The sequence below is a fragment of the Pseudomonas sp. BIGb0164 genome, assembly GCF_024810135.1.
Classification (GTDB): Bacteria; Pseudomonadota; Gammaproteobacteria; order Pseudomonadales; family Pseudomonadaceae; genus Aquipseudomonas.
Genome location: NZ_JANUEA010000003.1, coordinates 454287 through 511101 on the forward strand (window position 1 = coordinate 454287; position 56815 = coordinate 511101).

Sequence of the window (56815 nt, forward strand, 5' to 3'; positions counted from 1 at the left end):
CGCAAGGAGCACGTGCGCCTGGGCTACAAGCCCGGTTTCTCGATTTTCGACGAGACCGACGTGAAGTCGCTGATGACCGACATCATGCAGAAGGAGTACGCAGGCGACGACGGCGTGGATGAGATCAAGAACATGATCGGCGCCTGGAAGAACGACCTGATCCTGCCCGCCCAGGCCCTGGAAAACGCGCGCAACCCCAAGGAACAGACGGCCGCCATCGTCTACACCCACTACCAGCGCACGCTCAAGGCGTTCAACGCGGTGGACTTCGACGACCTGATCCTGCTGCCCGTAAAACTGTTCGAGGAACACGCCGACATCCTCGAAAAGTGGCAGAACAAGGTGCGCTACCTGCTGGTGGACGAATACCAGGACACCAACGCCAGCCAATACCTGCTGGTGAAAATGCTGATCGGCAAGCGCAACCAGTTCACCGTGGTGGGTGATGACGACCAGTCGATCTACGCCTGGCGCGGCGCCCGCCCGGAAAACCTGATGCTGCTCAAGGACGACTACCCGTCCCTGAAAGTGGTGATGCTGGAGCAGAACTACCGCTCCACCAGCCGCATCCTGCGTTGTGCCAACGTGCTGATCTCGAACAACCCCCACGAGTTTGAAAAACAACTGTGGAGTGAGATGGGCCACGGCGACGAGATCCGCGTGATCCGCTGCCGCAACGAAGACGCCGAAGCCGAGCGCGTGGCCGTGGAAATCCTCAGCCTGCACTTGCGTACCGACCGGCCTTACAGCGATTTCGCGATCCTCTATCGCGGCAACTACCAGGCCAAGCTGATCGAGCTGAAATTGCAGCACCACCAGGTGCCGTATCGCCTGTCGGGCGGCAACAGCTTTTTCGGACGCCAGGAAGTAAAGGACCTGATGGCCTACTTCCGGTTGATCGTGAACCCGGACGACGACAACGCCTTCCTGCGCGTGATCAACGTGCCGCGCCGCGAGATCGGCTCCACCACCCTGGAAAAACTCGGCAACTACGCCACCGAGCGCAAGATCTCGATGTACGCCGCCACCGACGAGATCGGCCTGGGCGAACACCTGGACACACGCTTCACCGATCGCCTGTCGCGCTTCAAGCGTTTCATGGACAAGGTGCGCGAGCAGTGCGCCGGCGAAGACCCGATCAGTGCCCTGCGCAGCATGGTCATGGACATCGACTACGAGAACTGGCTGCGCACCAACAGTTCCAGCGACAAGGCCGCCGATTACCGCATGGGCAACGTCTGGTTCCTGATCGAAGCGCTGAAGAACACCCTGGAGAAAGACGAAGACGGCGAAATGACCGTCGAAGACGCCATCGGCAAGCTGGTGCTGCGCGACATGCTCGAGCGCCAGCAGGAAGAAGAAGATGGCGCCGAGGGCGTGCAGATGATGACCTTGCATGCGTCCAAGGGCCTGGAATTTCCCTACGTGTTCATCATGGGCATGGAAGAGGAAATCCTCCCGCACCGCTCCAGCATCGAAGCCGACACCATCGAGGAAGAACGCCGCCTGGCCTACGTGGGCATTACCCGCGCACGTCAGACCCTGGCCTTTACCTTTGCCGCCAAGCGCAAGCAATACGGCGAAATCATCGATTGTGCCCCCAGCCGGTTCCTGGATGAGCTGCCGCCGGACGACCTGGCCTGGGAAGGCAACGACGACACCCCGACCGAGGTGAAGGCCGTTCGCGGCAACACCGCGCTGGCGGATATACGCGCGATGTTAAAGCGCTAGAATCGACTACTTTTTAATCTACTTTCGGCGCCCGTTGCGTCAACAGAGGAAGCTTTCCGTGGAAGCACTGCACAAGAAAATTCGCGAAGAAGGCATCGTGCTTTCCGATCAGGTACTCAAGGTCGACGCCTTTCTGAACCACCAGATCGACCCGGCACTGATGAAACTGATCGGCGACGAATTCGCCGCGCTGTTCAAGGACTCGGGCATCACCAAGATCGTCACCATCGAAGCCTCAGGGATAGCACCGGCCATCATGACCGGCTTGAACCTGGGCGTTCCGGTGATCTTCGCGCGCAAGCAACAGTCCCTGACCCTGACGGAAAACCTGCTGTCGGCGACGGTGTACTCCTTCACCAAGAAGGTCGAGAGCACCGTGGCGATCTCCCCTCGTCACCTGACCAGCAGCGACCGCGTGCTGGTGATCGACGACTTTTTGGCCAACGGCAAGGCGTCCCAGGCGCTGATTTCGATCATCAAGCAGGCGGGCGCTACCGTGGCCGGCTTGGGGATCGTGATCGAGAAGTCGTTCCAGGGTGGTCGGGCGGAGCTGGATGCACAAGGTTACCGGGTTGAGTCGCTGGCACGGGTGAAGTCGTTGGAAGGCGGCGTGGTCACCTTCATCGAATAATTTGCCACATGGCAAATTCCCAGTGAACACGGATCAAAATGTGGGAGCGGGCTTGCTCGCGAATGCAGAGTATCAGTCGCTGAATCTATTGACTGGTCCACCGCATTCGCGAGCAAGCCCGCTCCCACATTTGATTTGCATTGTTTGTTAGTGTGCGGTGGCTTGTAGGCCGGCGAGTAGCAGGCGCTGGTAGAGGTCTTCTTTCAAGCCTTCGGGCTTATCCAACCGCATCCGCTTCAAATGCTCGGGAAACGCCTCTGGCTCCGGCGCGTCCAACGCAGCCTTGCCCAACTCCAGAATCTCCGTCAGCTTGAATTTGCTCTTGAGCCAGTTCAACGCCCGCAACAGATCCCGCTCCTCCTCCGTGAAATCGCTGCCCAGCGGATACTCCGGAAACAATCGCCGATGCCGCGCCTGAATGCCTTTGAGTCGCTCCGGGGTGTTGTCGGTAAAACGCGGCGCCAACTGGAAACCTTCGGGCAGTTTGCCGGCCTTTTGCGCCTGCTCGATCAAATCATCCTGGAAGCGTGAGTCGGTGATCTTGAGCAACGCCTCGATCACTTTGGCATCCGTCTGACCACGCAGGTCGGCAATACCGTATTCAGTGATGACAATGTCCCGCAGGTGTCGCGGAATGGTGCAGTGGCCGTAGTCCCAGACGATATTGGAACTCACCTCCCCCGCCGATTCGCGCCAGCTGCGCAAAATCAGGATCGAGCGTGCACCTTCCAATGCATGGCCCTGGGCGACAAAGTTGTATTGCCCGCCCACGCCACTGAGCACACGGCCGTCTTCCAGCTGGTCGGCAACGCCCGCGCCCAGCAGCGTAACCATGATCGCGCTGTTGATAAACCGCGCATCCAGGCGCTGCAGGCGCTTGAGTTCTTCCTGACCGTACAGCTCGTTGATGTAGCTGATGCGGGTCATGTTGAATTCGAGGCGCTTGGTGTGGGTCATCTCCTGCAAGCGCTGGTAAAAACTGCGCGGCCCGAGGAAGAAGCCGCCATGGATCGACACGCCGTCGGGCTGCGCGGCGTCGTCCAGCGTGCCAGCGTTGGCCTGCTCCTGGGTGGCCACATCCGGGTACACCTTGCGCCGCACGATCCCGGCATCCGCCAGCACCAGCAAGCCGTTGACGAACATCTCGCTGCAGCCATACAGGCCCCGCACAAACGGCGCGACGCCGCCTTCATGGCTGATCAGCGGCGCCCATTGGTACACATCAAGGTCGGTCAGCAGCAGGCGGTAAGCCTCGTTATCGGCCTGGCGGGCCAGCAAGGCGGCGGTCAGCGCGTCGCCCATGGAGCCGATGCCGATCTGCAACGTGCCGCCATCACGCACCAACGTGCTGGCATGCAGGCCGATGAAATGGTCCTGGAACCCCACCGGCATGTTTGGTGTGGAGAACAGCGTGGTGCTGTCTTTTTCATCGATCAGGTAATCGAACGCATCCATGCCCAGCTCGGAATCCCCCGGCATGTAGGGCAAGTCGCTGTGGACCTGGCCCACCACCAGGATGGTTTCCCCGGCGGCGCGGCGCTTGGCGATCATCGGCAGCAGGTCGAGGGTGATATCCGGGTTGCAGCTCAGGCTCAGGCGGTCGGGGTGTTCGGCACTGCTGGCGACCAGTTGCGCCACCAGGTTCAGGCCGGCGGCGTTGATGTCGCGGGCGGCGTGGCTGTAGTTGCTGCTGACGTAGTCCTGCTGCGCCGAACGGCTGTGGAGCAAACTGCCGGGCTGCATGAAGAACTGCTGCACGTGGATATTGGCCGGCAGGCTGTCCTTGTGCAGATCGGCGAGAAAATCCAGCTCGGGGTAGTCGCCGAACACCCGCTCGATAAAGGGCCCGAGAAAGCGCTTTTGCAAACCATCGCCGAATGGCGGGCGGCCCAGGCTCAAGGCGGTGTAGAGCGTCAGTTGCCGCTCGGGCAACTTGGCAATACGCCGGTACAGCGCGTTGACGAACAGGTTGGGCTTGCCCAGGCCCAACGGCATGCCCATGTGTATATGCGCGGGCAAACGCGCCAGCACGTCGTCAACGGCTTGCTCAATTGAACACAACTGCACCATCCGACCCTCCCGAACATTCCATGATTAGGGGTTGGACCGAGCTTGCCGGGTCTTTGCTGCAATGAACAGCGCCGAAACACAAATGGGGGGCACAAAAAAGCCGCTTACAAGCGGCTTTTTTGGCGAAGATCGGCGGATCAGAGGCCGGACATCTTCTTGATCGCGCCTTTGAGGTCATCATCCGAGCAATCGGCGCAGGTGCCTTTGGGTGGCATGGCGTTCAGGCCGGTGATGGCCTTGGCCAACAGACCGTCGAGGCCACCCTGGTGGTCGGCGCGGTCTTTCCAGGCGGCGGTGTCACCGATTTTCGGGGCACCCAGCAAACCAGTCCCATGGCACGCGTTGCAGTGCTTGGCGATCACGTCGTCCGGGGTCTTGGCAGCACCGCCGCCGGCGGCCACGGCCACTTCCATGCCCTTGCATTCCTGGCCCTGGACACAGACCTGGCCCACGGGCTCCAGGCGCTTGGCAATTTCATCATTGGTCGCAGCTTGAGCGCTGACAGCCCATAGGGCCAGTACGGTTGCTGGTGCAGCCAGCATTTTCATAATTAGGTTCACGCGTTCACCCTCAATGGTGGCTATTCACGCCTGCGGCCACGGTTTCGCAGGCGGCGAAAGTATAACGGTTAGCCCGCCTGGCCGAAACAACCCTATTAAATAAAGGGAGATTCGGCGTCACGGTTACAGCGACGGGTGTGTCTGCAACGCTGGCAGCACGCCTCTTCTGTCAAAAGTTCGCCGGTGTGGCTGCGCTGATTAGTCGCGCCGGCACATCGAACGGGTTGCGAAAACGATGGGGCTTGGTGCTTTCAAAGTAGTAGCTATCGCCGGCTTCGAGCACAAAAGTTTCAAGACCGACCACCAACTCCAGGCGACCTTCCACCAGAATCCCGGTTTCTTCGCCCTCATGGGTGAGCATTTCTTCGCCGGTGTCGGCGCCTGGCGGGTAGATCTCGTTCAGGAACGCAATTGCCCGGCTGGGGTGCGCCCGGCCTACCAGTTTCATGGTGACGGCACCGTCGGAAATGTCGATCAGCTCATTGGCTTTATAGACGATCTGCGTCGGTATTTCCTGGAGGATCTCCTCGGAAAAGAACTCGACCATGGACATGGGGATACCACCCAGCACCTTGCGCAAGGAGCTGATCGAGGGGCTGACGCTGTTTTTTTCGATCATCGAAATGGTGCTGTTGGTGACACCCGCACGCTTGGCGAGCTCACGCTGGGAAAGACCCTTGAGTTTACGGATGGATTGCAGTCGTTCGCCGACGTCCAATGCAGGAGCCTCCTAGGATTCAGGCGTTGTTGTAATTGAGCGTTATCATGGCGACAGCGTTCAGTATTTACAACACTTGGGCCTAAATCCCGGGCACCTGCGTTCGTACCCGGCGGTCAAGCGCCGGAATAGAGCCTTGGCACGCGGCGCAGGTTGCAGAAGATCTGGTAGGGGATGGTCTCGGCGGCCACCGCAACATCACTGGCGAGGATGTTTTTGCCCCACAACTCCACCGTAGAACCAAGGCCGGCCTGGGGCACGTCCGTCAGGTCGATGCACAGCATGTCCATCGAAACGCGGCCGAGCAATTGGCTGCGTTGCCCGGCGACCAGCACTGGCGTGCCGGTCGGCGCATGACGCGGGTAGCCATCGGCATAGCCCATGGCAACCACGCCTATGCGCATCGGCTTGGGTGTGATGAATTTGGCGCCGTAGCCCACCGGCTCGCCGGCCGGCAGTTCACGCACAGAAATCACTTTGGACTCCAGGGTCATCACCGGCTGCAAACGTGCGGCCACCGCCTGGTCTTCGCCAAACGGCGTGGCGCCGTAGAGCATGATGCCCGGGCGTACCCAGTCGCTGGACACATTCGGCCAGCCCATCACCGACGGCGAGTTGCGCAGGCTGACGTCGGCCGACAAGCCTTGGCGCGCCGCTTCAAACACCGCCACTTGTTCATTGCTGCGCACGCAGTCGAGTTCATCGGCACGGGCGAAATGGCTCATCAATACAATCTTGGCGACTTTGCCACTGCCCAGCAGGCGCTGGTACGCCTCATGGTAATCCTTGGGATGCAGGCCAACCCGGTGCATGCCGGAGTCGAGCTTGAGCCAGACGGTCAGCGGCTTGCTCAGCCTGGCCTGCTCGATCGCCTCCAACTGCCACAACGAATGCACCACGCACCACAAATCATGCTCGTTGATCAGCGGCAGCTCGTCGGCCTCAAAAAAGCCTTCCAGCAATAACACTGGCGCCTGAATGCCGGCTGCGCGCAGCTCCAATGCCTCTTCGATGCACGCCACCGCAAACCCGTCGGCCTCGGCTTCCAACGCCTGTGCCACACGCACGGCGCCATGGCCGTAGGCATCGGCCTTGACCACGGCCAGGGCCTTGGCCCCCGTGACTTCGCGGGCTAATTGGTAGTTGTGGCGCAGGGCTTGGAGATCGATCAGGGCACGGGCAGGACGCATGGCGGCAGGCTTCTAGGCGGCAGAGTAAAGAAAAACCGGCACCGACCGACAACGTCGGCACCGGGAGAGGGATCCAGGTTTAAGGCAGCGCCGCCACGACGGACAGCTCTACCAGGATTTCCGGTTCGCACAACTTGGCTTCAACCGTGGCACGGGCCGGAGCGACGCCTTTGGGCAGCCACTTGTCCCACACCGCGTTCATGCCGGCGAAGTCGGCGTCGATGTCTTTGAGGTAGATCGTCACCGACAGCAACTTGCTCTTGTCGGTGCCGGCCAGGTCCAGCAAACGCTCGATATTGGCCAGGGTTTCACGGGTCTGCTGTTCAATTCCGGCACTCATGTCGTCGCCGACTTGCCCTGCCAGGTACACGGTGCCGCTGTGGACAACGATCTGGCTCATGCGCTCATTGGTGAGCTGGCGCTGGATTGACATGTTTTGCGGACTCCTGGTGGTTGCCATAACGGGAAATATCAAGACCTGCGGCACTGATTTGCGGCGTTTTCTTCGCCATCAGGTCGGCCAGCAGGCGGCCGGAGCCACAGGCCATGGTCCAACCGAGGGTGCCGTGGCCGGTATTCAGGAACAGGTTCTTGAACGGTGTGGCACCCACAATCGGCGTGCCGTCGGGCGTGGTCGGGCGCAGGCCGGTCCAGAAGCTGGCCTCGGTCAAATCGCCGCCCTGAGGATAAAGGTCGTTGACGATCATCTCCAGGGTTTCACGTCGACGCGGGTTCAGCGACAGGTCAAAACCGGCTATTTCAGCCATGCCGCCGACACGGATGCGGTTGTCGAAACGGGTGATCGCGACCTTGTAGGTCTCGTCGAGAATGGTCGAAGTCGGCGCCATCGCGGGGTTGGTGATCGGCACGGTCAGCGAGTAACCCTTGAGCGGGTACACCGGCGCCTTGATCCCCAGTGGCTTGAGCAGCTTCGGCGAGTAGCTGCCAAGGGCCAGCACGTAGCGGTCGGCGGTTTCCAGCTTGCCGTCGATCCAAACGCCGTTGATGCGGTCACCGGCGTAGTCGAGGCGCTGGATGTCTTGCTCGAAACGGAACTCCACGCCCAACTGCTTGCACATGTCGGCCAGGCGGGTGGTGAACATCTGGCAGTCGCCAGTCTGGTCGTTCGGCAGGCGCAGGGCGCCGGCGAGGATGTCGGTGACACTGGCCAGGGCCGGTTCGACGCGAGCGATGCCGGCGCGGTCGAGCAGCTCAAATGGCACGCCGGACTCTTTCAGCACGGCGATGTCTTTGGCGGCACCGTCCAACTGGGCTTGGGTGCGGAACAACTGGGTAGTCCCCAGGCTGCGGCCTTCATAGGCAATGCCGGTCTCGGCGCGCAGTTCGTCGAGGCAGTCACGGCTGTACTCGGACAGGCGCACCATGCGCTCTTTGTTCACTGCATAACGGCTGGCGGTGCAGTTGCGCAGCATCTGCGCCATCCACAGGTATTGATCGATATCGGCGGTGGCCTTGATGGCCAGCGGCGCGTGGCGTTGCAGCAGCCACTTGATGGCCTTGAGCGGTACACCCGGCGCGGCCCATGGCGACGCGTAGCCCGGGGATACCTGGCCGGCGTTGGCGAAACTGGTTTCCATGGCAGCGGCAGGCTGACGGTCGACGACCACGACTTCAAAGCCGGCCCGAGCCAAATAGTAGGCACTGGTCACACCAATGACACCGCTACCCAAGACCAGAACGCGCATTTTTATATCCTCATCGCGGGCATGGCCGCTGACGTGTGTTGTTCGAGCAATGATGTGCGCAGTGTAAAAAACTATTGCCAGTGCATTTCACTATATAAGTGCCTATATTTGGCGACAATTCTTGGCAAAAACCCTTTTCACAGAGGCGTATCCCCTATGCGTACCAACACCCAGACCAAGCGGGAGCTGGACAAGATCGACCGCAACATCCTGCGCATCCTGCAGACCGATGGGCGAATCTCGTTCACGGAACTGGGAGAAAAGGTCGGGCTGTCCACCACGCCGTGTACCGAACGGGTCCGTCGGCTGGAACGCGAAGGGATCATCATGGGCTACAACGCACGGCTCAACCCGCAGCATTTGAAGGGCAGTTTGCTGGTATTTGTCGAGATCAGCCTCGATTACAAGTCTGGCGACACCTTTGAAGAATTCCGCCGCGCCGTGCTGAAGCTGCCCCATGTGCTGGAGTGCCACCTGGTGTCAGGCGACTTCGACTACCTGGTGAAAGCACGGATTTCCGAGATGGCGTCCTACCGCAAATTGCTGGGTGACATCCTGCTCAAGTTGCCCCATGTGCGGGAGTCCAAGAGCTACATCGTGATGGAAGAGGTGAAGGAGAGCCTGAACCTGCCGATTCCTGATTAACCAACTGACACAACTGGGTCAAATGTGGGAGCTGGCGTGCCTGCGATAGCGGTGGTGACTGACCCACCGCCATCGCAGGCAAGCCAGCTCACACATTAACCGAGTTAAACCAGCACTTGCCGAGTGCTGGCCATGTACTCGTGGATCTGTTTCTCCACCCGCGGGTGAATCAGCTCCACGGGCCGCCGCCCATTGGGGCAAGGCAACGTCTTGGTGGTGCCGAACAACCTGCAGATCAGCGGGCGCTCGTCATACACCGTGCAGCCGTTTGGCCCCAGGTGCACGCAGTTCAGCGCGTCCATGGCCGCATCCTGCTCGGCAGCGGTCTTGCGTGGCAGGCGCGACATTTCCTCGGGCGAGGTGGTCACCGGCCCACAGCAGTCGTGGCAACCCGGGACGCACTCGAACGATGGGATCTGACGGCGCAGCGCGCTGATTTTCTGACTGTTGCAACTCATCGAAACACGTACCGAACGGCGAATAGGCGTGGATTCTGCCGCAAAAGCCTGCGGTGAGACAGCTTCGCCCGACCGCTGTATCCTGCGTCAAATTTTCCAAACAGGGATGCTCCCCATGACCGCCAGCGCCCGGCACACCGCTTCCTACTACGCCGCCAGCAGCGTGCCGCAACCCGATTACCCGGCGCTGGCCGGTGAAGTGACGGCGGATGTGTGCGTGATCGGCGGCGGTTTTTCGGGGCTCAACACCGCGCTGGAATTGGCTGAGCGTGGCTTGCGCGTGGTGCTGTTGGAAGCGCGCAAGATCGGCTGGGGCGCCAGTGGGCGCAACGGCGGCCAGTTGATCCGAGGCGTCGGCCATGGCCTGGACCAGTTCGCCAACGTGATCGGCACCGACGGCGTGCGCCAGATGAAGCTGATGGGCCTGGAAGCGGTGGAGATCGTGCGCGAGCGTATCGAGCGTTATCAGATTCCTTGCGACCTGACCTGGGGCTATTGCGACCTCGCCAACAAACCCCGCGACCTGCTGGGCCTTGCCGAGGACGCAGACGAGCTGCGCAGCCTGGGCTATCGCCATGAAGTACGCCTACTGCAAGCCGACGAGATGAGCAGCGTAATCGGCTCCGACCGCTATGCGGGCGGCATGATCGACATGGGTTCCGGCCACCTGCACCCGTTGAACCTGGCCCTCGGCGAAGCAGCTGCCGCGCAGCAATTGGGCGTGAAACTGTACGAACAATCCGAAGTGACCCGCATCGACTACGGCCCCGAGGTTAACGTGCACATCGCCTCGGGCAACGTGCGCGCCAAGACCCTGGTGCTGGCCTGCAACGCCTACCTGAATGACCTCAACCCACAGCTGGGTGGCAAGGTGCTGCCAGCCGGCAGCTACATCATCGCCACTGAGCCGCTGAGCGAAGCGCAGGCCCATAATCTGTTGCCACAAAACATGGCAGTGTGCGACCAGCGGGTGACGGTGGACTACTTCCGGTTGTCCGCCGACCGACGCTTGCTGTTCGGTGGTGCCTGTCACTATTCCGGCCGCGATCCCCAGGACATCGGCGCCTACATGCGTCCGAAAATGCTCAAGGTATTCCCGCAACTGGCCGACGTGAAAATCGACTACCAATGGGGCGGCATGATCGGCATCGGTGCCAACCGTCTGCCGCAGATTGGTCGGTTGGCCGACCAGCCCAATGTGTATTACGCCCAGGCTTACGCGGGCCATGGCCTCAACGCCACCCACCTGGCGGGCAAGCTGCTGGCCGAAGCCATCAGCGGCCAGCAACAGGGCCGTTTCGATCTGTTCGCCCAGGTGCCGCACATCACCTTCCCGGGCGGCAAGCACCTGCGCTCACCGCTGCTGGCGCTGGGCATGCTCTGGCACCGCCTCAAGGAACTGGTCTGATCAATCGCGCCAGAACGGCTTCAGGCCTTCCTGGCGCGCCTGTTCCACGGTCAGCCCGACATCGCGCAACTGCTCGCGAGTCAGGTGCAGCAATGCCTTGCGGGTGTGGCGGCGGTGCCAGAACAAGTCCCAGCGACTGATATTGCGCGGCGCCCTCGCCCGCTCTTCTCCGGCCTCCAGTTCCTGGCTGTATAACGCCAACCGCACATCGCTCATGCCGCTCATTTTGCTGCCCCTCATTTGCTTGTTGCCATGAGTGACTAGAATGGGCGGCGGGTCAAAAGCGATACAGATTCAACCCATGTTTATTAAATCCATACAGATACTGCCTATCGACGCCTGAATCCTGTATTTTCCCCCTATCTGTACTGGTCTCTTGGGAGCGACCGCCATGACCCTTTACGTCAACCTCGCCGAACTGTTGGGTACCCGCATCGAGCAGGGCTTCTACCGCCCGGGCGACCGCTTGCCCTCAGTACGGGCCTTGAGCGTGGAGCATGGAGTCAGTCTGAGCACCGTGCAGCAGGCCTACCGCCTGCTGGAGGACAACGGCCTGGCGATGCCCAAGCCCAAGTCCGGGTACTTTGTACCCGTCGGTCGCGAGCTGCCGGCACTGCCGGAAGTGGGTCGCCCGGCACAACGCCCGGTGGAAATTTCCCAGTGGGACCAGGTACTTGAACTGATTCGTGCCGTGCCACGCAAAGACGTCATACAGATGGGCCGTGGCATGCCAGATGTATTGTCGCCCACCATGAAACCCCTATTGCGCAGCCTCGCACGGGTGAGCCGGCGCCAGGATCTGCCGGGCCTGTATTACGACAACATCCTCGGCTGTATGGAACTGCGCGAACAGATCGCGCGGCTGTCACTGGATTCGGGCTGCCAACTGACCGCCGAAGATATTGTGATCACCACCGGTTGCCACGAAGCGCTGTCCGCCAGCATCCACGCCATCTGCGAGCCCGGCGATATCGTTGCGGTGGATTCGCCGAGTTTTCACGGTGCCATGCAGACCCTCAAGGGCCTGGGCATGAAAGCCCTGGAGATCCCCACCGACCCCATCACCGGCATCAGCCTCGAAGCCCTTGAACTGGCCCTGGAGCAGTGGCCGATCAAGGTCATCCAACTGACGCCCAACTGCAACAACCCCCTGGGCTACATCATGCCGGAGGCCCGCAAAAAAGCATTGCTGACCCTGGCGCAGCGCTTTGACGTGGCGATTATCGAAGACGATGTGTATGGCGAGCTGGCCTACAGCTACCCTCGCCCGCGCACCATCAAGTCGTTCGACGAAGACGGCCGCGTGCTGCTGTGCAGCTCGTTCTCGAAAACCCTGGCGCCCGGGCTGCGCATTGGCTGGGTGGCGCCGGGGCGCTACCTGGAACGGGTGCTGCACATGAAATACATCAGCACCGGCTCCACCGCGACCCAGCCGCAGATCGCCATCGCCGAATTTCTCAAAGGCGGGCACTTCGAGCCGCATTTGCGGCGGATGCGCACCCAGTACCAGCGCAATCGCGACTTGATGATCGACTGGGTCAGCCGCTACTTCCCAGCCGGCACCCGGGCCAGTCGCCCCCAAGGCAGCTTTATGCTCTGGGTCGAGCTGCCCGAAGGCTTCGACACGCTCAAGCTCAACCGTGGCCTGGTGGAACAGGGCGTACAGGTGGCGGTGGGCAGTATCTTTTCTGCCTCCGGCAAATACCGGAACTGCCTGCGCATGAACTACGCTGCCAAGCCAACCCCGCAGATTGAAGACGCGGTGCGCAAGGTCGGTGCCGCCGCAATCAAGTTGCTGGCCGAGGCGGCCGACTGACCTTTCGCGGGAAATGGCCGTCATATGCCCACAACCGCCCTGAACTGGAAGCAGCGCCCTTGATGATTCGACGGCTTTTACCGTTTTTAATGCTGGGCGCCCTGGCCCTGGGTGGGTGTGCGACGGTGGATGTACAGCGCGTCCCCAGCGACGCGCTGCCCGCCGCGCAATCCTCATTCGGCCGCTCGATCCAGGCCCAGGCGGCGCCCCATCAAGGGCGCTCGGGCTTTCGCCTGCTGCCCAACAGCAGCGAAGCCTTCATGGCCCGCGCCGAACTGATCCGCAACGCCCAAGTCAGCCTCGACCTGCAGTACTACATCGTGCACGACGGCATCAGCACCCGCATGCTGGTGGACGAGCTGCTCAAGGCCGCCGACCGGGGCGTGCGCATCCGCATCCTGCTGGACGACACCACGAGCGACGGCCTTGACCAGATCATCGCCACCCTCGCCGCCCACCCCAAGATTGAGATTCGCCTGTTCAACCCCCTGCACCTGGGGCGTAGCACGGGCGTAACGCGAGCCATGGGCCGACTGTTCAACCTGTCGCTGCAACACCGTCGCATGCACAACAAGCTGTGGCTGGCCGACAACAGCGTGGCCATTGTGGGCGGGCGCAACCTGGGGGATGAGTATTTCGACGCCGAGCCCAACCTGAACTTCACCGACATCGACATGCTCAGCGTGGGCCCGGTGGCCGAGCAACTGGGCCACAGCTTCGACCAGTACTGGAACAGCGCGCTGAGCAAACCCATCGATGAGTTTGTTTCCAACGCCCCGTCCAAAGGCGACCTGGCCGCAGCCCGCGTGCGCCTGGAAGCCTCGCTAGCCGAATCGCGCCAGCAGAACCATGCGCTGTACAACCGCTTGCGCACCTACCAGACCCAACCGCGCATGGATATTTGGCGCCGCGAACTGATCTGGGCCTGGAACCAGGCGTTGTGGGATGCGCCGAGCAAGGTACTGGCCACGGCCGAGCCGGACCCGCGGCTGCTGCTGACCACCCAATTGGCGCCGGAGTTGGAAGGCGTCAATCACGAGCTGATGATGATCTCGGCGTACTTCGTGCCGGGGCCGCCCGGCCTGGTCTACCTGACCGGCCGCGCGGATGCGGGCGTCTCCGTAAGCCTGCTGACCAACGCTTTGGAAGCTACGGACGTGCCTGCCGTGCACGGTGGCTACGCACCCTACCGCAAAGCCTTGCTGGAGCACGGCGTGAAACTCTATGAGTTGCGTCGCCAACCGGGCGATGCCGGAGGCGGCAGCGGCCCGCACCTGTTTCGTCGCGGTACGTTCCGAGGCTCGGACTCGAGCCTGCACAGCAAGGCGATGATCTTTGATCGCGAGAAGTCGTTTATCGGTTCATTCAATTTCGACCCGCGTTCGGTACTGTGGAACACCGAAGTCGGCGTGCTGGTGGACAGTCCCGAGCTGGCCGAGCACGTGCGCGGCCTGGCGCTGCAAGGCATGGCGCCGGCGTTGAGCTATGAGGCGAAATTGCAGGATGGCCAGGTGGTATGGGTGACTGAAGACAACGGCCAGTTGCACACCCTGACCCGCGAGCCGGGCAGTTGGTGGCGTCGCTTCAATGCATGGTTCGCCACCTCAGTCGGCCTTGAACGTATGCTGTAAGAACAATGGAGATTGAATGTGGGAGCTGGCTTGCCTGCGATGCAGGCACCTCGTTTTTTCAGTTACACCGAGGAGATGCCATCGCAGGCAAGCCAGCTCCTACAAATTGATCGCATTTCAAGGTCAGGCCGGTTGCGCGGCGCCGAATGCACCTTGGCGCAACAGCAACACCACCAGGCCCAACGCCCCGGCAGCCATCAACAGTGGCAACGCATGCCCGCTGATCCACTGGCTGCCCGCGCCGGCCACCAACGGCCCGATCAGGCAACCGATCCCCCACAACTGCGCAATGTGGGCATTGGCGCGCACCAGCGCGTCATCGCGATAACGCTCGCCGATCAAGATCAACGACAGGGTGAACAACCCGCCCGCACTGGCACCGAACAACACCCACACCGGCCAGATCAGCAGCGTGTGCAACACTACGGGAATCGCCAGGCTCGACGCCAGCAACAGCACCGCACAACTCAGAAAAAGCGTGCGCCGAGGCAGGTAGTCGGCCAGCGCGCCGATAGGCAACTGCAACAGCGCGTCGCCGACCACCACCGTGCTGACCATGGCCAAGGCGATCTCGGCCGTGAACCCCTGTTGCAGGCAATACACCGGCAGTAGCGTCAGAATCATTGCTTCGAACGCGGCGAACAAGGCCACCGCCCAGGCAATTGCCGGTAGGCTCAGGCAGAAGCGCCACAGGTCGCCCAGGGTCACGCTGAAGGATTCGGCAGTCGGAGCACCGCTGCGGCCCAGCAACAGCAAGGGCGCCACCACCAGTAACCCCACGCCCACCCAGAAACCATAATCGTGGTCGGTACCCAGCGCTCCCAGCAGCAGGGGCCCCGACAGTTGGCTCAAGGCATAACTGCAGCCATACAGCGCCACCAGCCGGCCCCGCCACTGCTCCACCACCAACTGGTTGATCCAGCTTTCACCGAGGATAAACACGATGGTCAGGATCACCCCGATCATCAGCCGCAGCACCAGCCACACCGGGTAGCTTGGCAGGATGGCCAGCAGGCCGATGGACACCGCGCCCGCCCACAAGCACAGGCGCATCAGGTTGGCGGTGCCCAGCCACGATGCCATCCGGCTGGAGACCTTGGCCCCCAGCAGGACGCCAAAGGCTGGCATCGCCGCCATCACCCCAATGGCAAAGCTGCCATAACCCCAGCTTTCAAGGCGCAGGGACACCAGCGGCATGCTCACACCCAGGGCCAGGCCGACGCTGAGGACTGAGGCCAAGACGGCGAAATAAGTCGCCCAACGCATTTCCACGCTCCTGTGGATAATTCTTAAGATCACACAAAACAGCGTGGGAGCGGGCTTGCTCGCGAATGCGGTCCGTCAGCCAGTCAATCTGGTACTGATACACCGCCTTCGCGAGCAAGCCCGCTCCCACATTTTTAACCGCGATAAGCCCTGAAAATCAGAGCTTGATCCAGGTCGCCTTCAGCTCGGTGTACTTGTCGAACGCGTGCAGCGACTTGTCGCGGCCGTTGCCCGACTGCTTGAAGCCACCAAACGGGGCGGTCATGTCGCCGCCGTCGTACTGGTTGACCCACACGCTACCGGCACGCAGTGCCTTGGCGGTCAGGTGCGCCTTGGAGATGTCGGCGGTCCACACCGCTGCGGCCAGGCCGTAGACGGTGTCGTTGGCGATCTTCACCGCTTCCTCGGCGCTGTCGAAGGTGATCACCGACAGGACTGGGCCAAAGATCTCTTCCTGGGCGATCTTCATGGCGTTGGTCACACCGTCGAAAATCGTCGGCTCGACGTAGGTGCCACCGGTTTCTTCCAGGGTACGCTTGCCACCCGCGACCAGCTTGGCGCCATCGGCGTGGCCAGCCTCGATATACGACAACACGGTATTCATCTGCTGGGTGTCCACCAGGGCGCCGACGTTGGTCGCTGGGTCCAGTGGGTTGCCTGGCTTCCAACCCTTGAGGGCCTCGATCACCAGCGGCAGGAATTTGTCCTTGATGGAGCGCTCGACGAGCAGACGCGAACCGGCGGTGCAGACTTCGCCCTGGTTGAAGGCGATGGCGCCGGCCGCCGATTCGGCAGCGGCCTTGAGGTCCGGGGCATCGGCAAACACGATGTTCGGGCTCTTGCCACCGGCTTCCAGCCAGACGCGCTTCATGTTCGACTCGCCGGAGCGGATCAACAGCTGCTTGGCGATTTTAGTGGAACCGGTGAACACCAGGGTGTCGACATCCATGTGCACCGCCAACGCGTTGCCCACGGTGTGGCCGTAGCCTGGCAATACGTTCAGCACGCCTTTTGGAATGCCGGCTTCAACCGCCAGGGCCGCGATGCGGATGGCGGTCAGCGGGGATTTTTCGGACGGCTTGAGGATCACCGAGTTACCGGTGGACAGCGCCGGGCCAAGCTTCCAGCAGGCCATCATCAACGGGAAGTTCCACGGCACGATGGCGCCCACGACACCGACCGGCTCGCGGGTCACCAGACCCAGCTGGTTGTGCGGGGTGGCGGCGACTTCGTCGTAGATCTTGTCGATGGCTTCACCGCTCCAGCTCAGGGCATTGGCGGCGCCAGGGACGTCGATTTCCAGGGAGTCGGTGATCGGCTTGCCCATGTCCAGGGTTTCAAGCAGCGCCAGCTCTTCGGCATTGGCGTTGAGCAAATCGGCGAAACGCAGCATGGCGGCCTTGCGCTTGGCCGGCGCCAGGCGCGACCACACACCGGAATCGAAGGTGGCGCGGGCGTTTTCCACGGCGCGCTGGGCGTCGGCGGCGTCACAGCTGGCAACAGTGGCCAGCAGGCGGCCATCGACCGGGCTGATGCATTCGAACGTGTCACCGGAAGCAGCGGCGGTGTATTCGCCGTTGATGTAGGCGCGGCCTTCGATCTTCAGATCCTTGGCGCGTTGTTCCCAGTCGGCACGGGTCAGGGTGGTCATGCGAGTGTCCTCCTCTTATTGAATACAAGGGCCAGGCGATGTCCCCCGGCAGCCTCACAGAATTCTTGCCCGGCCAGCCAGCTGTTCGGCTCAAGGCAGCTGCCACCCTAAACCAGCGGCTGGGGATGTTTCAATATATTTGACATAACGCCGGCAAACGCCCTTGCGATGTTCATTTTAATAAACATAGACTTTGGGCTCTCCAACCGCAGGCCAGACGGGACACGCACATGAGCATCCAGGACATCGTCGACTTCAGCCAAGCCAACACCGCCCCCGATCGCTACCGCCCCGCTGCGGAAAAAATCCTCAAGGGCGACCCGGAGCAAACGATCTACAACCACTACAACAGCCCGTGCGGCCAGATGAGCGCCGGGGTGTGGGAAGGCGAGGTCGGGCAATGGAAGGTCAACTACACCGAACACGAGTACTGCGAGATTGTGCAGGGTGTTTCGGTATTGCGAGATGCCGAGGGCAATGCCAAGACCCTGCGCGCCGGCGACCGCTTCGTGATTCCCGCTGGTTTCAGCGGTACCTGGGAAGTGCTGGAGCCGTGCCGCAAGATCTACGTGGTGTTCGAGCAGAAGGCCTGATCAGAAAATCGCAGGCAAAAAAAAGCCCGACTCGTGAGAGACGGGCTTTTTTTCACAAGGAGGAAAATCAATTACTTGATTTTGCCTTCTTTGTAGATCACGTGCTTGCGAACGCGCGGGTCGAACATTTTCTTTTCGAGCTTGTCCGGGGTAGTACGCTTGTTCTTGTCGGTAGTGTAGAAGTGACCAGTACCGGCGCTAGAGATCATTCGAATCAATTCACGCATGATAGAGCTCCTTAGATCTTGCCAGCGGCACGGATTTCGGCCAGCACGACAGTGATGCCACGCTTGTCGATGATACGCATGCCTTTAGCAGATACACGCAGGCGAACAAAACGTTTCTCTTCTTCAACCCAGAAGCGGTGATGCTGCAGGTTCGGCAGGAAACGACGACGGGTTTTGTTATTTGCGTGGGAAATGTTATTCCCAGTCACCGGACCCTTACCGGTAACTTGACAGACTCTCGACATGCCTCAGCCCTCTAAAACCACATGCCCAACCCGGCATGGGTTGGCCGCTTAATCTCTCAGTCATTTGGCGCCAGGCGCCGCGTTTCTTTAGGGTCTTACCGGCTACACCTACAAGCGAAGGAACCGGGCCCCTAGAAAAGAGCGCTGCTTTATACCAGAAAGACCCCAGTGCAACAACAGCCCGTGTGTTTTTACCGGCGTAAATCTTGGCAGCAGACGCCTGAACCGTTGCCAGGAGGGGCCGCTGTAATAGCCGACCGCTCGTCGCACAGAATGATTGACAGCGCACGCCCGCACCGAAAAGTGAAGGGCGAAACGCGCTGAGGCGTCATCAAAACAGCATTTTGGCGAAAAGCACAGGCAAAAATGGGCTAGTCATTTGCCAATCAGACCACTACGGTAGTCTTTTTCCAGACTGCACTCGCAGATGGGCCTTCGATCTGCAAAGGAAACCGAATATGCGCTTCGCTGCCCTACCGCTATTGCTTGCCCCTCTCTTTATGGCGCCACTGGCCCAGGCGGCCACCAACCTGAGTGTGTGTACCGAGGCCAGCCCCGAAGGGTTTGACGTGGTGCAATACAACTCGCTGACCACCACCAACGCCTCGGCCGACGTGCTGATGAACCGCCTGGTGGACTACGACGAGGCCAGCGGCAAGCTGGTGCCTAGCCTGGCGGACAGCTGGGAAGTCTCGCCCGATGGCCTGACCTATACCTTCAAGCTGCACCCGGACGTGAAATTCCACCGCACCGAGTATTTCACTCCTAGCCGCACCCTGACCGCCGAAGACGTGCGCTTCAGCTTCGAGCGCATGCTCGACCCGGCCAACCCATGGCATCAGATCGCCCAGAGCGGCTTCCCACACGCACAATCCCTGCAATTGCCAACACTGGTCAAAAAAATCGACGCGCTCGACCCGCTGACCGTGCGCTTCACCCTGGACCATGCTGACTCCACCTTCCTCGCCGCCCTGAGCATGGGCTTTGCGTCGATCTACCCGGCCGAATACGCCGACAAGCTGCTCAAGGCCGGCACCCCCGAGAAGCTCAACAGCCAGCCGATCGGCACGGGCCCGTTCGTGTTCGTTCGGTTCCAGAAAGACGCCGTGGTGCGCTACAAAGCCAATCCGGACTACTTCGCCGGCAAACCGGCTGTGGATAACTTGATCTTCGCGATCACGCCGGATGCCAATGTGCGCCTGCAGAAACTACATCGTGATGAATGCCAGATCGCGCTGTCGCCCAAGCCCCTGGACGTGGGTGAAGCCGCGAAAGACTCAGCGTTGAAGGTGGAAAAAACCGCTGCGTTCATGACGGCGTTTGTCGCCATCAACAGCCAGCACCCGCCCCTGGACAAGCCGGAAGTGCGCCAGGCCATCAACCTGGCGTTCGACAAGGGCAGCTACCTCAAGGCCGTATTCGAAGGCACCGCCGAAGCCGCCAACGGCCCCTACCCGCCCAACACTTGGAGCTATGCCAAGGACTTGCCGGGTTATCCACAGGACCTCGCCAAGGCCAAGGCCCTGCTGAACCGGGCTGGCCTCAAGGACGGTTTCAAGACCACAATCTGGACCCGCCCCACCGGCAGCCTGCTGAACCCCAACCCGAACCTCGGCGCACAACTGCTGCAGGCTGACCTGGCCAAGGTCGGTATCCAGGCAGAGATCCGCGTGATCGAATGGGGCGAGCTGATCCGCCGCGCCAAGGCCGGCGAGCATGACTTGCTGTTCATGGGCTGGGCCGGCGACAACGGCGACCCGGACAACTTCCTCACGCCGCAATTCTCTTGCGCGGCAGTGAAGTCCGGCACCAACTTCGCCCGTTACTGCGACCCGGCCCTGGACAAGCTGATCAGCGCGGGCAAGACCACCAGCGAACAAGGCGTGCGCAGCAAGCTGTACCAGCAGGCCCAGGCGCAGATCCAGCAGCAGGCACTCTGGCTGCCACTGGCTCACCCCACGGCATTCGCTCTGACCCGCAAGAATGTCGAGGGGTACAAGGTCAGCCCATTCGGCCGACAGGACTTCTCCAACGTCAGCCTGAAACCCTGACCCCGCCGTGTAGGAGCCGGCTTGCCGGCGATGGCGTCCCGTTTCATTGATGCTATCGCCGGCAAGCCGGCGCCTACAGCCATCCGTACTCAGCCATCGACAGCGGGTCGCCATCACCCACGATGATGTGATCCAGCACGCGCACGTCCACCACCTCCAAGGCCTTCTGCAGCAACTTGGTCATTTTTCGATCAGCCGCACTCGGTTCGGCATTCCCGGAAGGATGGTTGTGACACAGGATCAGCGCCGCCGCGTTGTAGGCCAGGGCACGCTTGACCACCTGTCGGGGGTAAACGACCGCAGAGTCGATGGTGCCCTGAAACAACGCCTCGAACCCCAGCACCCGGTGCTTCGAGTCCAGAAACAGGCAACCAAACGTCTCGTGGGGTTCATGCCGCAACAGCGCCTTGAGGTAACTGCGCACCGCCAGCGGGCTCTCCAGTACCGAATCGCTGCGCAGTTTCTCTGCCATATGGCGCCGGGACATTTCGAGCACCGCCTGCAACTGGGCAAACTTCGCCGGCCCCAAGCCTAGATGCTGGCTGAACAGCGCCTGACTGGCCTCAAGCAGTGGGCGCAGACCACCGAACTGCGCCAACAAGTGGCGCGCCAGATCCACCGCACTACGGCCGGAAACGCCGGTGCGCAGGAAGATCGCCAACAACTCGGCGTCGGAAAGACTCGCCGCGCCCCCCTCCAAAAGCTTCTCCCGTGGTCGCTCCGCCAAGGGCCAATCGCGAATACTCATCCCACCTCCGTGTGTACGTGCGCCGCTGTTGCCAGGCAGACGCTGTGTTATCTTAAGCCCTCTTTTTTGCCTGCGATTTCCCCTGGGGAGGGGGCGTCGCAGGCGTCACTGAACTGGCATCACTGAACTGGAAAGGCAAACCAATGCAGCGTCTGTATCGGAAACGCATCGTTCTCGGCGTCGGCGGCGGCATCGCCGCCTACAAGAGCGCAGAGCTGGTTCGCAGGCTCCTGGACCAAGGCGCCGAAGTGCGCGTGGTCATGACCCGTGGTGGCAGCGAGTTCATCACCCCATTGACCATGCAGGCCCTCTCCGGCCACCCGGTGCACCTCGACCTGCTCGACCCGGCAGCCGAAGCCGCCATGGGCCATATCGAACTGGCCAAATGGGCTGACCTGGTGCTGATCGCCCCGGCCACCGCCGACCTGATCGCCCGCCTGGCCCAGGGCATCGCCGATGACCTGCTGACCACCCTGGTGCTGGCCACCGACGCCACCGTCGCCATCGCCCCGGCCATGAACCAGGCCATGTGGCGCGACCCGGCGACCCAGGCCAACACCCAACTCCTGCAAAGCCGTGGCCTCAAGGTGTTCGGCCCGGCCTCCGGCAGCCAGGCCTGTGGCGACGTCGGCATGGGCCGCATGCTCGAAGCCACCGACCTGGCGCTGTGCGCCGCCGAGTGCTTCCAACACTTGGCCCTGACCGGCAAGCACGTACTGATCACCGCCGGCCCGACCCAGGAAAACATCGACCCGGTGCGCTACATCACCAACCATAGCTCAGGAAAAATGGGCTTTGCCTTGGCCGAAGCGGCGGTTGAGGCAGGCGCGCGCGTCACCCTCATCACGGGGCCGGTGCATTTACCGACCCCTGATCGGGTCACGCGAATCGACGTAGTCAGCGCCCGCGATATGCTGGCGGCCTGCGAAGCGGCCATTCCCTGCGACCTGTTCATCGCCTCGGCAGCGGTTGCAGACTACCGCCCGGAAGTCGTCGCCCCGCAAAAGCTCAAGAAAGATCCTACGAGCGGCGACGGCCTGCTCCTGCAAATGGTGCGCAACCCGGACATCCTGGCCACCATCGCCACCCGTCCGGACCGTCCGTTCAGTGTCGGCTTCGCCGCCGAGACCGAACACCTGCTGGATTACGCCGCACGTAAATTGAAAGACAAAAACCTCGACCTGATCGTTGCCAATGATGTCGCCAACCCGAGCATCGGCTTCAACAGCGAGGAAAACGCCTGCAGCGTGATCGACCGCGACCTGCACGCCACCCTTTTCGCCCAGACCAGCAAGGGCAAGATTGCCCGCCAACTGATCTCTTTTATCGCCCAACGGCTGAACCAGGTTTAATTCACATGCACGCTTTGCAAGCCAAGATCCTCGACCCACGTATCGGTACCGACTTCCCACTGCCGGCCTACGCCACACCGGGCTCTGCCGGCCTGGACCTGCGCGCCATGCTCAAAGAGGACACTGTCCTTGAACCGGGCCAGACCGTCCTGATTCCGACCGGCCTGTCGATCTACGTCGGCGACCCCGGTCTGGCGGCGCTGATCCTGCCGCGCTCCGGCCTGGGCCACAAACATGGCATCGTGCTGGGCAACCTCGTGGGGCTGATCGACTCCGATTACCAGGGCGAACTGATGGTGTCGTGCTGGAACCGTGGCCAGACCGCGTTCAACATCGTTGTCGGTGAACGCATCGCCCAGCTGGTGCTGGTACCGGTGGTACAGGCGCACTTCGAGCTGGTTGAGGAATTTGTTGAAACACAACGCGGCGCAGGTGGTTTTGGGCATTCCGGCAGCCACTGACTAAGCTGAATCAGGCCGGGCGCCCTGCCCGGCCCGATGCCACCGCATGGCTTTCCAGGATGAAGAATGCGCGCACCTTATCAGCGAGATTTCGTCATTGAAATCAATGCATTACACGCAAAAAAGCACGGAGCGCGAGCGCCGATGGCATTTTTGCACCACGAACTCTCTGCCGAAAACGCCGTCATACCCTTCAGTTTGAGCCCGCCGGTCAGCCACATTCAGGCCAGCTTTGCCCCCTTCAGATGGAGTTTCCCCCCGCGATGAGTACCGCAGCCCGAGTAGCCCCGACTTTTCCCGACAGCATCTTTCGCGCCTATGACATTCGTGGCGTAGTGCCCAAGACCCTGACTGCCGAAACCGCCTACTGGATTGGCCGTGCCATCGGCGCCCAGAGCCTGGCCCAGGATGAGCCCAACGTCTCGGTAGGCCGTGACGGCCGCCTGTCCGGCCCGGAACTGGTCGAGCAACTGATCCAGGGCCTTGCCGACAGCGGCTGCCACGTCAGCGACGTCGGCCTGGTGCCAACACCCGCGCTGTACTACGCCGCCAATGTACTGGCTGGCAAATCCGGCGTGATGCTCACGGGCAGCCATAACCCATCGGACTACAACGGCTTCAAGATCGTCATCGCTGGCGACACCCTCGCCAACGAACAGATTCAGGCCCTGCACAACCGCCTGAAGACCAACGACCTGACCAGCGGCAAGGGCAGCATCACCAAAGTCGACATCCTGCAACGCTACTCTGATGAAATCACCCGTGACGTCAAACTCGCACGCCGCCTGAAAGTGGTGGTGGATTGCGGCAATGGCGCGGCCGGCGTGATCGCCCCACAGCTGCTCGAAGCCCTGAACTGCGAAGTGATCCCGCTGTTTTGCGAGGTCGACGGCAACTTCCCCAACCATCACCCGGACCCAGGCAAGCCTGAGAACCTGGTGGACCTGATCGCCAAGGTCAAGGAAACCGGGGCCGATGTCGGCCTGGCCTTCGACGGTGACGGCGACCGCGTGGGTGTGGTGACCAATACCGGCGAAAACGTGTTCGCCGACCGCCTGCTGATGCTGTTCGCCCGCGATGTGGTGGCGCGCAACGCCAACGCCGAGATCATCTTCGACGTGAAGTGCACCCGCCGCCTGACGCCGCTGATCAAGGAATACGGCGGGCGCCCACTAATGTGGAAGACCGGCCACTCGTTGATCAAAAAGAAAATGAAGGAAACCGGCGCCCTGCTGGCCGGTGAAATGAGCGGCCACGTGTTTTTCAAGGAGCGCTGGTTCGGCTTTGACGACGGTATTTACAGTGCCGCCCGTCTGCTGGAGATCCTCAGCAAGGAAAAATCCACGGCGCAGGAGCTGTTTCAGACCTTCCCGAATGATATTTCTACGCCAGAGATCAATATCCATGTGACCGAAGAGAGCAAATTCAGCATCATTGACGCACTGCACGATGCGCAATGGGGCGAAGGCGCCAACCTGACCACCATTGATGGTGTGCGAGTCGATTACGCCAAAGGCTGGGGCCTGGTTCGCGCGTCCAACACCACACCGGTGCTGGTCCTGCGTTTCGAGGCGGATACCGAGGCTGAGTTGCAGCGCATCAAGGACGTGTTCCACGCCCAGTTGAAACGTGTTGCCCCTGATCTCCAATTACCGTTCTGATTTTTTACCGGAGCCCTGAATGACCCTCGAACGCGAAGCCGCTGCCAACACTGCCAAGGTCTTGTCCGAAGCGTTGCCTTACATCCGACGCTATGTCGGCAAGACGCTGGTGATCAAGTACGGCGGCAATGCCATGGAAAGCGACGAGCTGAAAACCGGCTTTGCCCGCGACATCGTGTTGATGAAAGCCGTGGGAATCAACCCGGTGGTGGTTCACGGTGGCGGCCCGCAAATCGGCGACCTGCTCAAGCGCTTGTCGATCGAGAGCCACTTCATCGATGGCATGCGCGTCACGGATGCGCAGACCATGGACGTGGTGGAGATGGTCCTCGGCGGCCAGGTCAACAAGGACATCGTCAACCTGATCAACCGCCATGGCGGCAGCGCCATCGGCCTGACCGGCAAGGATGCGGAGCTGATCCGTGCGAAAAAACTGACGGTAACCCGCCAGACGCCGGAAATGACCCAGCCGGAAATCATCGACATCGGCCAAGTGGGCGAAGTGGTTGGCGTAAACACCGACCTGCTGAACCTGCTGGTCAAGGGTGATTTCATCCCGGTGATCGCGCCAATCGGCGTGGGTGCCAACGGTGAGTCCTACAACATCAACGCCGACCTCGTGGCCGGCAAGGTGGCCGAAGCGCTGAAAGCCGAAAAGCTGATGCTGCTGACCAACATCGCCGGCCTGATGGACAAGGAAGGCAAGGTGTTGACCGGCCTGACCACCCAGCAAGTCGACGACCTGATCGCCGACGGCACCATCTACGGCGGCATGCTGCCGAAGATCCGTTGCGCACTGGAAGCGGTGCAAGGCGGCGTGGGCAGCTCGCTGATCATCGATGGCCGGGTGCCGAATGCGGTGCTGCTGGAGATCTTCACGGATACCGGCATGGGTACGCTGATCAGTAATCGCAAGCGTCCTTAACTGCCGCACATAAAAAAGCCCCGCTCAATCAAATTGAGCGGGGCTTTTTTATTTGTACTCGGTCCAAATGTGGGAGCTGGCTTGCCTGCGATGACGGCGGCACATTCAACAATTCCGTCGCCTGATACGCCGCTATCGCGGGCAAGCCCGCTCCCACATGGGGATGATTTGGGTCAGACGCCAAATTGCTCGCGGTAGGCGCGAACAGCAGGCAGATGCTGCTTGAGCTGCGGATCATCTTCCAGGAACTGCAGTACCTGGTTCAACGACACGATGCTCACCACCGGAATGCCGAAGTCGCGCTCCACTTCCTGGATCGCCGACAATTCGCCGTTGCCACGCTCCTGACGATTCAGCGCGATCAGTACGCCGGCGGCCTTGGCGCCTTCCTGGGAAGCGATGATCTGCATCACTTCACGGATAGCGGTGCCAGCGGTGATCACGTCGTCGATAATCAGCACTTCGCCCTTGAGCGGAGCGCCGACCAGGCTTCCGCCTTCGCCGTGAGCCTTGGCTTCTTTGCGGTTGAAGCACCAAGGCAGGTCCTGGCCATGATGCTCGGCCAACGCCACGGCAGTCGCCGCCGCCAGGGGGATACCCTTGTAGGCCGGGCCGAACAGCACGTCGAACGGAATACCGCTTTCAACGATGGCGGCCGCATAGAAACGACCCAGCTGGGCCAGAGCCGAACCCGAGTTGAACAAGCCAGCATTGAAGAAATACGGGCTGGTGCGCCCGGACTTGAGGGTGAACTCGCCGAAGCGTAAAACGCCGCGATCGATGGCAAAACGAATGAAATCGCGTTGATACGCCTGCATGAAAAAAGCCTCAGATACCACGGATTTAGCTAATTAGGTAGACGGCGTGTATCATACACGCACGCGATTTTTGGGGCCATTTATGCGGATCATCAGTGTGAACGTCAATGGTATTCAGGCTGCAGTCGAGCGTGGTTTGCTCAGTTGGCTGCAAGCACAGAATGCCGACGTCATCTGCCTGCAGGACACCCGCGCCTCCGCCTTTGAACTGGACGACCCAGCCTTCCAACTGGATGGCTACTTCCTTTATGCCTGCGATGCCGAAGTGCCCACCCAAGGTGGCGTGGCTTTGTACTCGCGGTTGCAACCCAAGGCGGTCATCAGCGGCCTCGGCTTCGAGACAGCCGACCGCTACGGGCGCTACCTGCAAGCCGATTTCGACAAGGTCAGCATCGCGACCTTGCTGCTCCCTTCGGGGCAGAACGGCGATGAAGACTTGAACCAGAAGTTCAAGCTAATGGACGACTTCGCCCGTTACTTGGATAAACAGCGGCGCAAACGTCGCGAGTACATTTACTGTGGCTCGCTGTACGTGGCGCAACAAAAGCTGGATATCAAGAACTGGCGCGACAGCCAGCAATCCCCGGGTTTCCTGGCGCCGGAACGTGCCTGGATGGACGAGATTGTCGGCAACATGGGCTACGTGGATGCCCTGCGTGAAGTCAGCCGAGAGGGCGACCAGTACAGCTGGTGGCCGGATAACGAACAGGCCGAGATGCTCAACCTGGGTTGGCGTTTCGACTACCAGTTGCTGACCCCAGGTCTGCGCCGGTTCGTTCGCAGTGCGCGCTTGCCGCGTCAGCCGCGCTTCTCGCAGCACGCGCCGCTGATCGTGGACTACGACTGGACACTGACCATCTGAGGTCTTTTTCCAGGCACAAAAAAACCGACATTGCTGTCGGTTTTTTTGTGGGCGTTCATTATTTGACCAGTCGCCAGGTCAAGGGGTAGCGATAGGCGATCCCCTTATTGGCCTTGATCGCACCAATGATCGTCAGCACTACGCTGGCGATGGCCAGGGCCGTCATCAGGAAGAATCCGATCACCGCAAAGGCCAGCACGATGCACACGATCCAGGCGATGGCCACGGTAATCTGGAAATTCAGCGCTTCCTTGCCCTGATCATCGATGAACGGGCTGACTTCCTTCTTCATCTGCCACAGGATCAGCGGCCCCACGACACTGCCGAAGGGGAACACAAACCCCAGAAACGCCGCGAGATGACACAACATCGCACTTTGACGCACTTCGTAGGAAAGCGAGGGTTGCGGCAGTTGGCTGTCATTCATGGCGTTTCTCCTTGAGGCCGACCGGCTCAGTCAGCCAGTGCGGCGTTTTGCAGTTCGAAGATCTCGGTCATGCCTTTCTGGGCCAGCGCGAGCATGGCATTCAGCTCAGCCGGCTGGAATGGCGCGCCTTCGGCAGTGCCCTGCACTTCGATGAAACCACCGGTGCTGGTCATGACCACGTTCAGGTCGGTCTCGGCCGCCGAGTCCTCCAGGTAATCCAGGTCCAGTACAGGCTCGCCCTGGTACATGCCCACCGAAACGGCAGCGATCATTTGCTTGAGCGGGTCGCCGCCCTTCAGGCCGCCGCGCTTCTTGATCACTTTGAGCGCATCGACCAACGCCACCATGGCGCCGGTGATGGATGCAGTGCGAGTGCCGCCGTCAGCCTGGATCACATCGCAGTCGACGTACAGGGTCACGTCGCCCAGCTTGGACATATCCAGGGCTGCGCGCAGGGAGCGGCCGATCAGGCGCTGGATTTCCAGGGTACGGCCGCCTTGCTTGCCACGGCTGGCTTCACGCTGGTTACGCTCGCCGGTGGCGCGCGGCAGCATGCCGTATTCGGCGGTCAACCAGCCCTGGCCCTGCCCCTTGAGGAAACGTGGCACGCCATTTTCGACGCTGACGGTGCAGATAACCTTGGTATCGCCAAACTCGACCAGTACAGAACCCTCGGCGTGTTTGGTGTAGTTGCGGGTGATGCGGATCGAGCGGAGCTGATCGGCAGCGCGACCACTTGGACGTTTCATAGGGGATACCTGTACTGAGGACGAAAAACTGCCGAGCATTATAGAGCCGTGAACCGCTTCGGGGCACTGCTAAAAAATTCGGTTACCAATGGTCGAGTTTGGGCGCGTCCGCCCCACTGCGCTACAATCCTGCGCCTTCTTAACCATCAGCCCGTGTTTGCGGGCTGCAACGCGAGGTACCTCCATGGTGCACAGCATGACCGCCTTCGCCCGCGTCGAAAAAGCCGGCGCCCAAGGCACCCTGAGCTGGGAACTGCGCTCGGTCAACAGCCGCTACCTGGAGCCGCACCTGCGCCTGCCGGAATCGTTCCGCGACCTCGAAGGCGCCGTGCGCGAGGCACTGCGCCAGGGCATTTCCCGCGGCAAGCTGGAATGCACCCTGCGCTTTACCGAGGAAACCACCGGCAAGCCGCTGCAGGTCGACCGCGACCGTGCCGCGCAACTGGTCGCCGCCGCCGAAACCATCGCCGGTCTGATCAAGCAGCCCGCCGCGCTGAACCCTTTGGAAGTGCTGGCCTGGCCTGGCGTGCTGGTGGCCGACGCCACCGACCCACAGGCCCTCAACGCCGAAGCCCTCGCCCTGTTCACTCAAGGTTTGAAGGAGCTGAAAGCCGGTCGCGAGCGCGAAGGCGCCGAACTGGCCCGCCTGATCAGCGAGCGCCTGACCGCCATCGAAGAAGACGTGGTCACCCTGCGCGAACTGGTGCCCCAGATGCTCGCCACCCAGCGCCAGAAGGTCCTCGACCGTTTCGCCGACATGAAGGCCGACCTCGATCCGACGCGTCTGGAGCAGGAAATGGTGCTGCTCGCACAAAAAAGCGACGTGGCCGAGGAGCTCGACCGCCTGAGTACCCATATCCTTGAAGTGCGCCGCGTGCTCAAGTCGGCGGGTGCCGCCGGTCGGCGCCTGGACTTCCTGATGCAGGAACTCAACCGCGAAGCCAATACACTGGGCTCCAAGGCTTTCGATCCGCGCAGCACCACGGCTGCGGTCAACCTCAAGGTGTTGATCGAGCAGATGCGCGAACAAGTACAGAATATTGAGTAAGGCAACTTCCATGACCCACAGCACCGGCACCCTTTACATCATTTCCGCCCCCTCGGGCGCGGGCAAGAGCAGCCTGGTCAAGGCCCTGACCGACGCCGACGAGCAGATCCGCATCTCGGTCTCCCACACCACCCGCGCCATGCGCCCGGGTGAGGTGAACGGCGTGCACTATCACTTCGTCGAGCGCACCGAGTTCGTGAAGATGATCGAGCACGGCGACTTCCTGGAGCGCGCCGAAGTGTTCGGCAACCTCTACGGCACCTCGCAAAGCCACCTGCAGCAAACCCTGGACGAAGGCCACGACCTGATCCTGGAAATCGACTGGCAGGGTGCCGAGCAGGTACGCCAGCTGATGCCCAAGGCGCGTTCGATCTTCATCCTGCCGCCGTCCCTGGAAGCTTTGCACCAGCGCCTGACCAACCGCGGCCAGGACAGCGACGAGATCATCGAAGGCCGCATGCGTGAGGCCGTCAGCGAAATGAGCCACTACGTCGACTACGACTACCTGATCATTAACGACGACTTTTCCCACGCGCTGGAGGATTTGAAGGCGATTTTCCGCACCAATCAGCTCCAGCAAAAGCGCCAACAGCAGCGTTTCGGCAAATTGCTGGCCGAACTGCTCGGTTGATTGGCTCTTCCCAAAATGGCTGCAAGGGCTTTACATTGGTGCTTGCAGCGGTTTTACGAAGGCTCGCGAAAAATCAGCGCTTCCCTAAACGCTGGTGATTTTTTAAACTGCTCAGTCCGCTCGCCCAACCGGGCAGCGCGCATCTTGCATTCGCTCCGAGGAATACCATGGCCCGCGTAACCGTTGAAGACTGCCTAGAACACGTGGATAACCGCTTTGAGCTGGTCATGCTCTCTACCAAGCGTGCCCGTCAACTGGCCACTGGCGGCAAAGAGCCCCTGGTCCAGTGGGAAAACGACAAGCCTACCGTTGTAGCCCTGCGTGAAATCGCTGAAGGCCTGATGAGCTACGAGTTCATCGCCAACGCTGAAATCGTTGAAGACGAACCGCTGTTTGCAGCGTTCGAGGACGAGTCCAACGAGGCCGTCTAAGCCTATGCCTGGTCGACGTAGCACGGCGCGGGGTCACAGCCAACGGCAGGAGTTAACACTTTGCCGAGCATAGACGCCCTCGCCGATCGCTTATCGACCTACCTCGGCCCAGACCAGGTCAACCTGGTCCGCCGAGCGTATTTCTACGCCGAACAAGCCCACGACGGCCAACGCCGCCGCAGCGGCGAGGCGTATGTCACCCATCCTCTTGCGGTGGCAAACATTCTTGCCGAGATGCACATGGACCATCAGAGCCTGATGGCCGCGATGCTGCATGACGTGATCGAAGACACCGGCATCGCCAAGGAAGCGCTCAGCGCGCAGTTTGGCGAAACCGTGGCCGAACTGGTCGACGGGGTCAGCAAACTGACCCAGATGAACTTTGAGACCAAGGCCGAAGCCCAGGCGGAAAACTTCCAGAAGATGGCCATGGCCATGGCCCGCGATATCCGGGTAATTCTGGTCAAGCTGGCCGACCGGCTGCACAACATGCGCACGCTGGAAGTGCTGTCTGGCGAAAAACGCCGGCGCATCGCCAAGGAAACCCTGGAAATCTACGCGCCCATTGCCAACCGGCTGGGCATGCACGCCATTCGCATCGAATTCGAAGACCTCGGCTTCAAGGCCATGCACCCGATGCGTTCAGCGCGCATCTACCAGGCGGTCAAGCGCGCCCGGGGCAACCGCAAGGAAATCGTCAACAAGATCGAAGAGTCCCTGAGCCATTGCCTGGCGATCGACGAGATCGAGGGCGAGGTCAGCGGCCGGCAGAAACACATCTACGGCATCTATAAAAAGATGCGCGGCAAGCGCCGGGCCTTCAACGAGATCATGGACGTGTACGCGTTCCGGATCATCGTAGACAAGGTCGACACCTGCTACCGTGTGCTGGGCGCTGTACATAATTTGTACAAACCCCTGCCGGGGCGCTTCAAGGACTACATCGCGATCCCCAAGGCCAACGGCTATCAATCGTTGCATACCACGCTGTTCGGTATGCATGGCGTGCCGATCGAGATCCAGATCCGCACCCGCGAAATGGAAGAGATGGCCAACAACGGCATCGCCGCCCATTGGCTGTACAAATCCAGCGGTGACGAGCAGCCAAAAGGCACCCATGCCCGTGCCCGCCAGTGGGTCAAGGGCGTGCTGGAAATGCAGCAACGTGCCGGCAACTCCCTCGAATTTATCGAAAGTGTGAAGATCGACCTGTTCCCGGACGAGGTCTACGTGTTCACGCCCAAAGGCCGGATCATGGAGCTGCCCAAAGGCTCCACGGCGGTCGACTTCGCTTATGCGGTGCACACCGACGTGGGCAACAGCTGCATTGCCTGTCGGATCAATCGTCGTCTCGCGCCGCTGTCCGAACCGCTGCAAAGCGGCTCCACGGTCGAGATCGTCAGCGCACCGGGCGCACGCCCGAACCCGGCCTGGTTGAACTTCGTGGTCACCGGCAAGGCGCGCACCCACATCCGCCACGCCCTGAAGCTGCAGCGCCGCTCCGAGTCCATCAGCCTCGGCGAGCGCTTGCTGAACAAGGTGCTCAACGGCTTCGACAGCGCCCTGGACAAGATCCCGGCCGAGCGCGTCCAAGCGATGCTCCACGAATACCGTCAGGAAACCATCGAGGACCTGCTGGAAGATATCGGCCTGGGCAACCGCATGGCCTACGTGGTCGCCCGTCGCCTGCTCGGCGAAGGCGAACAGTTGCCAAGCCCCGAAGGCCCGCTGGCGATTCGCGGCACCGAGGGCCTGGTGCTCAGCTACGCCAAGTGCTGCACGCCGATCCCGGGCGACCCGATTGTCGGTCACCTGTCGGCGGGCAAAGGCATGGTGGTGCACCTGGACAACTGCCGCAACATCACCGAAATCCGCCACAACCCGGAAAAATGCATCCAGCTCTCGTGGGCCAAGGATGTCACCGGCGAATTCAACGTCGAGCTGCGGGTGGAGCTGGAACACCAGCGCGGCCTGATCGCGCTGCTGGCCAGCAGCGTCAACGCGGCCGACGGCAATATCGAGAAAATCAGCATGGACGAGCGCGATGGCCGCATCAGCGTGGTCCAGTTGGTGGTCAGCGTCCACGACCGCGTGCACCTGGCCCGCGTGATCAAGAAACTGCGCGCCTTGACCGGGGTCATCCGCATCACCCGCATGCGTGCCTAACCCACTTCATTACAAGGAGTCACACATGACCAAGACCGTTATCACCAGCGACAAGGCCCCGGCCGCCATCGGCACCTACTCCCAGGCAATCAAGGCGGGCAACACCGTCTACATGTCCGGCCAGATCCCGCTGGACCCGAAGACCATGGAACTGGTGGAAGGCTTCGAAGCCCAGACCGTACAGGTCTTCGAGAACCTCAAGTCCGTTGCCGAAGCCGCTGGCGGTTCGTTCAAGGACATCGTCAAGCTGAACATCTTCCTCACTGACCTGAGCCACTTCGCCAAGGTCAACGAGATCATGGGCAAGTACTTCGAACAACCCTACCCAGCCCGTGCCGCCATCGGCGTTGCCGCCCTGCCAAAGGGCGCACAGGTTGAGATGGACGCGATTCTGGTCATCGAGTAAAACACCCGGCGCAGCCCCCAAAGGCTGCGCCGACTTTGTTTCAGAAGGATTTCGTAATGCGCAAAGCGCTTGTAGCCTCATCGTTGCTCGCCCTGTTGCTCGGCGGCTGTGCCAGCAACCCCGCCGACCTGGATGTGAGCGGCACCTGGATCAACCAGGTCGCCATCGATGCGGCAGCCAAGGGCGGCCCTTTGCGTGAAGCCCTGCAAACCTATGGCCCCAACCTTGAATGGGAAGTGAACACCAAGGCTTCGCAGGCACGCTACTACAACGGTTTTGAAGTAGCCGAAGGCAAGTTGCTCGGTGAGAAATCCGGCGCCTGGAGCGTGGACTTCTACGGCAGCACAGCCACCGAACTCAAACGCAAAGGCAAGCAACTGCTGCAAGTGGCCAATGACAACGAGCCTGAGCAGCTGTTCGCCCGCGCCAAAGACCCTGCCCCGGAAGGCGCGCCGCTGGGCGCCAACTTCGAACGCGCACTGTATGCGGCCTACATGGGCGGGGATTGGAAGATCAAAGACGGCAACGGTGACGGCGCCACCGTACAGTTCCAGGCCAATGGCCAAGTGGCTGGCCTGCCGGGCGTCGACCAGTATTCGCTGTGCCTGGCGGGCGACTGCGCCTCCATGAGCGGCGGTTACGACAGCATCTGGCTGCAACTGAACGGCAAGGGCAATCCGTGGATCTTTGCTCGCAAGGGCAAGCAACTGGAAATCTTCCAGGCGGTGAACACTGCGCAGGCGGATGAAGTGCCGCAGTTCACCCCAGGCCCTCGCCAATGGCTGCTGGAAAAACAGTAAGCACGGCATCACATAGATCTGAATGTGGGAGCTGGCTTGCCTGCGATGACGGTGTCACATCCAATGCAGATGTGACTGACACACCGCTATCGCAGGCAAGCCAGCTCCCAGATTTTTTACCGCGTTTCAGCCTTTGAGAATCGCGGCATAGCCTTCGCGATACGTTGGATACGTCGGTTTCCAGCCCAACGCCTTGACCCGTGCATTACTGCACTGCTTGCTCCCCGCACGCCGCACGCTCGCGTCGTCCGCCCATTCGGTCACGCCCAAGTACTCACGCAACCAACCCACCACCTCGGCCAACGGTGCCGGCGCATCGTCGACGCCAATGTAGACCTTATCCAACGCGCCGCCCTGCTCCACGTGCCGCAACAAAAACGCCAGCAAGCCCGCCGCGTCATCTGCATGGATGCGGTTGCCATACAAAGGCGGATCGATGGCCACGCGGTAGCCCTGGCGCACCTGGGTCAGCAGCCACTCACGGCCCGGGCCGTAAATGCCCGTCAGGCGAACGATGCTCGCGGGGATGCCGCTGCTGAGCGCCACTTGCTCGGCTTCAAGCATGACCTTTCCGGAATACCCCTGCGCCTGGGTGTCGGACGTTTCGTCGACCCACTCGCCATTCTGCTGCCCATACACACTGCTGCTGGATACAAACAGCAGGTGTTTCGGCGCCTGACCGTAGTCCTGCAGCCACTCCAACACATGCTGCAAACCTTGCACATAAGCAGCGCGATAGCCGGCTTCATCGTGATCGGTCGCCGCCGCGCAATACACCAGATAATCCACGCCACCGATCGGCCAAGTGTCGGGGCAGTCTTTGTTGAACAGGTCACCAGCGATGCCGATCACCCCCTGTGGAAGCCGCGAAATATCGCGGCGCAGGCCATGGACCTCCCATCCAGAGGCGAGCAACTGGCTAGCCAGCCGACTACCCACATCACCGCAACCGGCAATCACAACAGAAGGCGCAGACATTACAAAACTCCATGACTAAAGGCGCAGATTAGCCGCCGGAGATGACCAGCGGCCAGTAAAAGGACAAATTAAGTAACTGTATTACTTTTGTTAACAAGAATTACTTGCAATAATAACCACCCATTTGTCCTCGACCCCCACGGGTCTGGCAGGACGATCACTCATTTTTTCTCTCAGGTCCGGCCAGCATGACACGTAATACAAACCCCGCTTCGCCAACCAAGCCTCACAGCCCATCCCGCGCCTGGCGCGCGATTGCTGCGTTGCTGTTCAGCGTAATGCTGGCGCCGACCGCCGCATTCGCTGACGCCACTGCCCCAGCCGCTCCGGCTGCTGCCGAGCACAACGCAGCCACCCCGGCAGCGCCTGGCGCGGCACCTGCGGCCACCGACCCGGCCCAGGCTGCAGCCCCTGCCCCAGCCGACGACTCCGGCGTCGTGCTGGAAGAAGACAACTCCCTGGGCATGGCCCACGACCTGTCCCCATGGGGCATGTACCAGAACGCAGACGTCGTGGTGAAAGCCGTGATGATCGGCCTGGCCATCGCCTCGATCATCACCTGGACCATCTGGATCGCCAAAGGCTTTGAGCTGCTGGGCGCCAAACGCCGCCTGCGCACTGAAATCGTCCACCTGAAAAAGGCCACCACCCTCAAGGAAGCGAGCGAAACCGCGACCAAGAAGGGCACCCTGGCCAACCTGCTGGTCCACGACGCGCTGGAAGAAATGCGCCTGTCGGCCAACACCCGCGAAAAAGAAGGCATCAAGGAACGCGTCAGCTTCCGCCTGGAGCGCCTGGTCGCTGCCTGCGGTCGCAACATGAGCAGCGGCACCGGCGTGCTGGCAACCATCGGCTCCACCGCTCCCTTCGTGGGCCTGTTCGGCACCGTGTGGGGCATCATGAACAGCTTCATCGGCATCGCCAAGACCCAGACCACCAACCTCGCCGTCGTTGCCCCTGGCATCGCCGAAGCCCTCCTGGCCACGGCCCTGGGCCTGGTTGCCGCGATTCCTGCCGTGGTGATCTACAACGTCTTCGCCCGCTCCATCGCCGGCTACAAGGCCCAGGTGTCGGACGCGTCGGCAGAAGTGCTGCTGCTGGTCAGCCGTGACCTCGACCACCTGCCTACCGAGCGCAGCTCGCAACCGCACATGGTGAAAGTGGGGTAATCGGCCATGGGCCTGCATTTGAATCAAGGCGACGACGAACTCGTCGAGAACCACGAAATCAACGTCACGCCGTTCATCGACGTGATGCTGGTGCTGCTGATCATCTTCATGGTGGCAGCCCCCCTGGCGACCGTGGACATCAAGGTCGACCTGCCTGCGTCCAGCGCCAAGCCTGCGCCGCGGCCGGAAAAACCGATTTTCCTCAGCGTGAAGGCCGACCAGCGCCTGTTCCTGGGCGAAGAAGAAGTCAAAGCGGAAACCCTGGGCCCGGTGCTCGACGCCAAGACCCAAGGCAAGAAAGACACGACCATCTTCTTCCAGGCCGACAAGGGCGTGGACTACGGTGACCTGATGAGCGTGATGGATGCCCTGCGGGCAGCCGGCTATCTCAAGGTCGGCCTGGTCGGACTTGAGACGGCAGCCAAGAAATGATCACGACGCGCCACAAACTGACGCGGTATGGCACCAGCCTCGCCGTCGTGCTGGGCGTGCATGCCGTCGCGATCATCATCGCGCTCCAATGGTCTGCGCCGCATCAGGTGCAGTTGCCGCCGGCGGCCATGGTCATCGACCTGGCACCGATGCCAGCTCCACCCCCTCCGGCTCCGCCCAAGGTGATTACGCCGCCGCAGCCGCCTGCACCGGTGGAAGAGCTGCCCCTGCCGAAGCTGGCCGAGGCGCCCAAGCCAACGATCCAGGTGCCCAAGCCGGTCAAGCCAAAACCCAAGCCGCAACCGCCCAAGCCCGTGGAGAAAAAGCCCGAGCCGCCCAAGGAGAAACCCTCCGAGGAGCCGCCGAGCGAAACGCCACCGACCAACGCGCCCGCTGAAAAATCGGCCCAACCGGCTCCCGGCCCGTCGCCTCAGCAGATCGCGGCCAAGGCGTCCTGGGAAGGCACCCTGCTGGCTCACCTGCAGAAGTACAAGAAGTATCCGCCAGGCGCCTTGCAGCGTGGCAAGGAAGGCATGAACCGTCTGCGCTTTGTGGTGGATGGCGAAGGCAATGTGCTGTCCTTCGAGTTGGTGGGCCGCTCCGGCAACTCCGACCTGGACCGTGCAACCCTGGCCATGATCCGTGATGCCCAGCCACTGCCTAAGCCACCGGCTGACATGTTGAAAGGCGGCAGCATCGAAATTGTTGCGCCGTTCGTTTACAACATCGAGAAACGCCGCCGCTAACACCTGTAGGAGCTGGCTTGCCAGCTCCTACATTGATTTACTGCATCAGCAAAATCCTCCCTATTCCCCGCTCAATCCCCACCAAAGTTCTGATAACGTGCGTCTATCGATTGCAGCCGGTATGCTTGGCCCGCAACCTCATGGACGCTCGCTATGACTCTTACAGAATTACGCTACATCGTGACCCTCGCCCAAGAGCAGCACTTCGGCCACGCGGCCGAGCGTTGCCATGTCAGCCAGCCGACGCTGTCGGTGGGTGTGAAAAAGCTTGAAGACGAACTCGGTGTGCTGATTTTCGAGCGCAGCAAGAGCGCCGTGCGCCTGACTCCGGTGGGCGAAGGTATCGTTGCCCAGGCCCAGAAGGTCCTGGAGCAAGCCCAAAGCATTCGCGAACTGGCCCAGGCCGGCAAAAACCAGCTGACAGCACCGCTCAAAGTCGGCGCCATCTACACCGTCGGCCCGTACCTGTTCCCGCACCTGATCCCGCAACTGCACCGTGTTGCGCCGCAGATGCCGCTGTACATCGAAGAAAACTTCACCCACGTACTGCGCGACAAACTGCGCAACGGCGAGCTGGACGCGATCATCATCGCCCTGCCGTTCAACGAGGCGGACGTGCTCACGCTACCGCTCTACGATGAGCCGTTCTACGTGCTGATGCCGGCCACCCACCCGTGGACGCAAAAAGACACCATCGACGCCGGCCTGCTCAACGACAAGAGCCTGCTGCTGCTGGGTGAAGGCCACTGCTTCCGCGACCAGGTACTGGAAGCCTGCCCGACCCTGACCAAGGGCAACGACGGCGCCAAGCACACCACCGTGGAATCCAGCTCCCTGGAAACCATCCGCCATATGGTCGCCTCCGGCCTGGGCATTTCGATCCTGCCGCTGTCGGCCGTGGACAGCCATCACTACGCCCCCGGCGTGATCGAAGTGCGCCCGCTCACGCCACCGGTGCCGTTCCGTACCGTGGCGATCGCCTGGCGCGCCAGCTTCCCACGGCCAAAGGCCATTGAGATCCTGGCCGACTCGATCCGCCTCTGCTCGGTGGCCAAGCCGCCTGTTGCGGGCTGATTAGCCGTATGACCGAGTTGTCACAGGTGTCGGTGACGGCACTCAAGGGTGTCGGTGAAGCCATGGCCGAGAAATTGGCCAAGGTCGGCCTGGAAAACCTCCAGGACGTACTCTTCCACCTGCCCCTGCGCTATCAGGATCGCACTCGCGTGGTGCCCATCGGCCACTTGCGTCCTGGGCAGGATGCGGTGGTCGAAGGCACCGTCAGCGGCGCCGACGTGGTGATGGGCAAGCGTCGCAGCCTGGTGGTGCGCCTGCAGGACGGTACCGGCGGCCTGAGCCTGCGCTTCTACCATTTCAGCAATGCGCAGAAGGAAGGCCTCAAGCGCGGCACGCGCGTACGCTGCTACGGCGAAGCACGCCCGGGCGCGTCGGGCCTGGAGATCTACCACCCGGAATACCGCGCCATCACCGGCGACGAACCGCCGCCGGTAGACACCACCCTCACCCCGATCTACCCGCTCACCGAGGGCCTGACCCAGCAGCGCTTGCGCCAGTTGTGCATGCAGACCCTGACGATGCTTGGCCCGAAAAGCCTGCCCGACTGGCTGCCCCTGGAACTGGCCCGTGACTACCAGCTGGCGCCGCTGGCCGATGCGATCCGCTACCTGCATCACCCTCCGGCCGATGCCGATGTCGATGAATTGGCATTGGGCCATCACTGGGCCCAGCATCGCCTGGCGTTCGAAGAACTGCTGACTCACCAGTTGTCCCAGCAGCGCCTGCGCGAAAGCATGCGCTCCCTGCGCGCGCCGGCCATGCCCAAGGCCACAAAACTGCCTGCCCAATACCTGGCCAACCTCGGCTTCGCCCCAACCGGTGCCCAGCAACGGGTGGGTAATGAGATCGCCTACGACCTCAGCCAGAAGGAACCCATGCTGCGCCTGATCCAAGGCGACGTAGGCGCGGGCAAGACCGTGGTCGCCGCCCTCGCCGCCCTGCAGGCCCTGGAAGCCGGTTACCAGGTAGCGCTGATGGCGCCCACCGAGATCCTCGCCGAGCAGCACTTCATCACCTTCAAGCGCTGGCTCGAACCGCTGGGCCTGGAGGTGGCGTGGCTGGCCGGCAAGCTCAAGGGCAAGAACCGCACAGCCGCGCTGGAACAGATTGCCGGGGGCGCACCGATGGTGGTGGGCACACACGCGCTGTTCCAGGACGAAGTGCAGTTCAAGAACCTGGCGCTCGTGATCATCGACGAACAGCACCGCTTTGGCGTGCAACAGCGCCTGGCCCTGCGCCAGAAAGGCGTGGGCGGGCGCATGAGCCCGCACCAGTTGATCATGACCGCCACGCCGATCCCGCGCACCCTGGCCATGAGCGCCTACGCCGACCTCGACACCTCGATCCTCGACGAACTGCCGCCCGGCCGTACGCCGGTCAATACCGTGCTGGTCACCGACACCCGCCGCGTCGAAGTGATCGAACGCGTGCGCGGTGCCTGCGCTGAAGGCCGACAGGCCTATTGGGTGTGCACGCTGATCGAAGAGTCCGAAGAGCTGACCTGCCAGGCGGCTGAAACCACCTATGAAGACCTCACCAGCGCCCTGGGCGAGCTCAAGGTCGGGCTGATCCACGGCCGCATGAAGCCCGCCGAAAAAGCCGCAGTGATGGCCGAATTCAAGGCCGGCAACCTGCAACTGCTGGTGGCCACCACGGTGATCGAGGTGGGCGTGGACGTGCCCAATGCCAGTCTGATGATCATCGAAAACCCCGAGCGCCTGGGCCTGGCCCAACTGCACCAATTGCGCGGCCGCGTCGGTCGGGGTAGCGCCGCCAGCCACTGCGTGCTGCTGTACCACCCGCCGCTGTCACAGATCGGCCGCCAGCGCCTGGGTATCATGCGTGAAACCAACGACGGTTTTGTCATCGCCGAAAAAGACCTCGAACTGCGCGGCCCCGGCGAAATGCTCGGCACCCGCCAGACCGGCCTGCTGCAATTCAAGGTCGCCGACCTGATGCGCGACGCCGACCTGCTGCCCGCCGTTCGCGATGCCGCCCAAGCCCTGCTCGAACGCTGGCCGGATCACGTCAGCCCCCTGCTCGACCGCTGGCTGCGCCACGGCCAGCAATACGGCCAGGTCTGACCGCTTTCCTGTGACCCGCTTCCCTGTGGCGAGGGAGCTTGCTCCCGCTGGGCTGCGAAGCAGCCCCGTTCCCGCCGACAACCCCCTCGCCACACGCCAACCACGTCACAAACCACAGTTAGTCGACCAACAGTTGTATCAAGCTGGTTATACTTCGGGAACTGTAAGAAATTGGATCAGGCCATGTCAGAAGTAGCCCTCGCCACAGCCCCGCTGACCGCTCCACCGGTTATTCGGGCTCTGCTCGCAAAGCTCGCCATCAGCTACACGGAAGTTGCCGAACAACCTGGCCTGAATCCCGCACGAAAGGTCCAGGCGGTGCTGCTGGAAGATGCCGTGGGCGCACTCATGGTGCTGTTCCCCCAGAACCAGTTGCTCGACCTCAACCGCCTCGCCGAACTCACTGGGCGCCGCCTCACCGCCGTCGCGCCGGAGCGTGTCGAACGCATGCTGGGCAAACATGACCTGAGCCTGCTGCCGGGCCTGCCGGCACTGACCACCTCGCCGTGCCTGTACGAAGGCAGCCTGCTCAACGAGCCCAGCCTGCTGGTGCATTCGGGTGAAGCCGGCCTGCTGCTGGAAATCTCCAGCGACGACTTTAAGACCATGCTCACCAAGGCCAGCGCCGGCCACTTCGGCGAGCCGCTGAGCAATATCCGCCCCAACCTCGACCGCCCTAACGATGACCGCGAGGAAATCACCCAGGCGATGCAGGCGTTCACCGCCCGCCGCATCCAGCAGCGCCTGGAAGCGACCATCGAGATTCCACCGCTGGCCGACACCGCGCAGAAGATCATCAAGCTGCGGGTCGACCCCAACGCCACCATTGATGACATCACCAGCGTGGTCGAGACTGACCCCGCGCTGGCCGCACAAGTGGTGAGCTGGGCGGCGTCGCCGTACTACGCCTCGCCGGGCAAGATCCGCTCCGTGGAAGACGCCATCGTGCGCGTGCTGGGCTTCGACCTGGTGATCAACCTGGCACTCGGCCTGGCCCTGGGCAAGACCCTCAGCCTGCCCAAGGACCACCCACACCAGTCCACGCCCTACTGGCACCAGTCCATCTACACCGCCGCCGTGATCGAAGGCCTGACCCGTGCCATGCCGCGCGCCCAGCGCCCGGAAGCCGGCCTGACTTACCTCGCCGGCCTGCTGCACAACTTCGGTTACCTGTTGCTGGCCCACGTGTTCCCGCCGCACTTCTCGCTGATCTGCCGTCACTTGGAGGTCAACCCGCACCTGTGCCACAGCTATGTGGAGCAGCACCTGCTGGGCATCAGCCGCGAGCAGATTGGCGCGTGGCTGATGCGCTACTGGGACATGCCGGACGAGTTGTCCACGGCCCTGCGCTTCCAGCACGACCCAACCTACGACGGCCAATACGCCGAGTACCCGAACCTGGTGTGCCTGGCGGTGCGCCTCCTGCGCAGCCGTGGAATTGGCTCTGGCCCGGATGAGGCCATTCCGGACGCGCTGCTTGAGCGTCTGGGGCTGACCCGAGACAAGGCTGAGGAAGTGGTGGGCAAGGTGCTGGATGCCGAAGTGCTGTTGCGTGAGCTGGCGTCCCAGTTCAGTCAGGGCTGACTCTTTAGCCAGTCAGACCGCTATCGCAGGCAAGCCAGCTCCCACAGTTGACCGAGTACATTCTTTGGAATGCGGTTGAATGTGAGAGCTGGCTTGCCTGCGATGAATCCCACTCGGTTTACCTGAAAAACCTTACTTCTTTTTCTTCGGCTTCAAATACTTGGTCAACCCCTGGAACCAGATCACCAGCGCCGGGTTGCCCTTGATCTGGATCGTCTTGTCCTGAATCCCCGTCATGAACGCCAGTTGCTTGTTCTTCGCCTGCATCGTGGCGAAGCCGAAGGCGGCGTCCTTGAACGCGATGGCGAACGCCGGCGAGGGGTGAACACCCGAGCGGCTGGTGATGCGCTGGTCTTTGACGATGAAGTGACGGGCAACCTTGCCGTCGAGGGTCTGCAACTGGAACGCCAGGTCTTTGTCACCCAACTGTTGCTGGAAGGCGGGATTGGTGCGGCTGGCTTTGCCCATCATCAGGCCCAGCACCCACAGGAGAAGACGAAATTTCATGCACACGGCCTCGGTGTAATTATTGAGTGGCCGCAGCAGTGTAACGATTTGTCTGGGGAACGCCACCGATCTCGCGCTTTAGCAGGAGATCGGTTGGCGTTTAACGCTTATAGCAACATGTTACTTAGACGTTAGGGCAAGGCACCGGCGCCCAGTCAGCCAGGTTCGGATCGCGGCAAGTGCCTTCGATCTGCGCTTTACCGGCGCTGGCCACTTGCTTGCTTTCAGCTTGCTTGGCCTGCACGGTCTGGATGCTCTTCTCGGTGGTCACCGCTTCTTTCGGCACGGTAGGCAGCACTGGCTTCTTCGCAGGCTTCACGGCTTTCTTGCCCTTGGTCGGCGCAACCGGCGGCGTGGTGTCGGCTTGGGCCACAGTCACCACGTCGGTACGCTGCACACCCACTTGCTGCAGGTCTTTCTCGTAGGCCTGGGTGTAGTTGTTCAGGTCTTCGCTGGCTTTACCGTTGACCGCAACGATCAGGTCATTGGACTCCTTCAGGCCCGCGACGATTTCCGCCAGGCGCTTGCGGCCTTCGGTGTCGTTGACGGTCTTGGCCTTGCGGTCGTTAACCAGCTTGGTGAACGCACTCTGGTAGCACTGCTGCGACGCACGGGCGTAGGCGGTGCTGCGGTCGATGTCCGAGGCGCTCTTGTTGAAGTCGGTGGAGTAGGACGCGATGCGCTGGTTGTCATCGCTGATCTGCTTCTGACGCTCGGTGTAGTAACCGGCAGCACCGCCGGCCAAGGCGCCGCCTGCCGCACCGATGGCAGCGTTGCGGCCGCGCTTGTCGGAGTCGCCGGTCAGGGCACCCAACAATGCACCACCCGCCGCCCCCAGGGCCGCGCCGGTGACGACCGACTTGGTCATGTCCGAATCGGTGGCACGCAGGTGCTGCACCGGCTCGTAGCAGTTGGGGTAGTACTCGACCTTGGTGCTCGACGCGACTTTGGAGGTCGGCGACGTGGCGCAACCGGTCAGCACAGTGCTGAAGCCGGCTGCGATCAGCAGCAAGTGACGCTTGGAAACCGCCTTACGGGAAAAAAGCATAGGTGTGTTCTCTTTTAAGTTTGACTTGCCCAGCACGGCCCACCGCCGCCTGAGTCCCTTCCAAGCTCGCCATACAGCCAGCGATCATCGCTGTCCGCTCGCTGCGAGCAATTCCTTCAAGATCGTTGCCGGGTCGGCCCGCTGTTGCTTGCGGTAATTGCCGACATGGCGAACGAACAGTGTTGCGCGCGTCACCAGGCTCTTGCCGAGCACTGGCTTGCGATCCAACTCTTCCTTGATCCGTTGAAACTGCGCCTGGATCACCGCATCGGTGTAACGCGTGCCGGTGGCCAGGTTGTCGATGTAGATCGCCACCGCGCCATCCAGCGCGCTGCGGCCGTTGTCGATGGCCGTGGCAAACAGCTGCGCGCTGGCCTCGTCCTTGTTGTCCAGGGCCTGCTGGCGACTCTTCTGCAGGTTGGCCAGGCGAATGTTGTAGTTGCTGATGGTTTCGGCCACCAACGCGGCCGACTGGATCAGGTTGCCCGCCGCTTCTTCGCGCTGCTGGGCGATCAGCGAGACGTTGCGTTTGAGCTCTTCGTTGACCAGCCCCAGCTCGGCTTGCAGCTTGGGGTCGACGCTGGCGGCGATGATGCTGTCCAGGCGTTTGGTCGGGTCCTGGGCGTCGTCGATGGCGTCGGTCAGCGAGGCCAGGCGGCCCTCTTTCTGCCACTGGGCAAACAGCTCCTTGTAACGCGAACGCGGCGCCGACAGCGCGCCAATCGCCACACGAAACCCTGTGGTCTCGTTGCTTTGCTCGGTGCCATCGGCGGCAAACAGCGGGTACTCGCGGCGCATGCCGGTGAACAGCGTGCCCTCGCCTTCCAGGTAGTTGCCGCCCTTGACCACAAAGCCGCCGTAGGTGCCCTGGCGGCGACCGGCGTGGACCAGCTGGAAGGATTCCTGGACCATTTCTGCGGCGTTGCCGATCACATCAAACATACCGATGGGGTTGGGCAACTTGGTGCCGATGGGCATCAGGCGAGCAGCCTGGCCGGTGCCACCGGCAACCTGGTTGAACACCGCGTAATCGGCCAGCGGGCCGTCGCTGTCGCTGCCCTCTGCGCGGCGTGGAAACAGGCGCCCTTCCAGGTCCTGGCGGCTCACCGCCTGGCCACCGCGTGCGGCGAACTCCCACTCCACTTCGGTGGGCAGGCGCACAAAGCCCAGGCCGCCGTCTTCGGCCGAAGATCCGCGCCCGCTCACGGGCAGCAGGTCGCGGTGGTATTTCATCAGCCAGGCGCTGTATACCGCCGAGAAGCGCTCGGCCTCGAAGCGCGACAGTTTCACCTTGGGCAAACGCGCCGCCATGCCCGTCGGTGCATCGCACGCCGGGGCCGGCTCGCCGCTGGCCAGGGACTGCGCCTGGGACATCACTTGCGCGTACTGGCGTGTGGTCACTTCGTACTTGCCGATGAAGTACAGCATCGGCTTGAGCGGGGTCTTGGCGTCGGTCTTGGGCATCAACGGCGCGATGACCTTATTCCAGTCCTTGGGCAGGTCCTTGAGGGTGAACTGGCCGTTGATGAAGTCGCGACGGTAGCCGGAAATGAAAGACTGCTGATAACCCGCCTCGCCTTCGGCAAAGGGGTAGCCGAGGCTGATCTCGCGGTCATCCAGGGTGCCCTGGGCCAGCACGTAGGCGTAGCGGAACAGCATGTTGCCGTCGCACGGCAGCGGCAGGCTCACATCGCCTTCCAACGGCTTGGGGTTGTCCAGCTTGTCGCTCGCCTCATCGGCCCAGGCCATCGAGGCCAGGCTCAGCGCCACGCAGGCGCCCAGTAACTTATACATCTCTGATTCCTTCAGAAGCCTGGATACGCGCCACTCGCCAACCCCCACAGGCTGCCGCCACGGCGCTTACGCCCAGGACAGCAACCAGGGCCAGGCCGTAGTGACGCGCCAGCAGATGGCTGGCGTATTCGCCCGGCACCTGCACAAAGAGTTGATTCAAACCCGCCTCGGCCACGCCATACAGCGCAGCACTGAGCACGGCGGCGGCACTTGCGCTGTACAGCGCCTGCACCACCACAAACAGCAACAGCCCACCGGTGGAAAACCCCAACAGGCGCAACACCGACAATTCACGACGCTTGCGCGCCACGGCGGCCAACGCCCCGGCGAAGATCGCCGCAAACGCCCCCACACACGCCACCCCGGCAATCACCCAGAACACAATCGACAGGTTGCGGCTCAACGACTGCACCTGCGCGATGGTCTGGGCCTGGGTCGAGACCAACAGGTTCTGCCCGGCGAAAAACACTCGCAGCCGCTCCACATCCGCCAGGTTACGGGCGTACAAGCGAAACGCCGGATACACCCGCTGCTCACCCACACCCGCCGCTTCACCGTCCCAGCCCAACGCCGGCACTGCTCGGCCATCGCGATAATCTTCCGCCGATTCCAGCAAGCCCAGGTCGGCAAACAAACCGTCACGGGCAAAGGCTTCCAGCGGCAACACCGCCAGCACCTGCAAGCGTGTGCGCCGGGCCTCGACACGCCCCGCCACTTGCCGGGCAAAGCTTGCGTCCAACCAATCGCCAGGCCGCGCCGCCAGCTTTTCAGCGGCGGTGTGGCTCAGCACAATCTGCTCCAGCCCCATGGGCATCGGCAGGCCGTTCAATAGCGGATCACCCGCGGCCGTCGGCAGCATTTCCAGGGTCAAGGTGCCCACCTGTGCCGTCGCCGCAATCTGCCGGGTGCGCGGTACGGCAAACGCCACATCGCTGCGCTCGCCAAGCTGCTGGATAAAAGCGCTGCTGAATCGACCACCGCCCAGCGGAATAATTTCGCGGGTGGCGGGGTCGGTCTCCAAACGTTCGGTCAAACTGCTAACCAGTCCAAATTTCAACCCGAATAACACCAGCAGCGGCGCGATCACCGCCACCAGCGCCAGCACTGAACAGACCGACAACCAGGCATCATTGCGATAGTCCTGCCAGGCCAGCGACGCCACCAAACCGATACGCATCAGTACGCCTCCCCAAGAGTGGCGGTGACGCCGCCGTCGGTATCACGACGGCAACTGATGCGCCTTACCTGCAAGCCACTGGCACGGGCCAGAGGTTCGTCATGGGTGGCGATCACACAGGCGGCACGGTGCTCGCGGGCCTGGGCCAGCAACGCCTGCATCACCCGTTCGGCGTTCAGCGGGTCGAGGGAGGCGGTCGGCTCATCGGCCAACACCAATTGCGGCGCATGGGCCAGGGCGCGGGCACAGCTCACGCGCTGGCGCTGACCCACCGACAAGGCGGCGGGCTTCTTGGCCAGTTGGTCGCTGATCTCCAACTGTTCGGCCAGGCGCATCACGCTGCCGTCATCCCTCAAACCCAGCAGTTGGCGGGACAACGCAATATTGCTGCGCACATCGAGAAAGCCCAGCAAGCCACCGGTTTGCAGCACATACCCCAAGTGCTGGCTGCGCAGGGCGGCCAGCGTGGTTTGCTGATCACCGCGCCACAGCCCGGCGATGTCGTGCTGATGGAATTCAAACTGCCCGACCTGATCGGGCGCCAACACCAGCGCCAGCAGGTCCAGCAAGGTGCTCTTGCCGCAACCGCTGGGCCCGACGATTGCCACTTGCTCACCCGCACGCAGCGCCAGCGCCGGGATTACCAGGCTATAGCGCTGGCTACCGACGCCCCGGCTCTTGTGCACCGCGCTCAGGTTCAACATCACGGCAACGTCGACAGCGGCACGCGGTACAACGCATCGCCCGGCTCGGCATCGCCGAAACGGACCCAGTTGGCCACGTCATTGTGGAAGGTTTCGTAGAGGCGGATTTTCGAATCCAGCTCGTCGATAAAGTCTTCCTGCTCGGCCACGCTCAACGACAACCACAGGTCTTGGGTCATGTTCAGCGACTTGCTGCGGTACGGCAGGCCTTCGAGGTATTCGCCGAGGATGCCGCCGTCGGCCAGGTTGCCACCCTTGCGCAGGGCCTGTGGGTCGCGGCTCATGTAGGCCGAGGCGCTGGCGATTTCCTGGAAGAAATCCTTGGGTGAGGTCTGGGTCTTGCGCGCAGCATCGACGATCAGTTTCAGCGACTGCTGCAAGTCGTTGAGCTGCAATTTGGTCAGCATCACGCACACCTGGAACGCCGGCAGTGCCGGGTTGGTGAGGTCACGGTCGGCGGTCCAGGCGCTGACCAGCTGCGGCGCCTGGCTTGCGCTCTTGCGACCGAGGAAGTCCATGTGCATCGCATAGCCCACCGCCGCCGACTTGTCCGCCAGGCTCGGTGCACTGCTCAGCAACGGCACCGGTTGCGGCGTGTTGCTGCGCACCTGGTGCACGAGGTTGGCGAACACGCTGCCGATCTCGTCCACACGCTCACCCAGCTTATGCACGTCGCCACCCGGCACCGGCGTGTACAGGTCGCCGATCTGCGGGTTGGCGTCTGCCGTGAGGATGCGGTACTGGCTCTCGGCGCCGGCGTGGGTTTTCTTGCCGGCATCGGTGCGCAGGTGCAGGGCGTAGATCTTGATCTGCTTGCCCAGCGCCGCCTGGCGCACCTCGGCCTCGTTCATCTGGGTGGCGGCAAACGGGTCGTTCTTGCGCAGCGCACCCGCATCGGTCACCAAGAGGATGATGCGCCCGCCGTAGCCAGACCAGTCCATGCCATCCACCGCCTGCATCACACCGGCGAAGGCATCTTCGTTGAAGGAATGGCTGGACACGGTCGACGCCTTGACCTGGCGCGCCATGTCGAGGAAGCGTTGCGGGTCGCGGCCCTGGTCGAGGGTGATCAAGGTCTTGGCCACATACTCCAGGCCCGGGGTTTTCTTGATGCTGTTACGGAACCCCACCAAGCCAAAACTCACGCTGTCCAGCTCGCCGCGCTCGGCAATACGGGTTTGCAGCTCGTGCACCACGTCGCGCACCTGGTCGATATAGGGCTGCATCGACACGGTGGTGTCCACCACCAGCACCACGGCGGTCCGGAAGGCGTCGGCGTTGGCGCTGATCACCGGCGTGGCGGGCTTGGCCGCTGCGCCGCCGGGGTCGATGGACGCCACATTGAGCAGCTGCACCGGCTGACCGTTTTCGTCGAAGCTCTCTTTGGAATCGAAGATCGGCAACAGGTAGAACTGGTTCTGCGGCACCGCACTCGCCGTGGGTTCCAAGGCCAGCACCTGGCCGTTGTCGTCACGGTTTTTCTGCGCCTTGGCCAATACACCTTTGGCGGCTGCCGGGTCAGCCAGCAGCTTTTCCACCTCAGCGGATTGGCGCAGGAACATCACCGGTGCCCGACCCGAGCGTTCGGTGAACTTGAGCACCAGGCTCTGCTTCCAGTCGCTGACTTGGGCCGCAGGCAGCCAGCCGTCGCTGCGCCCATCGGTGGCGGCACCGACGCGTACCCACGGGCTGCCGTCGACGTCTTTACGCTGGTAGACATACAGCACAGAAAACGCCGGCAACGCCTTGCCCGGCGCACTGCCGGCCTCTGCCGAAAGCTTGGCGCCGGGCTTACTCAGGACCCGCTGGAACAGGGTCTTCTTGCCCGCCATCAGCAACGGGCGCTGGCCGCCATCCACCTCGGCCACCGATGCAACGGGCGTAGGCGGTGGTGTGACCGTCGGCACCACGGCAGCCGGAGGCTTGGCGGCAGGGGTATCGCTGCCACTCAACCACCAGTAACTGGCGCCGCCAATGGCCAATGCAACCGCCACCGCAACGGCCGCCAGTGCCAACACCGGACCGCGACGCTGTTCACTGTGCTGGGTGGGCGGCACCACCGGTTGGCGCACCGGCTGGGGTTTGTCGGTGGGGATCTCGATGGACTCTGGTGTGATGCCAGCCAAGTCGAAACTGACTGGAGTCGGAACCGGTATCGGCAACGGCCGTACCAGCGTCGCTTCCGGCGAGTCTGCCGGCAGTTGATCCAGCGCACGCAGCAAGGCCGCCGCATCCGGAAAGCGTTCTGCCGGGTCCTTGGCCAACAGCTTGCGCAGCACGTCCTGATAACGGCCGTGGTGCACCGGCAACTCCGGCAGGGGTTCGGTCAGGTGTGCCAGCGCCGTGGAAAGCGCATCGGTGCCGGTGTACGGCAGCTTGCCCACCAGGATTTCGTAGAGCACCACGCCCAACGCGTAAAGGTCGGCGCGGCCATCGATCTCCTGGCCTCGCGCCTGCTCCGGGCTCATGTAGCTCGGCGTGCCCACGGCAAACCCGGCCTGGGTGAACTGGGTGCGATCGTCCAGGGACTTGGCGATACCGAAGTCCGACAACACCGCCGTGCCATCGGCGCGAAACAGGATGTTCGCCGGCTTCACGTCGCGATGCACCAGGCCCTGGGCATGGGCATAGCCCAGCGCCGAGGCAATCTGGCGGATCAGCGTCACGCCCTGCTCCGGGGTCATGCCGGCGGCAATGCGCTCCTTGAGCGTGCCATTGGGCAGGTATTCCATGGCCATGTAATACAACTCACCGACATTGCCGATGTCATGGATGGTCACGGTGTGCGGGTGGGACAACCGCGCCAGGGTCTTGCCCTCGCGCAAAAAGCGTTCGCAGAAAGTCGGATCCGCCGCCAAGGCCGCCGCCATCACTTTCAGCGCCACCTTGCGCTCCAGCGAACGCTGGGTCGCCAGGTATACGCTGGCCATGGCGCCTTCGCCGATCTCGCCGTCGATGTCATACCCCGGAATCACGATGTTCATGGCGAGACCTTCACGACAATGGCGGTGATGTTGTCCGGTGCGCCCCGGTTAAGCCCCAGGTGCACCAGGCTGCGCACGATTTCGTCGGGGGCGTCGTGGCTCAGCACGTCGCGGATTTCATGGTCTTCGACGGTCTTGTTCAGGCCATCGCTGCACAGCAGGTAGCTGTCGCCGGGAGCGATCAGCAGGTCGGTGACAGCCAGGTCCAACTGCGCCTCCACCCCGATGGCGCGGGTGACGATGTTGGCGCGCGGGTGTACGCGGGCGTCGGCTTCGCTGAGCAGGCCGCTGTCTTGCAGGTCCTGCACGTAGCTGTGATCGCGGGAGATGCCTTCCAGCACGCCATCGCGCAGGCGGTACAAACGGCTGTCGCCGGCCCACAGGCACACGCCTCGCAGACCGCGCGCCGCCAGCACCACAACGGTGCTGCCCATCAGGCTCACGCCACGGTTGGCGGTTTCTTCACGCACGGCGGCGTTGATGCGGATCAGGTCATTGCGCAGGGCCGCCGAGTACTCGTCCAGGGAACGCCCCACCGGCACGCCGCGCAGGCTGTCGACGATCAGGCTGCTGACATAGTCGCCCGCCGCATGCCCGCCCATGCCGTCGGCCACCACCCACAGGCGGTTCTCCGGCAGGTCCAGGCACGCGTCTTCATTGACCTGGCGGACCATGCCCACATGGCTTTTGCTCGCAGATTTGAACGTCGACCCCATCTACACCACACCTTCTTGTCCGAGCAAAAACTGCGCAAAATCGCCGGCGGCAGGCAGGCCCTGACACCGTAATAAACCAGGGGAAATCTGTTGCGAGCCACGGCCCCACCACAGGCTCGCCCCTTCACAGGCCTGTTCGGCCAGCGCGGCCAGGCGCCCGTGGGGCACGGTGGCGGCCACCCGTTGCAGGCCAGCGAAACGGCTATCGACCGCGCGGGGTTCACTGCTCGGCAGGCCCAGGTTGTCGAGGCCCTCGTTGAAACGTTCGAAGGTGGCGCCGGCATCCAGGGTGCTGAGCAGCAGTTCTTCTGCTTGCTCGAACCAGGTGTCCGGTCCGCCGACCAGGGACGCGGGATTGGTGTCGTGATCGAGCAAGGTGACCACCGCCAGCGGAAAATAACGCCCGACCCGGTCAATGCTCGGCATCACCACACCCGCTGCGGCGTCCGGCCCGCACACGCCCGGCGCTAGCACAAAACGCCACAGTGGGCTGACCAGGTAGGTGTTGAGCCAGTCACCGCCGAGGCTGTTCTGACTGGCGAGCAAACCTGCTGCCAGCCAGCTGTCCCACGGGCCGATAAAGCTCTGGGGCAAGGCACGGCTGACAAAGTCACCGCGGCTGGCCAACTTGCCGTAGAAGCCCAGCGTCGTCATAGCCGCTCCGGCAGGCTGAAGCCGCTGAGTACCCGGCTCTTGAACGGGTTGAAGGCACTGTTGGCGCGCAACTCGTAGGCGATGCTTGCGCCGTCGACCCGCAGGCGCAGGTTGAAGCGGTCCGGCGAGTTGCCGGCCGTGAGGTCCGACTGCTCCAGCAGGCGGAACCAGGCCCACGGCCCGTCCAGGGTCACGCCGGAACGGCCACTGGCCGACGGCGGCATGATGGAAATCCGCACCACGCCAATGCTGCCGGGGTTTGGCCATTGCATGGCCACCGGGCGGCTGGGGCCGTGGTCGTAGCTCAGTTGCTGGCCGTCCAGATCCAGCAGGAACTGGGTGATGGTCGGGTCCATCGACACCGGCTTGAGTTCAAAACGCACGATGGGCTGGGTGCCCCCGGCGCGGAAGAACGCATCCCGGATCGCCGCCGCACGCTGGAAGGTTTGCAGCACGCCCGGGGCAATCCCCAGTTTCTGCGCCGCGCCCGGCTGCCAGCGCCAGGTCTGGGCCGAGGTGTCCACGTAAGGCTGCAGGTATTTGCGGAAGTAGTTATCCATCACCCCGCCCACCCCGAAGAACTGGCCGAAGTCGTCCAGGGTGGCATCCCGTGCACTGCCCGGCGCCATCGGGTAACGCCCGGCCAGAGACTGGCGATACACGTTGACCACTTCGCTGACCCACGCCGCGTTCAGTTGGTTACGTACCCCGCCCATCATGGTGTTGGTGGTGGAGTTGACCACCGACTTGACCATGCCTTGCACCAGCGGCGGCTGACGCTCGGCATTCAGGCTGACCCGCGTGGCCGCAGCCGCCGCCTGGTTCTTCGCCTCGCCGAGCAAGGCGTCGCCACTGGCACCGACCATGGCGCTCACCTGCACGTACAGCGCATTCATGTCGGACAGCAGGCCATCGATGGCCGCTGGCTCACCTTCGTTTTTGCTGACGATGCTGTTGAGTTCGGCAAAGTGCGCGGTCACCGGATCATCCGCAGCAGCCGGCGCGCTGGCCGTCGGTTGCTCCTGGCCGAGCAGGCTGCCCAGGCGCTCCTTGAGCTTATCCACACCACCTTCCACCGGCACACCTTTGGCGGCCAGTTGGCGTTCTTCGGCTTGCAGGTCGGTTTCCTTGGCCACTGCCACCAGCAGTTTTTTCAGTGGCGAGGTCGGGCCGGAGATCACCCGCAGCACGTCGGCCGCCTGGGCCACGCTGGTGATCGGTACAAAGTCGATGTCTGCCAGCAGCGCGTCCCACTGGCGTTGATAGTCCTGGAAGTACAAACGGCGCACATCGCCGGCCAGGCTCACCACGTTTTGCTGATCCACCTGTTCGTGGCCCAGCACCCACTGCTCTTCGGCCAGGGTGCCGGTCTGGTTCAGACTGCTGAGCAAGAACGCCTGGCGATAGCCCTTGGCGGTGAAAAACCCACTCAACGGCTCGCCCAGGGGCTTGCCGCTTTTGCGGCTGAACACCAGCGCCGCATCACGGCCTGCGGCTTCGTTGAGGCGAAAATCCGGGATGCCTTCGGGCAGTTTCTGACGTTTGACCCGGTCATACACACGCTGCGCCACCGGCAGTTGTTGCAGTTGTCGGCGCAGGTCGTCGATCAAGCGTGGGTCCAGGCGCGCATTCGGCGGATGGCGCTCGAACAGCGCCTGCAAGTGCCCGCTCAGGGCCTGGCGCTGATCGGCCGGCAGGTCGCGCGGCAGGTTGCGGTCCCAGTCGAGGGCGATCCAGGCCTTGATGAAGTCCGGGTCGTAATGCTCGCTGTCGGCCAGCATCAGGTAGGCCTTGAGGCCTTCGTAGAGGAAGTCGGAATTGCCGCCGCCGTGCAGTTGTTCTTCGATGCGCGTCACCAGGCGTGGTGCAAACACGGCGATCAACAGCTTGCGGTAGACACTGGCCGACTCGGCTTCGAGCATGTCGCCCTGGTAAAGACCCAGCCCTTCGGACCAGCTCGGCGAGTCACCCGCCAGGTGCTTCACCGCGTTGAGCAATGGCAGCACGGCGAGGACTTCACGCTGCGCCGGACTCAGGCTCTGTACCGCCTGCCCCAGCGGCGCGACCTTCTGGTCAACCTGGGCGATGTAGGCCTGGTTGGCGCGATAACTCACCCACCACAGGCCACTGACCACCACGACCACCGCCACGGTGGCCGCCAGCACGCCACGCGCAATCCACTTGCGTCGACGCTCGACCTTGGGGTTCACGCCCACCAGCCCGCGTTCGGCAAACGCCACGGCGGTGAAGAGTTTTTCGATGAAGTAACTGCGCCCGGTGCCGCTCTGGCGCGCCAGTTGTTGGCGGTCCAGGTTCATGCTCTGGGCCATGGCGCCGATCAGGCGATCGATCGGGCTGCCCTCCTGGGTGCCGCTGGTGAAATACACACCGCGCAGCAACACGCGCTCTTCAAAGGCATTGGGTTTGAACACACCTTCGAGGAAGCTTTGCAGGCAATCTTTCAACGCGCCGAACTGCTGCGGGAAGCCGTAGATCAGGTCGCGGCGCGCCGGGTCGCGCTCCTGTTGCAGGCGTTCCACCAGGCGTTCGTTGAGGCGCTGTTCCAGCCCGGCGAATTCGCTTTGCAGGTGCGCCAGCGGGCTGTCGCTGTTCTTGCCATCGTCCAGGGCAAAGGTCATGCCCCACACCTGGGCGCGGTCTTCCTTGCTCAGGTTGTCGAAGAACTCCATGAAGCCTGGTACCAAGTCGAGCTTGGTCAGCATCAGGTAGATGGGGAAGCGCACGCCCAATTGGGTGTACAGCTCCTGGATACGCAGGCGGATGGCGGCCGCGTGGGCGGCGCGTTCCGCGTCGGTGCCCAGCAACAGGTCCGACAGGCTGATGGCGATAAACGCCCCATCGATGGGGCGGCGCGAGCGCTGCTTTTTCAGCAGGTCGAGAAAGCCCAACCATGCGGCCTTGTCCACCGTGGAGTTGCTGTCCTGGGTGGTGTAGCGGCCTGCCGTGTCGAGCAACACCGCCTGGTCGGTGAACCACCAATCACAGTTGCGTGTGCCGCCGACGCCGCGCACCGCACCGGCGCCCAACTGGGCCGCCAATGGGAAATGCAGGCCGGAGTTGACCAGCGCGGTGGTCTTGCCCGAACCCGGTGGGCCGATGATCACGTACCACGGCAGCTCGTAGAGATTGCGGCGCTCATCGCCACCCAACTTCGCCTTTTTCAGCAGTGCCAGGGCCTCGTCCATGCGCTGGCGCAGGGTGGTGAGTTCTTCGGCGGTGGCCACGCTGTTGGGGTCGGCCGGGGTTTCGGCGGCGAGGCTGCGCATCACTTCGGCGGCCTGGCGACGGGCCTGGATGATGCGAAATACGCGGTAGGCGATCCACACCGCGAACACCAGGATGATCAGCGCCCAGCGGCGGCCTTCCGGCACCAAGGCATCGAGCAACGGCCCGACAAACCAGATGATCAGGCTCAAGGCGATCAGGCCCAGCACCGGGATCACCCAGCGAATCATGAAACTGAAAAACGCCTTCACTCGACGCCCTCCGCCAATACAGTGATTTCAACCCGACGATTGCGGGCACGGCCTTCGGCTGTGCTGTTGGTGGCCACAGGCTCCGTGTCGCTGCGGCCTTCGGCGCTGAAGCGCTCGGCCTGGCCAGTCTTGGCCGCCAGGATCTCCAGCACCGACTTGGCCCGCGCTTCCGACAGCGCCCAGTTGGACGGGAAGCGCAGCGTGGCAATCGGCCGGTTATCGCTGTGGCCGGTGACGCGAACCTGGCCTTTCACTTTGCGAATGGCGTCGGCGATGCGCAGCATCAGCGGCTGGTAGTCATCGACGATGCTGGAACTGGCGGACGCGAACAGCTCGTCGCCCCGGATGGTCACCACCGAACGGTCCACTGCGTCTTCCACGGCCACGCGCCCGGCCTTGATGTCTTCTACCAGGAAGCCCGCCAGGCGGGGTCGCTCGATCACCTTGGGCTGCGCCACTGGGCGGTCGATGGCTTGCACCGGAATCTCGCCCAGGGCATGGATATTTTTGAACACCGGCTCGGCATCCGACGCCAGCTTGAGGCGCAAGCCGAACAGCAACGCCAGCAACAGCGCAACGCCGATGGCCACCGCGATCCACGGCGGCATGAATTGGGCCAGCCGATCGCGGGCCACGGTCACACCGCGCCAGTGCGGCGACAGCTCACGCTCGTGCTCGCCACGGGCGCTGCGAATCGCCGCAGCGGTACGTTCACGCAACGCTTCCAACTGGCTGCGGCCGTCGTTCATCACGCGGTAGCGGCCTTCGAAACCCAGGCACATGCACAGGTACAACAGCTCCAGCAGGTACAGGCGTTCCCGCGGGCTTTGCAGGCAGTGGTCGAGCAACTGGAAGACCTTTTCGCCGCCCCAGGCCTCGTTGTGCACGGTGATCAACAGGCTCTGCTTGCCCCAATCGCTGGTGCTGCCCCACGGCGTGCTCAGCACCGCTTCATCAAGGGCGGTGCACAACGCGTAGCGCGCCAGCAGCACTTCATTGCGCGCAATACCGGCGGCTTCGGCGCGCTCTTCGAACTGGCGCAGGTACGCCAGCAACTGCGCACGCAGGCTGGCGGGCGCCGGGTGGGCGATGGTGTTGCGCAGACGCGTCAGCAGCGCCAACAACGGGCCAGCCGCACTTTCCAGCGGGTTGAGACCCTGGCTCTTGCCGGTGAGCATCGGCGCGGCCGGCATCGACAAAGGCGCGGGTTCGGCACGCGCGGGTTCTGGCGCACGGCCACCCGGGCGCGGCATGAACTGGGTGCGGTCGTCATCATTGGGATGCATCGCGGATTATCCTCGGATCGCCCAGAAGGCCAGGTTCAAGCCCGGGAACTGCCCGGCGATGTGGAAGGCAAACCCACCAGAATTGCTCAACTGCTGCCAGTGCTCGCTGCCCCGGTCCAGTTCGTAATAGGTGGAGCCGGCGTGGTAGGGGATCTGCCGTGGCGCCACCGGCAACGGCAGCAGGCCGATGCCCGGCAGTTGCAGGTTGACCATGTCCCGGATGTGTTCCACCGAGCCGACCTTGCTCTGCTGGCCGAAGCGCGCGCGCAGGGTTTCGCCGGGCACATCGGCGCGTACCA

52 protein-coding genes and 1 pseudogene (2 of these 53 only partly in view) are annotated in these 56815 nt (G+C 62.4%); 25 read left to right on the forward strand and 28 right to left on the reverse strand.

The features are described from left to right. Both rep and M2394_RS09965 read left to right on the forward strand, forming a co-directional pair. Positions 1 to 1731: the 3' portion of a DNA helicase Rep gene (gene rep / locus M2394_RS09960; protein WP_178920312.1), read on the forward strand. 279 nt of this gene lie to the left of the window's left edge; the window shows 1731 of its 2010 coding nt (coding positions 280–2010); its start codon lies off the left edge, out of view; its stop codon occupies positions 1729 to 1731. 58 nt (positions 1732 to 1789) lie between these two features. Next, positions 1790 to 2362, forward strand: coding sequence for a xanthine phosphoribosyltransferase (locus tag M2394_RS09965; protein ID WP_025856334.1), 573 nt, complete (start codon positions 1790 to 1792; stop codon positions 2360 to 2362). Between the two features lie 147 nt (positions 2363 to 2509). Here M2394_RS09965 and M2394_RS09970 read toward each other — a convergent pair whose 3' ends face one another. The 6 genes from M2394_RS09970 to dadA form a co-directional block, all read right to left on the reverse strand. After that, positions 2510 to 4432, reverse strand: coding sequence for an acetyl-CoA hydrolase/transferase family protein (locus M2394_RS09970; protein ID WP_178920313.1), 1923 nt, complete (start codon positions 4430 to 4432; stop codon positions 2510 to 2512). 137 nt (positions 4433 to 4569) lie between these two features. Further along, complete coding sequence (locus M2394_RS09975) at positions 4570 to 4980, reverse strand: cytochrome c5 family protein (RefSeq protein WP_259172549.1); 411 nt, start codon at positions 4978 to 4980, stop codon at positions 4570 to 4572. A 181-nt stretch (positions 4981 to 5161) separates the two neighbouring features. Further along, the gene (locus M2394_RS09980) at positions 5162 to 5710 is read right to left on the reverse strand and encodes a cupin domain-containing protein (protein ID WP_003176893.1); all 549 of its coding nucleotides are present in this window, start codon (positions 5708 to 5710) and stop codon (positions 5162 to 5164) included. A gap of 116 nt (positions 5711 to 5826) precedes the next feature. Continuing rightward, positions 5827 to 6900, reverse strand: coding sequence for an alanine racemase (gene alr / locus M2394_RS09985; RefSeq protein WP_259172375.1), 1074 nt, complete (start codon positions 6898 to 6900; stop codon positions 5827 to 5829). Between the two features lie 79 nt (positions 6901 to 6979). Then, the gene (locus M2394_RS09990; RefSeq protein WP_145158111.1) at positions 6980 to 7333 is read right to left on the reverse strand and encodes a RidA family protein; all 354 of its coding nucleotides are present in this window, start codon (positions 7331 to 7333) and stop codon (positions 6980 to 6982) included. Further along, complete coding sequence (gene dadA / locus M2394_RS09995; protein WP_178920316.1) at positions 7305 to 8606, reverse strand: D-amino acid dehydrogenase; 1302 nt, start codon at positions 8604 to 8606, stop codon at positions 7305 to 7307. The genes M2394_RS09990 and dadA overlap by 29 nt, the downstream gene beginning before the upstream one ends. Before the next feature lie 156 nt (positions 8607 to 8762). Here dadA and M2394_RS10000 point away from each other — a divergent pair, with 156 nt between their 5' ends. Then, positions 8763 to 9251: an Lrp/AsnC ligand binding domain-containing protein gene (locus M2394_RS10000; protein ID WP_003176896.1), complete on the forward strand. Its 489-nt coding sequence runs from the start codon at positions 8763 to 8765 to the stop codon at positions 9249 to 9251. Positions 9252 to 9355: 104 nt separating this feature from the next. On the opposite strand, the gene M2394_RS10005 is transcribed toward M2394_RS10000, so the two are convergent. Continuing rightward, on the reverse strand, positions 9356 to 9709 hold the full coding sequence (locus M2394_RS10005; RefSeq protein ID WP_259172376.1) for a YkgJ family cysteine cluster protein: 354 nt from the start codon (positions 9707 to 9709) through the stop codon (positions 9356 to 9358). Positions 9710 to 9824: 115 nt separating this feature from the next. Between M2394_RS10005 and M2394_RS10010 the strand changes: the two genes are divergently transcribed. Then, entirely contained in the window at positions 9825 to 11117 is a 1293-nt protein-coding gene (locus M2394_RS10010; RefSeq protein ID WP_259172377.1) for an FAD-binding oxidoreductase, read from the forward strand. Here M2394_RS10010 and M2394_RS10015 read toward each other — a convergent pair whose 3' ends face one another. Continuing rightward, entirely contained in the window at positions 11118 to 11342 is a 225-nt protein-coding gene (locus M2394_RS10015; protein WP_178920322.1) for a DUF1127 domain-containing protein, read from the reverse strand. 166 nt (positions 11343 to 11508) lie between these two features. Here M2394_RS10015 and M2394_RS10020 point away from each other — a divergent pair, with 166 nt between their 5' ends. Together M2394_RS10020 and M2394_RS10025 are read left to right on the forward strand one after the other, a co-directional pair. After that, positions 11509 to 12933, forward strand: coding sequence for a PLP-dependent aminotransferase family protein (locus M2394_RS10020; protein ID WP_176994447.1), 1425 nt, complete (start codon positions 11509 to 11511; stop codon positions 12931 to 12933). Positions 12934 to 12995: 62 nt separating this feature from the next. Continuing rightward, positions 12996 to 14564, forward strand: a complete 1569-nt coding sequence (locus M2394_RS10025) for a phospholipase D family protein (RefSeq protein WP_259172378.1) — start codon at positions 12996 to 12998, stop codon at positions 14562 to 14564. A gap of 123 nt (positions 14565 to 14687) precedes the next feature. On the opposite strand, the gene M2394_RS10030 is transcribed toward M2394_RS10025, so the two are convergent. Then, on the reverse strand, positions 14688 to 15830 hold the full coding sequence (locus M2394_RS10030) for an MFS transporter (protein ID WP_178920329.1): 1143 nt from the start codon (positions 15828 to 15830) through the stop codon (positions 14688 to 14690). 157 nt (positions 15831 to 15987) lie between these two features. Further along, a complete protein-coding gene (locus M2394_RS10035; protein WP_259172379.1) occupies positions 15988 to 17481 on the reverse strand; it encodes an aldehyde dehydrogenase in 1494 nt (497 codons plus the stop codon). A gap of 230 nt (positions 17482 to 17711) precedes the next feature. Between M2394_RS10035 and M2394_RS10040 the strand changes: the two genes are divergently transcribed. Further along, complete coding sequence (locus tag M2394_RS10040; RefSeq protein ID WP_065902480.1) at positions 17712 to 18074, forward strand: cupin domain-containing protein; 363 nt, start codon at positions 17712 to 17714, stop codon at positions 18072 to 18074. Between the two features lie 71 nt (positions 18075 to 18145). On the opposite strand, the gene rpmG is transcribed toward M2394_RS10040, so the two are convergent. Continuing rightward, positions 18146 to 18301 (reverse strand): 50S ribosomal protein L33, encoded by a 156-nt coding sequence (gene rpmG / locus M2394_RS10045; RefSeq protein ID WP_003176906.1) that lies wholly within the window; start codon positions 18299 to 18301, stop codon positions 18146 to 18148. Positions 18302 to 18312: 11 nt separating this feature from the next. Next, positions 18313 to 18546 (reverse strand): 50S ribosomal protein L28, encoded by a 234-nt coding sequence (gene rpmB / locus M2394_RS10050; RefSeq protein WP_003176907.1) that lies wholly within the window; start codon positions 18544 to 18546, stop codon positions 18313 to 18315. A gap of 458 nt (positions 18547 to 19004) precedes the next feature. Here rpmB and M2394_RS10055 point away from each other — a divergent pair, with 458 nt between their 5' ends. Further along, positions 19005 to 20597, forward strand: coding sequence for an ABC transporter substrate-binding protein (locus M2394_RS10055; RefSeq protein WP_178920333.1), 1593 nt, complete (start codon positions 19005 to 19007; stop codon positions 20595 to 20597). Between the two features lie 73 nt (positions 20598 to 20670). Here M2394_RS10055 and radC read toward each other — a convergent pair whose 3' ends face one another. Further along, positions 20671 to 21345, reverse strand: coding sequence for a DNA repair protein RadC (gene radC / locus M2394_RS10060; RefSeq protein WP_259172380.1), 675 nt, complete (start codon positions 21343 to 21345; stop codon positions 20671 to 20673). A 143-nt stretch (positions 21346 to 21488) separates the two neighbouring features. Here radC and coaBC point away from each other — a divergent pair, with 143 nt between their 5' ends. From coaBC to argB, 4 genes and pseudogenes are all read left to right on the forward strand, one after another. After that, positions 21489 to 22697 carry a bifunctional phosphopantothenoylcysteine decarboxylase/phosphopantothenate--cysteine ligase CoaBC gene (gene coaBC, locus M2394_RS10065; RefSeq protein ID WP_016970585.1) on the forward strand — a complete coding sequence of 403 codons (1209 nt, stop codon included), beginning with the start codon at positions 21489 to 21491 and terminating at the stop codon, positions 22695 to 22697. A gap of 5 nt (positions 22698 to 22702) precedes the next feature. Then, positions 22703 to 23158, forward strand: coding sequence for a dUTP diphosphatase (gene dut, locus M2394_RS10070; protein WP_178920337.1), 456 nt, complete (start codon positions 22703 to 22705; stop codon positions 23156 to 23158). Between the two features lie 239 nt (positions 23159 to 23397). Next, a pseudogene (locus M2394_RS10075) lies at positions 23398 to 24819 on the forward strand (phosphomannomutase/phosphoglucomutase); the annotation flags it as partial. Positions 24820 to 24838: 19 nt separating this feature from the next. Continuing rightward, positions 24839 to 25744 carry an acetylglutamate kinase gene (gene argB, locus M2394_RS10080; RefSeq protein WP_178920341.1) on the forward strand — a complete coding sequence of 302 codons (906 nt, stop codon included), beginning with the start codon at positions 24839 to 24841 and terminating at the stop codon, positions 25742 to 25744. Between the two features lie 173 nt (positions 25745 to 25917). Here argB and pyrE read toward each other — a convergent pair whose 3' ends face one another. Then, positions 25918 to 26562, reverse strand: coding sequence for an orotate phosphoribosyltransferase (pyrE, locus tag M2394_RS10085; RefSeq protein ID WP_176994456.1), 645 nt, complete (start codon positions 26560 to 26562; stop codon positions 25918 to 25920). An 82-nt stretch (positions 26563 to 26644) separates the two neighbouring features. Here pyrE and M2394_RS10090 point away from each other — a divergent pair, with 82 nt between their 5' ends. Further along, a complete protein-coding gene (locus tag M2394_RS10090; protein ID WP_003195493.1) occupies positions 26645 to 27424 on the forward strand; it encodes an exodeoxyribonuclease III in 780 nt (259 codons plus the stop codon). 58 nt (positions 27425 to 27482) lie between these two features. On the opposite strand, the gene M2394_RS10095 is transcribed toward M2394_RS10090, so the two are convergent. After that, positions 27483 to 27851 carry a DUF4870 domain-containing protein gene (locus M2394_RS10095; protein ID WP_178920343.1) on the reverse strand — a complete coding sequence of 123 codons (369 nt, stop codon included), beginning with the start codon at positions 27849 to 27851 and terminating at the stop codon, positions 27483 to 27485. Between the two features lie 26 nt (positions 27852 to 27877). Next, entirely contained in the window at positions 27878 to 28600 is a 723-nt protein-coding gene (rph, locus tag M2394_RS10100) for a ribonuclease PH (protein WP_016975928.1), read from the reverse strand. A gap of 184 nt (positions 28601 to 28784) precedes the next feature. Here rph and M2394_RS10105 point away from each other — a divergent pair, with 184 nt between their 5' ends. The 6 genes from M2394_RS10105 (at position 28785) to M2394_RS10130 (ending at position 34082) form a co-directional block, all read left to right on the forward strand. Continuing rightward, complete coding sequence (locus tag M2394_RS10105) at positions 28785 to 29648, forward strand: YicC/YloC family endoribonuclease (RefSeq protein WP_178920345.1); 864 nt, start codon at positions 28785 to 28787, stop codon at positions 29646 to 29648. Between the two features lie 10 nt (positions 29649 to 29658). Further along, on the forward strand, positions 29659 to 30279 hold the full coding sequence (gene gmk, locus M2394_RS10110) for a guanylate kinase (protein WP_176994459.1): 621 nt from the start codon (positions 29659 to 29661) through the stop codon (positions 30277 to 30279). 167 nt (positions 30280 to 30446) lie between these two features. After that, on the forward strand, positions 30447 to 30710 hold the full coding sequence (gene rpoZ / locus M2394_RS10115) for a DNA-directed RNA polymerase subunit omega (RefSeq protein ID WP_003176920.1): 264 nt from the start codon (positions 30447 to 30449) through the stop codon (positions 30708 to 30710). Between the two features lie 60 nt (positions 30711 to 30770). After that, on the forward strand, positions 30771 to 32876 hold the full coding sequence (spoT, locus tag M2394_RS10120) for a bifunctional GTP diphosphokinase/guanosine-3',5'-bis pyrophosphate 3'-pyrophosphohydrolase (protein ID WP_178920349.1): 2106 nt from the start codon (positions 30771 to 30773) through the stop codon (positions 32874 to 32876). Between the two features lie 25 nt (positions 32877 to 32901). Next, entirely contained in the window at positions 32902 to 33282 is a 381-nt protein-coding gene (locus tag M2394_RS10125; RefSeq protein WP_003176922.1) for a RidA family protein, read from the forward strand. Positions 33283 to 33338: 56 nt separating this feature from the next. Further along, positions 33339 to 34082 (forward strand): hypothetical protein, encoded by a 744-nt coding sequence (locus M2394_RS10130; RefSeq protein ID WP_178920351.1) that lies wholly within the window; start codon positions 33339 to 33341, stop codon positions 34080 to 34082. A 126-nt stretch (positions 34083 to 34208) separates the two neighbouring features. Here M2394_RS10130 and M2394_RS10135 read toward each other — a convergent pair whose 3' ends face one another. Then, entirely contained in the window at positions 34209 to 35060 is an 852-nt protein-coding gene (locus M2394_RS10135) for an SDR family oxidoreductase (RefSeq protein WP_178920354.1), read from the reverse strand. Positions 35061 to 35248: 188 nt separating this feature from the next. Between M2394_RS10135 and exbB the strand changes: the two genes are divergently transcribed. The 6 genes from exbB (at position 35249) to M2394_RS10165 (ending at position 42149) form a co-directional block, all read left to right on the forward strand. Next, positions 35249 to 36229, forward strand: a complete 981-nt coding sequence (exbB, locus tag M2394_RS10140) for a tonB-system energizer ExbB (protein WP_178920356.1) — start codon at positions 35249 to 35251, stop codon at positions 36227 to 36229. Between the two features lie 6 nt (positions 36230 to 36235). Beyond that, positions 36236 to 36661, forward strand: a complete 426-nt coding sequence (gene exbD, locus M2394_RS10145) for a TonB system transport protein ExbD (protein ID WP_003195519.1) — start codon at positions 36236 to 36238, stop codon at positions 36659 to 36661. After that, positions 36658 to 37407, forward strand: coding sequence for an energy transducer TonB (locus tag M2394_RS10150; RefSeq protein WP_178920358.1), 750 nt, complete (start codon positions 36658 to 36660; stop codon positions 37405 to 37407). The genes exbD and M2394_RS10150 overlap by 4 nt, the downstream gene beginning before the upstream one ends. Before the next feature lie 153 nt (positions 37408 to 37560). Then, the gene (locus M2394_RS10155) at positions 37561 to 38481 is read left to right on the forward strand and encodes a hydrogen peroxide-inducible genes activator (RefSeq protein ID WP_178920360.1); all 921 of its coding nucleotides are present in this window, start codon (positions 37561 to 37563) and stop codon (positions 38479 to 38481) included. An 8-nt stretch (positions 38482 to 38489) separates the two neighbouring features. Beyond that, positions 38490 to 40565, forward strand: coding sequence for an ATP-dependent DNA helicase RecG (gene recG / locus M2394_RS10160; RefSeq protein WP_178920363.1), 2076 nt, complete (start codon positions 38490 to 38492; stop codon positions 40563 to 40565). Positions 40566 to 40748: 183 nt separating this feature from the next. Beyond that, positions 40749 to 42149 (forward strand): aminoacyl-tRNA deacylase and HDOD domain-containing protein, encoded by a 1401-nt coding sequence (locus tag M2394_RS10165; RefSeq protein WP_259172387.1) that lies wholly within the window; start codon positions 40749 to 40751, stop codon positions 42147 to 42149. Positions 42150 to 42281: 132 nt separating this feature from the next. On the opposite strand, the gene M2394_RS10170 is transcribed toward M2394_RS10165, so the two are convergent. The 11 genes from M2394_RS10170 to tssK all read right to left on the reverse strand — a co-directional run. Next, positions 42282 to 42656 carry a helicase gene (locus M2394_RS10170; protein ID WP_176994467.1) on the reverse strand — a complete coding sequence of 125 codons (375 nt, stop codon included), beginning with the start codon at positions 42654 to 42656 and terminating at the stop codon, positions 42282 to 42284. A 124-nt stretch (positions 42657 to 42780) separates the two neighbouring features. Next, positions 42781 to 43704, reverse strand: coding sequence for a type VI secretion system-associated lipoprotein TagQ (gene tagQ, locus M2394_RS10175; RefSeq protein WP_178920367.1), 924 nt, complete (start codon positions 43702 to 43704; stop codon positions 42781 to 42783). Between the two features lie 84 nt (positions 43705 to 43788). Continuing rightward, complete coding sequence (locus tag M2394_RS10180; RefSeq protein WP_178920369.1) at positions 43789 to 45498, reverse strand: SUMF1/EgtB/PvdO family nonheme iron enzyme; 1710 nt, start codon at positions 45496 to 45498, stop codon at positions 43789 to 43791. Then, positions 45491 to 46675: an ABC transporter permease gene (locus M2394_RS10185; protein ID WP_259172388.1), complete on the reverse strand. Its 1185-nt coding sequence runs from the start codon at positions 46673 to 46675 to the stop codon at positions 45491 to 45493. The genes M2394_RS10180 and M2394_RS10185 overlap by 8 nt, the downstream gene beginning before the upstream one ends. Then, entirely contained in the window at positions 46675 to 47379 is a 705-nt protein-coding gene (locus M2394_RS10190) for an ABC transporter ATP-binding protein (protein WP_178920373.1), read from the reverse strand. Before M2394_RS10190 ends, M2394_RS10185 begins: the two co-directional genes overlap by 1 nt. After that, positions 47379 to 50363 carry a serine/threonine-protein kinase gene (locus tag M2394_RS10195; RefSeq protein ID WP_259172389.1) on the reverse strand — a complete coding sequence of 995 codons (2985 nt, stop codon included), beginning with the start codon at positions 50361 to 50363 and terminating at the stop codon, positions 47379 to 47381. The genes M2394_RS10190 and M2394_RS10195 overlap by 1 nt, the downstream gene beginning before the upstream one ends. Continuing rightward, positions 50360 to 51079 carry a PP2C family serine/threonine-protein phosphatase gene (locus tag M2394_RS10200; RefSeq protein WP_259172390.1) on the reverse strand — a complete coding sequence of 240 codons (720 nt, stop codon included), beginning with the start codon at positions 51077 to 51079 and terminating at the stop codon, positions 50360 to 50362. Before M2394_RS10200 ends, M2394_RS10195 begins: the two co-directional genes overlap by 4 nt. After that, the gene (gene tagF, locus M2394_RS10205) at positions 51080 to 51733 is read right to left on the reverse strand and encodes a type VI secretion system-associated protein TagF (RefSeq protein ID WP_259172391.1); all 654 of its coding nucleotides are present in this window, start codon (positions 51731 to 51733) and stop codon (positions 51080 to 51082) included. Continuing rightward, positions 51730 to 55230 carry a type VI secretion system membrane subunit TssM gene (gene tssM, locus M2394_RS10210; RefSeq protein WP_259172392.1) on the reverse strand — a complete coding sequence of 1167 codons (3501 nt, stop codon included), beginning with the start codon at positions 55228 to 55230 and terminating at the stop codon, positions 51730 to 51732. Before tssM ends, tagF begins: the two co-directional genes overlap by 4 nt. Beyond that, positions 55227 to 56516 carry a DotU family type VI secretion system protein gene (locus M2394_RS10215; RefSeq protein WP_176994476.1) on the reverse strand — a complete coding sequence of 430 codons (1290 nt, stop codon included), beginning with the start codon at positions 56514 to 56516 and terminating at the stop codon, positions 55227 to 55229. Before M2394_RS10215 ends, tssM begins: the two co-directional genes overlap by 4 nt. Before the next feature lie 6 nt (positions 56517 to 56522). Then, on the reverse strand, positions 56523 to 56815 hold the final stretch of the coding sequence (gene tssK / locus M2394_RS10220) for a type VI secretion system baseplate subunit TssK (RefSeq protein ID WP_178920385.1). It continues 1042 nt past the right edge of the window; the window shows 293 of its 1335 coding nt (coding positions 1043–1335); its start codon lies beyond the right edge, outside the window; the stop codon is at positions 56523 to 56525.

What these genes read in the sequence shown, in the direction of transcription:
- M2394_RS10125 (WP_003176922.1), top strand. Translation starts at nt 32,902, where the DNA reads ATGACCAAGACCGTTATCACCAGCGACAAGGCCCCGGCCGCCATCGGC.
- dadA (WP_178920316.1), bottom strand. Translation starts at nt 8,606, where the DNA reads ATGCGCGTTCTGGTCTTGGGTAGCGGTGTCATTGGTGTGACCAGTGCC.
- M2394_RS10165 (WP_259172387.1), top strand. Translation starts at nt 40,749, where the DNA reads ATGTCAGAAGTAGCCCTCGCCACAGCCCCGCTGACCGCTCCACCGGTT.
- M2394_RS10000 (WP_003176896.1), top strand. Translation starts at nt 8,763, where the DNA reads ATGCGTACCAACACCCAGACCAAGCGGGAGCTGGACAAGATCGACCGC.
- M2394_RS10015 (WP_178920322.1), bottom strand. Translation starts at nt 11,342, where the DNA reads ATGAGCGGCATGAGCGATGTGCGGTTGGCGTTATACAGCCAGGAACTG.
- M2394_RS10180 (WP_178920369.1), bottom strand. Translation starts at nt 45,498, where the DNA reads ATGTATAAGTTACTGGGCGCCTGCGTGGCGCTGAGCCTGGCCTCGATG.
- dut (WP_178920337.1), top strand. Translation starts at nt 22,703, where the DNA reads ATGCACGCTTTGCAAGCCAAGATCCTCGACCCACGTATCGGTACCGAC.
- argB (WP_178920341.1), top strand. Translation starts at nt 24,839, where the DNA reads ATGACCCTCGAACGCGAAGCCGCTGCCAACACTGCCAAGGTCTTGTCC.
- M2394_RS10105 (WP_178920345.1), top strand. Translation starts at nt 28,785, where the DNA reads ATGGTGCACAGCATGACCGCCTTCGCCCGCGTCGAAAAAGCCGGCGCC.
- tagF (WP_259172391.1), bottom strand. Translation starts at nt 51,733, where the DNA reads ATGACGACGCTGGGCTTCTACGGCAAGTTGGCCAGCCGCGGTGACTTT.
- M2394_RS10035 (WP_259172379.1), bottom strand. Translation starts at nt 17,481, where the DNA reads ATGACCACCCTGACCCGTGCCGACTGGGAACAACGCGCCAAGGATCTG.
- M2394_RS09990 (WP_145158111.1), bottom strand. Translation starts at nt 7,333, where the DNA reads ATGTCAATCCAGCGCCAGCTCACCAATGAGCGCATGAGCCAGATCGTT.
- coaBC (WP_016970585.1), top strand. Translation starts at nt 21,489, where the DNA reads ATGCAGCGTCTGTATCGGAAACGCATCGTTCTCGGCGTCGGCGGCGGC.
- M2394_RS10190 (WP_178920373.1), bottom strand. Translation starts at nt 47,379, where the DNA reads ATGTTGAACCTGAGCGCGGTGCACAAGAGCCGGGGCGTCGGTAGCCAG.
- M2394_RS10055 (WP_178920333.1), top strand. Translation starts at nt 19,005, where the DNA reads ATGCGCTTCGCTGCCCTACCGCTATTGCTTGCCCCTCTCTTTATGGCG.
- alr (WP_259172375.1), bottom strand. Translation starts at nt 6,900, where the DNA reads ATGCGTCCTGCCCGTGCCCTGATCGATCTCCAAGCCCTGCGCCACAAC.
- M2394_RS10185 (WP_259172388.1), bottom strand. Translation starts at nt 46,675, where the DNA reads ATGCGTATCGGTTTGGTGGCGTCGCTGGCCTGGCAGGACTATCGCAAT.
- M2394_RS10025 (WP_259172378.1), top strand. Translation starts at nt 12,996, where the DNA reads ATGATTCGACGGCTTTTACCGTTTTTAATGCTGGGCGCCCTGGCCCTG.
- rpmG (WP_003176906.1), bottom strand. Translation starts at nt 18,301, where the DNA reads ATGCGTGAATTGATTCGAATGATCTCTAGCGCCGGTACTGGTCACTTC.
- gmk (WP_176994459.1), top strand. Translation starts at nt 29,659, where the DNA reads ATGACCCACAGCACCGGCACCCTTTACATCATTTCCGCCCCCTCGGGC.
- M2394_RS10200 (WP_259172390.1), bottom strand. Translation starts at nt 51,079, where the DNA reads ATGGGGTCGACGTTCAAATCTGCGAGCAAAAGCCATGTGGGCATGGTC.
- rpoZ (WP_003176920.1), top strand. Translation starts at nt 30,447, where the DNA reads ATGGCCCGCGTAACCGTTGAAGACTGCCTAGAACACGTGGATAACCGC.
- recG (WP_178920363.1), top strand. Translation starts at nt 38,490, where the DNA reads ATGACCGAGTTGTCACAGGTGTCGGTGACGGCACTCAAGGGTGTCGGT.
- tagQ (WP_178920367.1), bottom strand. Translation starts at nt 43,704, where the DNA reads ATGCTTTTTTCCCGTAAGGCGGTTTCCAAGCGTCACTTGCTGCTGATC.
- M2394_RS10170 (WP_176994467.1), bottom strand. Translation starts at nt 42,656, where the DNA reads ATGAAATTTCGTCTTCTCCTGTGGGTGCTGGGCCTGATGATGGGCAAA.
- M2394_RS10095 (WP_178920343.1), bottom strand. Translation starts at nt 27,851, where the DNA reads ATGAATGACAGCCAACTGCCGCAACCCTCGCTTTCCTACGAAGTGCGT.
- M2394_RS10135 (WP_178920354.1), bottom strand. Translation starts at nt 35,060, where the DNA reads ATGTCTGCGCCTTCTGTTGTGATTGCCGGTTGCGGTGATGTGGGTAGT.
- rph (WP_016975928.1), bottom strand. Translation starts at nt 28,600, where the DNA reads ATGAAACGTCCAAGTGGTCGCGCTGCCGATCAGCTCCGCTCGATCCGC.
- M2394_RS10150 (WP_178920358.1), top strand. Translation starts at nt 36,658, where the DNA reads ATGATCACGACGCGCCACAAACTGACGCGGTATGGCACCAGCCTCGCC.
- M2394_RS10130 (WP_178920351.1), top strand. Translation starts at nt 33,339, where the DNA reads ATGCGCAAAGCGCTTGTAGCCTCATCGTTGCTCGCCCTGTTGCTCGGC.
- exbD (WP_003195519.1), top strand. Translation starts at nt 36,236, where the DNA reads ATGGGCCTGCATTTGAATCAAGGCGACGACGAACTCGTCGAGAACCAC.
- M2394_RS09970 (WP_178920313.1), bottom strand. Translation starts at nt 4,432, where the DNA reads ATGGTGCAGTTGTGTTCAATTGAGCAAGCCGTTGACGACGTGCTGGCG.
- M2394_RS10155 (WP_178920360.1), top strand. Translation starts at nt 37,561, where the DNA reads ATGACTCTTACAGAATTACGCTACATCGTGACCCTCGCCCAAGAGCAG.
- M2394_RS10030 (WP_178920329.1), bottom strand. Translation starts at nt 15,830, where the DNA reads ATGCGTTGGGCGACTTATTTCGCCGTCTTGGCCTCAGTCCTCAGCGTC.
- rpmB (WP_003176907.1), bottom strand. Translation starts at nt 18,546, where the DNA reads ATGTCGAGAGTCTGTCAAGTTACCGGTAAGGGTCCGGTGACTGGGAAT.
- radC (WP_259172380.1), bottom strand. Translation starts at nt 21,345, where the DNA reads ATGAGTATTCGCGATTGGCCCTTGGCGGAGCGACCACGGGAGAAGCTT.
- M2394_RS09975 (WP_259172549.1), bottom strand. Translation starts at nt 4,980, where the DNA reads ATGAAAATGCTGGCTGCACCAGCAACCGTACTGGCCCTATGGGCTGTC.
- M2394_RS10040 (WP_065902480.1), top strand. Translation starts at nt 17,712, where the DNA reads ATGAGCATCCAGGACATCGTCGACTTCAGCCAAGCCAACACCGCCCCC.
- pyrE (WP_176994456.1), bottom strand. Translation starts at nt 26,562, where the DNA reads ATGCAGGCGTATCAACGCGATTTCATTCGTTTTGCCATCGATCGCGGC.
- M2394_RS10215 (WP_176994476.1), bottom strand. Translation starts at nt 56,516, where the DNA reads ATGCATCCCAATGATGACGACCGCACCCAGTTCATGCCGCGCCCGGGT.
- M2394_RS10090 (WP_003195493.1), top strand. Translation starts at nt 26,645, where the DNA reads ATGCGGATCATCAGTGTGAACGTCAATGGTATTCAGGCTGCAGTCGAG.
- M2394_RS10005 (WP_259172376.1), bottom strand. Translation starts at nt 9,709, where the DNA reads ATGAGTTGCAACAGTCAGAAAATCAGCGCGCTGCGCCGTCAGATCCCA.
- M2394_RS10010 (WP_259172377.1), top strand. Translation starts at nt 9,825, where the DNA reads ATGACCGCCAGCGCCCGGCACACCGCTTCCTACTACGCCGCCAGCAGC.
- M2394_RS10195 (WP_259172389.1), bottom strand. Translation starts at nt 50,363, where the DNA reads ATGAACATCGTGATTCCGGGGTATGACATCGACGGCGAGATCGGCGAA.
- M2394_RS10020 (WP_176994447.1), top strand. Translation starts at nt 11,509, where the DNA reads ATGACCCTTTACGTCAACCTCGCCGAACTGTTGGGTACCCGCATCGAG.
- exbB (WP_178920356.1), top strand. Translation starts at nt 35,249, where the DNA reads ATGACACGTAATACAAACCCCGCTTCGCCAACCAAGCCTCACAGCCCA.